Annotated in this window: 48 protein-coding genes (2 of these 48 only partly in view); 30 read left to right on the top strand and 18 right to left on the bottom strand. The window is 71.7% G+C overall.

All coding sequences use genetic code 11. The annotated features are described in order from the left end of the window. Window positions 1-215, bottom strand: partial view of a response regulator transcription factor gene (locus tag ACGFW6_RS01675; protein WP_393503326.1) — the beginning only. Its footprint begins 472 nt before the window's first position; only the first 215 of its 687 coding nucleotides appear in the window; its start codon is at window positions 213-215; the stop codon falls past the left edge of the window. Between the two features lie 88 nt (window positions 216-303). Between ACGFW6_RS01675 and ACGFW6_RS01670 the strand changes: the two genes are divergently transcribed. The 3 genes from ACGFW6_RS01670 to ACGFW6_RS01660 all read left to right on the top strand — a co-directional run bounded on the left by ACGFW6_RS01670 (window position 304) and on the right by ACGFW6_RS01660 (window position 3,962). Continuing rightward, entirely contained in the window at window positions 304-897 is a 594-nt protein-coding gene (locus tag ACGFW6_RS01670) for a hypothetical protein (protein WP_393503323.1), read from the top strand. Between the two features lie 72 nt (window positions 898-969). Further along, complete coding sequence (locus ACGFW6_RS01665) at window positions 970-3,237, top strand: MMPL family transporter (RefSeq protein ID WP_393503320.1); 2,268 nt, start codon at window positions 970-972, stop codon at window positions 3,235-3,237. Beyond that, window positions 3,234-3,962: an LmeA family phospholipid-binding protein gene (locus ACGFW6_RS01660; RefSeq protein ID WP_393503317.1), complete on the top strand. Its 729-nt coding sequence runs from the start codon at window positions 3,234-3,236 to the stop codon at window positions 3,960-3,962. Before ACGFW6_RS01665 ends, ACGFW6_RS01660 begins: the two co-directional genes overlap by 4 nt. A gap of 24 nt (window positions 3,963-3,986) precedes the next feature. Here the strand turns inward: ACGFW6_RS01660 and ACGFW6_RS01655 are convergent, their stop codons facing one another. Next, window positions 3,987-6,158, bottom strand: a complete 2,172-nt coding sequence (locus ACGFW6_RS01655; protein WP_393503315.1) for an MMPL family transporter — start codon at window positions 6,156-6,158, stop codon at window positions 3,987-3,989. A gap of 522 nt (window positions 6,159-6,680) precedes the next feature. Here ACGFW6_RS01655 and ACGFW6_RS01650 point away from each other — a divergent pair. Together ACGFW6_RS01650 and ACGFW6_RS01645 are read left to right on the top strand one after the other, a co-directional pair. Further along, window positions 6,681-7,889 (top strand): sensor histidine kinase, encoded by a 1,209-nt coding sequence (locus ACGFW6_RS01650; protein ID WP_393503312.1) that lies wholly within the window; start codon window positions 6,681-6,683, stop codon window positions 7,887-7,889. Continuing rightward, window positions 7,886-8,560, top strand: coding sequence for a response regulator (locus ACGFW6_RS01645; protein ID WP_393503309.1), 675 nt, complete (start codon window positions 7,886-7,888; stop codon window positions 8,558-8,560). Before ACGFW6_RS01650 ends, ACGFW6_RS01645 begins: the two co-directional genes overlap by 4 nt. Here the strand turns inward: ACGFW6_RS01645 and ACGFW6_RS01640 are convergent. From ACGFW6_RS01640 to ACGFW6_RS01610, 7 genes are all read right to left on the bottom strand, one after another. Next, complete coding sequence (locus tag ACGFW6_RS01640; protein WP_393503306.1) at window positions 8,554-10,575, bottom strand: acetoacetate--CoA ligase; 2,022 nt, start codon at window positions 10,573-10,575, stop codon at window positions 8,554-8,556. The two genes, ACGFW6_RS01645 and ACGFW6_RS01640, sit on opposite strands and share 7 nt — an antisense overlap. A 30-nt stretch (window positions 10,576-10,605) precedes the next feature. Continuing rightward, window positions 10,606-11,316 carry an RBBP9/YdeN family alpha/beta hydrolase gene (locus ACGFW6_RS01635; RefSeq protein WP_393503304.1) on the bottom strand — a complete coding sequence of 237 codons (711 nt, stop codon included), beginning with the start codon at window positions 11,314-11,316 and terminating at the stop codon, window positions 10,606-10,608. Continuing rightward, complete coding sequence (locus tag ACGFW6_RS01630) at window positions 11,313-12,671, bottom strand: MFS transporter (RefSeq protein WP_393503302.1); 1,359 nt, start codon at window positions 12,669-12,671, stop codon at window positions 11,313-11,315. The genes ACGFW6_RS01635 and ACGFW6_RS01630 overlap by 4 nt, the downstream gene beginning before the upstream one ends. A gap of 132 nt (window positions 12,672-12,803) precedes the next feature. Further along, on the bottom strand, window positions 12,804-13,718 hold the full coding sequence (locus ACGFW6_RS01625) for a TauD/TfdA dioxygenase family protein (RefSeq protein WP_393503299.1): 915 nt from the start codon (window positions 13,716-13,718) through the stop codon (window positions 12,804-12,806). Window positions 13,719-13,765: 47 nt separating this feature from the next. After that, window positions 13,766-14,740: a quinone oxidoreductase family protein gene (locus tag ACGFW6_RS01620; RefSeq protein ID WP_393503297.1), complete on the bottom strand. Its 975-nt coding sequence runs from the start codon at window positions 14,738-14,740 to the stop codon at window positions 13,766-13,768. A 61-nt stretch (window positions 14,741-14,801) separates the two neighbouring features. Beyond that, on the bottom strand, window positions 14,802-15,854 hold the full coding sequence (locus ACGFW6_RS01615) for a 3-keto-5-aminohexanoate cleavage protein (RefSeq protein ID WP_393503294.1): 1,053 nt from the start codon (window positions 15,852-15,854) through the stop codon (window positions 14,802-14,804). A 339-nt stretch (window positions 15,855-16,193) separates the two neighbouring features. Then, entirely contained in the window at window positions 16,194-17,207 is a 1,014-nt protein-coding gene (locus ACGFW6_RS01610) for an AraC family transcriptional regulator ligand-binding domain-containing protein (protein WP_393503292.1), read from the bottom strand. Window positions 17,208-17,374: 167 nt separating this feature from the next. Between ACGFW6_RS01610 and ACGFW6_RS01605 the strand changes: the two genes are divergently transcribed. Together ACGFW6_RS01605 and ACGFW6_RS01600 are read left to right on the top strand one after the other, a co-directional pair. Beyond that, window positions 17,375-18,442, top strand: coding sequence for a TauD/TfdA family dioxygenase (locus ACGFW6_RS01605; protein WP_393503290.1), 1,068 nt, complete (start codon window positions 17,375-17,377; stop codon window positions 18,440-18,442). Then, window positions 18,439-19,932 (top strand): long-chain fatty acid--CoA ligase, encoded by a 1,494-nt coding sequence (locus ACGFW6_RS01600; protein WP_393503288.1) that lies wholly within the window; start codon window positions 18,439-18,441, stop codon window positions 19,930-19,932. Before ACGFW6_RS01605 ends, ACGFW6_RS01600 begins: the two co-directional genes overlap by 4 nt. A gap of 10 nt (window positions 19,933-19,942) precedes the next feature. Here ACGFW6_RS01600 and ACGFW6_RS01595 read toward each other — a convergent pair whose 3' ends face one another. Together ACGFW6_RS01595 and ACGFW6_RS01590 are read right to left on the bottom strand one after the other, a co-directional pair. Further along, a complete protein-coding gene (locus ACGFW6_RS01595; protein ID WP_393503286.1) occupies window positions 19,943-20,314 on the bottom strand; it encodes a DUF2255 family protein in 372 nt (123 codons plus the stop codon). Window positions 20,315-20,406: 92 nt separating this feature from the next. Further along, window positions 20,407-21,291, bottom strand: a complete 885-nt coding sequence (locus ACGFW6_RS01590; RefSeq protein WP_393503284.1) for an aldo/keto reductase — start codon at window positions 21,289-21,291, stop codon at window positions 20,407-20,409. A gap of 541 nt (window positions 21,292-21,832) precedes the next feature. Here ACGFW6_RS01590 and ACGFW6_RS01585 point away from each other — a divergent pair. Both ACGFW6_RS01585 and ACGFW6_RS01580 read left to right on the top strand, forming a co-directional pair. Next, window positions 21,833-22,729: a helix-turn-helix transcriptional regulator gene (locus tag ACGFW6_RS01585; RefSeq protein ID WP_393503282.1), complete on the top strand. Its 897-nt coding sequence runs from the start codon at window positions 21,833-21,835 to the stop codon at window positions 22,727-22,729. Between the two features lie 25 nt (window positions 22,730-22,754). Next, window positions 22,755-23,774, top strand: a complete 1,020-nt coding sequence (locus ACGFW6_RS01580) for an aldo/keto reductase (RefSeq protein WP_393503280.1) — start codon at window positions 22,755-22,757, stop codon at window positions 23,772-23,774. Here the strand turns inward: ACGFW6_RS01580 and ACGFW6_RS01575 are convergent. Further along, window positions 23,748-24,182: a MerR family transcriptional regulator gene (locus tag ACGFW6_RS01575; RefSeq protein WP_393503278.1), complete on the bottom strand. Its 435-nt coding sequence runs from the start codon at window positions 24,180-24,182 to the stop codon at window positions 23,748-23,750. The genes ACGFW6_RS01580 and ACGFW6_RS01575 overlap by 27 nt on opposite strands. A gap of 28 nt (window positions 24,183-24,210) precedes the next feature. Between ACGFW6_RS01575 and ACGFW6_RS01570 the strand changes: the two genes are divergently transcribed. From ACGFW6_RS01570 to ACGFW6_RS01560, 3 genes are all read left to right on the top strand, one after another. Continuing rightward, the gene (locus tag ACGFW6_RS01570; protein ID WP_393503276.1) at window positions 24,211-25,035 is read left to right on the top strand and encodes a methyltransferase domain-containing protein; all 825 of its coding nucleotides are present in this window, start codon (window positions 24,211-24,213) and stop codon (window positions 25,033-25,035) included. 66 nt (window positions 25,036-25,101) lie between these two features. Further along, a complete protein-coding gene (locus ACGFW6_RS01565) occupies window positions 25,102-25,977 on the top strand; it encodes an MOSC domain-containing protein (protein ID WP_393503274.1) in 876 nt (291 codons plus the stop codon). A 66-nt stretch (window positions 25,978-26,043) separates the two neighbouring features. After that, window positions 26,044-26,904: an oxygenase MpaB family protein gene (locus ACGFW6_RS01560; RefSeq protein ID WP_393503273.1), complete on the top strand. Its 861-nt coding sequence runs from the start codon at window positions 26,044-26,046 to the stop codon at window positions 26,902-26,904. 16 nt (window positions 26,905-26,920) lie between these two features. Here the strand turns inward: ACGFW6_RS01560 and ACGFW6_RS01555 are convergent, their stop codons facing one another. From ACGFW6_RS01555 to ACGFW6_RS01545, 3 genes are all read right to left on the bottom strand, one after another. Next, window positions 26,921-28,414 (bottom strand): APC family permease, encoded by a 1,494-nt coding sequence (locus ACGFW6_RS01555; protein ID WP_393503271.1) that lies wholly within the window; start codon window positions 28,412-28,414, stop codon window positions 26,921-26,923. Continuing rightward, window positions 28,411-29,967, bottom strand: a complete 1,557-nt coding sequence (locus ACGFW6_RS01550; RefSeq protein ID WP_393503269.1) for a GMC family oxidoreductase — start codon at window positions 29,965-29,967, stop codon at window positions 28,411-28,413. The genes ACGFW6_RS01555 and ACGFW6_RS01550 overlap by 4 nt, the downstream gene beginning before the upstream one ends. A 93-nt stretch (window positions 29,968-30,060) precedes the next feature. Continuing rightward, window positions 30,061-31,527 (bottom strand): aldehyde dehydrogenase family protein, encoded by a 1,467-nt coding sequence (locus tag ACGFW6_RS01545; RefSeq protein ID WP_393503267.1) that lies wholly within the window; start codon window positions 31,525-31,527, stop codon window positions 30,061-30,063. 227 nt (window positions 31,528-31,754) lie between these two features. Here ACGFW6_RS01545 and ACGFW6_RS01540 point away from each other — a divergent pair, with 227 nt between their 5' ends. Next, entirely contained in the window at window positions 31,755-32,243 is a 489-nt protein-coding gene (locus ACGFW6_RS01540; protein ID WP_393503265.1) for a VOC family protein, read from the top strand. Between the two features lie 57 nt (window positions 32,244-32,300). On the opposite strand, the gene ACGFW6_RS01535 is transcribed toward ACGFW6_RS01540, so the two are convergent. Together ACGFW6_RS01535 and ACGFW6_RS01530 are read right to left on the bottom strand one after the other, a co-directional pair. Then, on the bottom strand, window positions 32,301-32,699 hold the full coding sequence (locus ACGFW6_RS01535; protein WP_393503263.1) for a cytidine deaminase: 399 nt from the start codon (window positions 32,697-32,699) through the stop codon (window positions 32,301-32,303). 302 nt (window positions 32,700-33,001) lie between these two features. Continuing rightward, entirely contained in the window at window positions 33,002-33,979 is a 978-nt protein-coding gene (locus ACGFW6_RS01530) for an Lrp/AsnC family transcriptional regulator (RefSeq protein WP_393503261.1), read from the bottom strand. A 114-nt stretch (window positions 33,980-34,093) separates the two neighbouring features. Here ACGFW6_RS01530 and ACGFW6_RS01525 point away from each other — a divergent pair, with 114 nt between their 5' ends. The 6 genes from ACGFW6_RS01525 to ACGFW6_RS01500 all read left to right on the top strand — a co-directional run bounded on the left by ACGFW6_RS01525 (window position 34,094) and on the right by ACGFW6_RS01500 (window position 40,620). Further along, window positions 34,094-35,548: a carboxylesterase/lipase family protein gene (locus tag ACGFW6_RS01525; RefSeq protein WP_393505040.1), complete on the top strand. Its 1,455-nt coding sequence runs from the start codon at window positions 34,094-34,096 to the stop codon at window positions 35,546-35,548. Between the two features lie 154 nt (window positions 35,549-35,702). Further along, on the top strand, window positions 35,703-36,356 hold the full coding sequence (locus ACGFW6_RS01520; protein ID WP_393503259.1) for a hypothetical protein: 654 nt from the start codon (window positions 35,703-35,705) through the stop codon (window positions 36,354-36,356). Further along, the gene (locus ACGFW6_RS01515) at window positions 36,346-37,041 is read left to right on the top strand and encodes an alpha/beta fold hydrolase (RefSeq protein WP_393503258.1); all 696 of its coding nucleotides are present in this window, start codon (window positions 36,346-36,348) and stop codon (window positions 37,039-37,041) included. The genes ACGFW6_RS01520 and ACGFW6_RS01515 overlap by 11 nt, the downstream gene beginning before the upstream one ends. A gap of 153 nt (window positions 37,042-37,194) precedes the next feature. Beyond that, a complete protein-coding gene (locus ACGFW6_RS01510) occupies window positions 37,195-38,559 on the top strand; it encodes a carotenoid oxygenase family protein (RefSeq protein WP_393503256.1) in 1,365 nt (454 codons plus the stop codon). Window positions 38,560-38,652: 93 nt separating this feature from the next. Further along, on the top strand, window positions 38,653-39,600 hold the full coding sequence (locus ACGFW6_RS01505) for an RNA polymerase sigma factor (RefSeq protein WP_393503254.1): 948 nt from the start codon (window positions 38,653-38,655) through the stop codon (window positions 39,598-39,600). A gap of 177 nt (window positions 39,601-39,777) precedes the next feature. Continuing rightward, window positions 39,778-40,620 (top strand): PhzF family phenazine biosynthesis protein, encoded by an 843-nt coding sequence (locus ACGFW6_RS01500; RefSeq protein ID WP_393503252.1) that lies wholly within the window; start codon window positions 39,778-39,780, stop codon window positions 40,618-40,620. Window positions 40,621-40,699: 79 nt separating this feature from the next. Here ACGFW6_RS01500 and ACGFW6_RS01495 read toward each other — a convergent pair whose 3' ends face one another. Then, window positions 40,700-41,143, bottom strand: coding sequence for an Lrp/AsnC family transcriptional regulator (locus tag ACGFW6_RS01495; RefSeq protein ID WP_393503250.1), 444 nt, complete (start codon window positions 41,141-41,143; stop codon window positions 40,700-40,702). 152 nt (window positions 41,144-41,295) lie between these two features. Between ACGFW6_RS01495 and ACGFW6_RS01490 the strand changes: the two genes are divergently transcribed. The 11 genes from ACGFW6_RS01490 to ACGFW6_RS01440 form a co-directional block, all read left to right on the top strand. Further along, window positions 41,296-42,480, top strand: coding sequence for a trans-sulfuration enzyme family protein (locus tag ACGFW6_RS01490; protein ID WP_393503248.1), 1,185 nt, complete (start codon window positions 41,296-41,298; stop codon window positions 42,478-42,480). 90 nt (window positions 42,481-42,570) lie between these two features. Next, a complete protein-coding gene (locus ACGFW6_RS01485; protein WP_393503247.1) occupies window positions 42,571-43,860 on the top strand; it encodes an amidohydrolase family protein in 1,290 nt (429 codons plus the stop codon). 284 nt (window positions 43,861-44,144) lie between these two features. Beyond that, a complete protein-coding gene (locus ACGFW6_RS01480) occupies window positions 44,145-46,277 on the top strand; it encodes a SpoIIE family protein phosphatase (RefSeq protein WP_393503245.1) in 2,133 nt (710 codons plus the stop codon). Between the two features lie 152 nt (window positions 46,278-46,429). Next, complete coding sequence (locus ACGFW6_RS01475) at window positions 46,430-46,864, top strand: hypothetical protein (RefSeq protein ID WP_393503243.1); 435 nt, start codon at window positions 46,430-46,432, stop codon at window positions 46,862-46,864. Between the two features lie 212 nt (window positions 46,865-47,076). Beyond that, entirely contained in the window at window positions 47,077-47,679 is a 603-nt protein-coding gene (locus ACGFW6_RS01470; protein ID WP_393503241.1) for a TetR/AcrR family transcriptional regulator, read from the top strand. A gap of 250 nt (window positions 47,680-47,929) precedes the next feature. Continuing rightward, window positions 47,930-48,805, top strand: a complete 876-nt coding sequence (locus ACGFW6_RS01465) for a TauD/TfdA dioxygenase family protein (RefSeq protein ID WP_393505038.1) — start codon at window positions 47,930-47,932, stop codon at window positions 48,803-48,805. Between the two features lie 109 nt (window positions 48,806-48,914). Then, entirely contained in the window at window positions 48,915-50,345 is a 1,431-nt protein-coding gene (locus ACGFW6_RS01460; RefSeq protein ID WP_393503239.1) for an MFS transporter, read from the top strand. A gap of 98 nt (window positions 50,346-50,443) precedes the next feature. Then, complete coding sequence (locus ACGFW6_RS01455; RefSeq protein WP_393503237.1) at window positions 50,444-52,156, top strand: aldehyde dehydrogenase family protein; 1,713 nt, start codon at window positions 50,444-50,446, stop codon at window positions 52,154-52,156. 233 nt (window positions 52,157-52,389) lie between these two features. Continuing rightward, a complete protein-coding gene (locus ACGFW6_RS01450) occupies window positions 52,390-53,079 on the top strand; it encodes an alpha/beta fold hydrolase (protein WP_393503235.1) in 690 nt (229 codons plus the stop codon). A 214-nt stretch (window positions 53,080-53,293) separates the two neighbouring features. Beyond that, on the top strand, window positions 53,294-56,080 hold the full coding sequence (locus tag ACGFW6_RS01445; protein WP_393503233.1) for an AAA family ATPase: 2,787 nt from the start codon (window positions 53,294-53,296) through the stop codon (window positions 56,078-56,080). 95 nt (window positions 56,081-56,175) lie between these two features. Then, window positions 56,176-56,656: the 5' portion of an SDR family NAD(P)-dependent oxidoreductase gene (locus ACGFW6_RS01440; RefSeq protein ID WP_393503231.1), read on the top strand. 407 nt of this gene lie beyond the right edge of the window; the window shows 481 of its 888 coding nt (coding positions 1-481); it begins with the start codon at window positions 56,176-56,178; the stop codon falls past the right edge of the window.

The following is a 56,656-nucleotide window of genomic DNA, read 5'->3' as shown; positions in this document are numbered from 1 at the left end:
CGCAGCCGCCGGCAGACCTCCATGCCGTCCATGCCGGGCAGGGCGATGTCCAGCACGATCGCGGCCGGGCGCATCCGGTGGACGGCGGCCAGCGCCGCGTCCCCGGTGGTCTCGACGTGGACGCCGAATCCCTCCCGGCTCAGATAGCGCCGCTGGAGGTCGGCGATGTTCCGCTCGTCCTCCACGACCAGGACGAGCCCCTTGCTCTCCGACATGTGCCCTCTCCTCGCAGCCCGCTCCCCGATGCTAACCAGCCCCGCTTTTGGTGAGCGCCCTCACGACCAGCCCTTACACGCCCCGAACATGCGCCGAACCTCCGTCTCGCACGCCACGGCGAGGCTGAGGCCCGAGATCGACCAAGGGGAGGACCTCGTGAACCGCATCCGCAGCGCCGTGTCCCGCAGGACCGGCACCGCAGCACTGGCCGTCACGGCCGCCGCCGTCACCGGACTCGTGTGGACGACATCGTCGCCGTCCGGATCGCCGACGGCACCGAGCGCCTCGGCGGTCGGCCTGGCCGACGCCGACACGGTCGGCCTCGTCGCCGGCGACCCACGGCCCCTGCCCGGCCGGCTGCCCGAGGATCTCCGCGCGGACCTGCGCAAGCTGCACACCCTGGACCCCGCGGCACGACAGGAGGCGGCGGCGAAGATCTGGCAGGACGCCCTGGACGGCCACTACGGCCGCCGGGTGGAGCTCCGTGCCGAAACCGCCCAGCGGCGCTTCCAGGCGCTGCCCGGGGAGCTTCAGGACGACATCGAGGAGCTGCGGGGGCTCAGCGGGGACGAGCGGGCCGAGCAGCGGACGGATATCCGCGACAAGGCGCTCTCCGGCGCGTACGGCCGCCAGGTGCAGCGCTGGGCGGAGCGGCGCGCCGACTTCTGGCAGCAGGACTGAGTGCCGACACGGATGACTCCCGCTCACCGACCGCTGACCCCGCCCCACGAGGGCCCGACCAGGAACGACGGCATGACCGACGCCCCGGAAACGTCCCAGGAACCCGAACACCGCGCGGCACCCGCGGTCGTCGGCCGGCTCCACCGGCTCGGCCGCTGGTGCGCACGACGACCGTGGTGGGTGATCGCCGCCTGGCTGCTGGTGCTGCTGACCGCCCTCGGCGCCGACCGGGCCTGGGGCGGCACCTACGACGACGACTTCGCCCTTCCCGGAACCGCCGTGCAGACGGGAGCCGACCTGCTCGACGCCCACGGATCCGACACCGTGCGCGGCACCGCCTCACAGATCGTGCTGCACACGGACACCGGGTCCCTCGGCACGCACCGGGACGCCGTCGGCGCCGCGGTGACCGCGCTGGAGGAGCTGCCCGAGGTGATCTCGGTGGCCGATCCGCTGAGCACGCCGGGCACGGTCTCCGCCGACGGGACCACCGGCATCATGACGGTCCGCTTCACCCAGAACCCGACCCGCTTCGAGACCTCCTACCTGGACGGCGTCGACGACGCCGTGCACGGACTGCGGGCCGACGGAGTCGAGGTCGAATACGGCGGCCCGCTCGGCCAGTTGGCCCGCCCGAAGGCCGAGGACCGGCTGTCCGAGGTGATCGGACTCACCACCGCCGTGATCGTGCTGCTGGCCGGGTTCGGCAGCCTTGCCGCCGCCGGGCTGCCGCTGCTGACCGCCGTCGTCGGACTGCTGTCCGGCATGGCGCTGCTCGGCCTCCTGGCGGCCGTGTTCACCTTCGGCAACGCGGCGCCCACCCTGGCCACGATGATGGGACTCGGTGTCGGCGTCGACTACGCGCTCTTCCTGATCACCCGTCACCGACGCCTCCTGCACGACGTCGACGAACCGGCCGAGGCCGCGGGCCGGGCGATGGCCACCAGCGGCCGCGCGGTGATCGTCGCGGCGGCCACGGTCGCCCTCGCCCTGGGCGGGCTGTACGCGTCCGGCGTGACCTTCATCGGCACCCTCGGCGCCGCCGCGGGCCTCACCGTCCTGGTCGCCGCGGTCGCCGCCCTCACCCTGGCCCCGGCGCTCCTCGGCGTCACCGGCCGACGCATCGACCGCTGGCGGGTACGCCCGCCGGCCGACGAACCCAGCGGCACGGCCGACGCCTGGCACCGCTGGGCCGCCACGGTGGGCCGGCGCCCCTGGCTCTTCCTCGCCGCCGGCGGTCTCGTCCTGGCCGTCCTCGCCATCCCCGCCGCCTCCATGCGCCTGGGCCACGTGGACAGCGGCGCCAACCCCACCGACTACACCGACCGACGCGCCTACGACCTGGTCGCCGACGCCTTCGGACCCGGCACCAACGGTCAGTTCACCGTCGTCGCCCACCTGGGCGACACCGCCACCGACCTCGCCGCCCTCTCCGGATCGCTGCACGACACATTGGCGTCGACCCCCGGCGTCGCCCACGTCAGCACGCCCGTCACCAGCGAAGACCGCGCCCTGCTCATCACCACCGTGACACCCGACACCGGCCCCCAGGAGGAAGCCACCTCGGACCTGATGCACCGCCTGGAGGACGACGTCCTCCCCGACGCACTCTCCCGTTCGCACGCCGAGGGCTACGTCACCGGCGTGACCGCGGCCCAACTCACCTTCCGCGACGTGGTCGTGGACCGTCTGCCGGTCATCGTCACGGTCGTCGTCGCGGCGTCCTTCCTGCTCCTGCTCACCGTCTTCCGCAGCCTCCTCGTCGCCCTCAAGGCCGCCCTGCTCAACCTGCTGTCCATCGGCGCGGCCTACGGCGTCGTCGTCGCGGTCTTCCAATGGGGCTGGGGCGGCGGCCTGTTCGGCGTCGACGAACCCGTGCCGGTGGAGTCGTACGTGCCGATGATGATGTTCGCGATCGTCTTCGGGCTGTCCATGGACTACGAGGTCTTCCTGCTCTCGCGCATCCGCGAGGCGTGGCTGCACACGAAGGACAACCACCTCAGCGTGGCCACGGGACTGGCCGGCACCGCCCGCGTCATCACCTGCGCCGCACTCATCATGACCAGCGTCTTCCTGGCCTTCCTGCTCTCCACGAACGTGGTCATCAAGATGCTCGCCCTCGGCCTGGGCGTCAGCGTCGTCATCGACGCCACCGTCGTCCGGCTCATCCTGGTGCCCTCCACCATGTACCTCCTCGGGCGCGCCAACTGGTGGCTGCCGCACTGGCTGGACCGGCTGCTGCCTCACCTGGATCCCGAAGGCGCGACACCGGCGCACCCCGCGGCCCGGGACGCGGACGCGGCGGTTCCCGTCCAGGCCGGATCGGGGGATCGCCGGTGATCCGCGCCGTGTTCAGGCGGCATCGCGCCGTTGCCGTGACGTCCGTCGTCCTCACGGTCGTCCTGCTCACCGCCGCCGTCGCCGAACTCGCGGCCCGCACACTGCTGCACAGCCGCCTGTCCACCGTCGCGGGCAGGGCCCTCGGCCGGGGCAGCGCCGTCGACATCGAGGGCGGTCCGGCGCTGCTCGCCCTGTTCGACCGGCACCTCGACGCCGTGACCATCAGCAACGACGACGCCACCCTCGGCCGGATCCCCGGCGTGTCCGTCCGTGCCCGGCTGGAGGATCTACGGCTGACCGCCGACCGTTCCGGCACCGTCGCCCGCACCCACGCCGACGTCGAGGTGCCCGCAGCCGCACTGCAACACATGGCCGGCACACCCGACGGCCGCCTCCCCGTCACCGCCGTACACCTCGACGACCGGGCAGACACCGTCACCCTCGACCTCGGCCGGGGCGGACTCGGGCAGGCCACCCTCCGGCCACGCCTCCAGGACGGACGGGTCACGCTGCACCTGGCCGGCGTCGAGATACTCGGCAGCCCCGCGCCGGCCCGACTCGTCGACCGGATCCAGAACGGCCTGACGAGCCGCACCGGCGTGGACTACCCCCTGGGGCTGAAGGCCACCACACTCGACGTCACCACCAGGGGACTGGCCGTCGGACTGGACGCCGGCCCGGCGCGGCTGCCGGCAGGACGGGAGTCGACGCGGGCCCGCGGCTGACAGCTGTGCGTCGGGCTCGTGACGTCAGTCGCCTCGCGAGGCGGGCGCGAGCGCGGGCTCCGTCGCAGGCGCGGCAGCGGCCTCGACGGCGACGCGGGGCAGGCGTCGGTCGAGGGGGCGGGGCAGCCACCAGGCGGCGCGACCCAGCAACGCCATGGCCGCGGGGACGAGCACCATCCGGACGACCGTGGCGTCCAGCACGATGGCCGTCGCCAGTCCCAGGCCCATCATCTTCACCAGGGGCGAGGGGTTGGCGACGAAGCTCAGGAACACCACCGCCATGATCAGCGCCGCCGAGGTGATCACGCGGCCCGTGACGGACATGCCGCGCGCCACGGCCTCGGTCGGGTCACCCGTGGCGTCGTACTCCTCGCGGACGCGTGAGAGCAGGAACACCTCGTAGTCCATGGACAGACCGAAGAGAACCGCGAAGAAGATCGTCGGCAGGGGCGAGGCGATCGGCAGGGTCTCGTCGAGGTTGAACAGCCCGCTCAGCCAGCCCCATTGGAAGACGGCCACCACCACGCCGTACGCGGCGCCGATCGACAGCAGATTCATCATCGCGGCCTTCAGCGGAACCACGACGGAACGGAACACCAGCATCAGCAACAGGAACGACACCACGAGGATCGCGGCCACGAACACCGGCAGGGTGTCGGTGAGTTGCCCGGTGAGGTCGTCGGTCATCGCGGTCAGGCCCGACACCGCGACATTGTCGGGAACCAGGTCGCGGACGCGGGCGAGGGTGTCGGAGGTCGCGGGATCCGCGGGGGCGGTGGTGGGGATCGTGGGCAGCACGACCGTGTCACCCTGCACGGAGAACCGCGGCTCGCCGACCGTCGCGATGCCGGGATCGCCGGCCACGCGCCGGGACAGCCCGGGGATGCCCGCGGCGTCCACTCCGGGGCTGCGCAGGTCGGCGACGATCATCAGCGGGGCGTTGAAGCCGGGGCCGAAGCCTTCCGCCAACAGGTCGTAGGCCCGCCGGTGGGTGGTGCCGGTCGCGTCGTTGCCCGCGTCGGGGAACCCCGTCTCCATGCGCAGTGCCGGGACCGTCAGCGCCAACAGCGCCGCGGACGCGGCGAGGAGATAGGGCCACGGCCGGCCGGAGACACGATGGGCGAACCGCCACCATGCCGTCCGCTGCGGGTGCTCGGGCCCCTTCACCCGGCGCGGAAGAAGACGCCGGCGCCGCTCCTTGTGGATCCGCTCTCCCAGCAGGGTCAGGAGCGCGGGCAGCAGCGTCAGGGCCGTCGCCACGGCGAACAGCACGACCAGCGACGTGCTCAGGCCGATCGAGGTGAGGAAGCCGAGGCCGGTCAGGGCGAGCGCGGACATCGCCACGACGACGGTGCCGCCGGCGAACAGGACGGCGGCACCCGACGAAGCCATGGCGTTCGACAGGGCGGTGGAGTTGTCCTGGCCGGCGGCACGGTTCTCGCGGCAGCGCGCCACGATGAACAGGGCGTAGTCGATGCCGACACCGAGGCCGATCATCGCGCCGATGGTGGGCGCGGCGGTGGACACGTCCATCGCGTGCGCCAGCAGGGCGACGCTGCCCAGACCGGCGGCGACGGCGACCAGGGCGAGCGCGACCGGGACCAGCGCGGCCACGAGCGTGCCGAACGCCACCACCAGGATGACCAGGGCCGTCAGCAGACCCGCCGCCTCCGCGCCGGACGTCGGCGTCTCGGCGTTGATGAAGACGGCGTCGCCGCCGAGTTCGGCCACGACACCGTCGTCGCGTACCGGTTCGATCGCGTGGCCCAGAGCAGTGATCTGCCCGGGAGCCACCTCCATCGCCGGTACGTCGAAGGCGACTTGGGCGAACGCGATCCGTCCGTCCGGCGAGACGTTTCCGGCGGCGAAGGGATCGGTGACCGTGGCGACGCGCTCCACGTCGGAGATCCGCGCGACCGCGGCCTCGACGGCGGGCCGGTGCCCGTCGATCCGCTCACCCTCCGGCACGGCGAAGACCGCCATGGCACTGCCGCCCGACGCTTCCGGGAAACGCTCCTCGAGCAGCTCCATCGCCTCCTCGCTCTGACTGCCGGGGGCGACGAGGTCGTCCACGAACGAGCCGCCCGCCACGGCGGCCAACGGCAGGACGAGGGCGAGCGCGGCCACCCAGGCGGCGATGGTCATCCACGGTCGGCGGGCGCTCGCGTCGCCGATCCGGCGCGTAAGTCGGTTCATGGCTGGGGCTCCTGTGGGGTGGCCGCCTCCCGGCGGCACGGATCGTGGGAGGGTCGTCGACCGGCGGCGCGGAGCGTCGGCCGGCCACCGATCGGCGACGCGAGTCGACGCGCGTCGTGGAACGGCCACCGACCGGCGGTCGAGCGAGGGTGGAACGGCCACCGACCGGCGGCGTGGAACGTGGGACGGCTGCCGACTGGCGGCGTGGAACGTAGGACGGCCACCGACTGGCGGCGTGGAACGTGGACTGCCACCGACCGGCGGTGCCGCTCGGTGTGCCGGGGCAGGTGGCTTGAGCGGTTCCATCGTGGGCGCCGGCCTCACGCCCGTCTCCCGCCGCCCGGGGGGTCCGTTCCTCCCGCGGCCGGCGGGGAGAACGGGACGGTCTCTCCGTCCGGCGACGGAGGGCGGCATCCGCCGCCGGACGGGTGACGGTGCCTCGGAGCTGGAAATACGATGGCCTGCCCGGTGCGCTCCACCTCACCTGCGCCAGGGCACCGGACGGCCCTTCATGGAGCGACGATGAACGAACCGGCGCCGCACACCGAAGCACCGGGCCGCCGCGGGCCCGGCAGGTTCCGCGGCCCGTTCACGCGATGGCCGCGTACCGCGGACGCGGTCCTGGCGACGGCGTTGTTCCTGCCGACGGCGCTTCTGGAGGAGGCTCCGGGGGACGCGGTCGCCGTCCGCCCCCTCTCGGACATCCTGCATCCCGCGCTCCTGCTCTTCCTGGCGGCCGGTGCCGCGTTGTACCGGCGGCGGAGCAGGCCGGTGGCGGTGCTGGGCGTCGTGCTCGTCGCGTGGGCCGCGACCCTCGGGAGCAGCCACTCCACCCTGGGCGCAATGGTGATCTTCGCGTTGTACGGCGTCGGGCGGTACGCCGAGGACAACCGGTGGGGCCCCCTCGGCGTCGTCGCGGCCGTCACCGCGCTCACGATCGACGGCCTCCTCCTGTCCGTCCCCTGGGGGGACATCGGCTTCGGCGCGTTCGTCATGTCCGGGGCCTGGTACCTCGGTCGGCGGCTACGGCTGCGAGCCGGACGGGCCGCCCGGCTCGTGGAGGAGCAGGCCGCCGAGGCGCGACGGATCGTGACCGAGGAGCGCACGCACATCGCCCGTGAACTGCACGACGTGGTCGCCCACCGGGTGAGCATGATGACCGTGCAGGCCGGAGCGGCGCGGATGGTGGCCGCCGAGGATCCACAGGGTGCCCTGGAAGCGATGGCCGCGGTGGAGGAGGCAGGACGTCAGGCGCTGGACGAACTGCGCCACCTGCTGGGGGTGTTGCGGCCGGACGCCCAACGCGACGGCCTGGGCCCCCAGCCGGGTCTGGCCGATCTGCCCCGGCTCGTGGCCGAGGTGCGCGAGGCGGGCCTGGACGTCTCCTTCTCCGGCGGCGACCGGGATCCCATTCCGGCCCGCGTGGACCTGTCCGCGTACCGCATCGTCCAGGAGGCCCTGACCAACGTCCTGAAACACAGCGGACCCGGTACCCGCACCGAGGTGAACCTGCGAGGGGGAGGCAACGGCATCACCATCGAGGTCCTCGACGACGGCCGTGGTGCCGCCGTCGGCTCCGTCGCGACGGGTCAGGGGAGCCGGCCCGGCCACGGCATCGTCGGCATGCGGGAAAGAGCCCTTCTGCTCGGTGGAACCCTCGACGCGGCTCCGCGTCCCGGGGGAGGATTCCGGCTCACCGCGCATCTGCCCATCGAGGGGGACCCCACGTGAGCATCCGCGTCGTCGTCGCCGACGATCAGGCGCTGGTACGCCGGGGCTTCACCATGATCCTCCGGGTCCACCAGGACATCGAGGTCGTGGCCGAGGCGGGCACCGGACTCGAAGCGATCGAGGCGGCCCACCTGCATCGCCCCGACGTGATCCTCATGGACATCCGCATGCCCGAGATGGACGGCCTCGAAGCGACCTCCCGGATCCTCAAGGAGGCCGACTGGGGAGCGCGGGTGCTGATCCTGACGACCTTCGACCCGGACGAGTACGTCTACAAGGCGCTGCGCTCCGGCGCCAGTGCCTTCGTCCTCAAGGACATTCCTCCCGAACAGCTGGCCACCGCCGTACGCACGGTCGCCGAGGGAGGGACGCTACTGGCCCCCTCGATCACCCGGCGCCTCATCGACCGGTTCGCCCAGCGCCGCGTCAACACCGTCGCCGCGGCCCGCCTGGAACGCCTCACCGGCCGCGAACGCGAGATCATGACCGCCGTGGCCCGGGGAGCGAGCAACGCGGAGATCGCCGAGCGGCTCGTCATCGGACCCGCCACCGTCAAGTCACACGTGTCGAGCATCCTCACCAAACTCGGCCTGCGCGACCGGATCCAGATCGTGATCTTCGCCTATGAGAGCGGCCTCATCGAAGCGGGGGACCACGATGTCGGTCACTGACGGCGCCCCGACGGCGGGAGGCCCGCACCCGCCGTCGGCAGCCGAGGGTCGGCGAAGTCGGCGAACCAGGCGAGCATCTCGGAGTGCGTCACCGCCCCTGCGCTGCTGACATCGGCGACGGCGGAGCCCTGGAGGATGCGCTTGACCGGTACTTCGAGCTTCTTGCCGGTGAGCGTGCGCGGGACGGCGGGAATCTGCACGATCACGTCGGGCACGTGGCGCGGGGACAGGCGGCGTCTGACGGCCAGGGCGATCTGTTCCCGCAACACGTCGTCGAGGGCGACGCCATCGGTGGTCACGACGAAGAGCGGCATGAAGTAGCCGCCGTCCGGCAGTTCCACGCCGACGACGAGGCTGTCCGAGACCTCGGGGAGCTGTTCGACGACGTCGTAGATGTCGGCGGAACCCATCCGCACGCCCTGACGGTTGAGCGTCGAGTCGGAACGGCCGGCGACGACGACCGACAGGTCACTCTCGATCGTGACCCAGTCCCCGTGCCGCCAGATCCCGGGGAAGACGTCGAAGTAGGCGTCCCGGTAGCGGGTGCCGTCCGGGTCGTCGACGAAATGGAGGGGCATGGACGGCAGCGGAGCGGTCACCACCAACTCGCCCTGCTCGCCCGTCAGCGGGAGCCCGTCGGCGTCCCAGGACGCGAGCGCGACTCCGAGCGCGGGGCACTGGATCCTGCCCACCTGCACCGGCAACAGGGCGGAACCGCCGGCGAGGACCGAGCAGACGTCGGTGCCGCCGCAGATCGACTGCAACCAGACGCCGGGGGAGAGGTGTTCGTAGACCCAACGCCAGGTGCCGGGCGGCAGGGACGAACCGGTCTGGAGGAGGGAACGCAGTCGCCGGAGGTCGAACTCGGCCGCGGGCCGCGTACCGGACTTCTCGACGGCCGTGAGGTAGGCCGCGCCCACGCCGACCATGGTGGCGCCGGTCTGTTCGGCGACCCGCCAGGCCCCGTTGACGTCCGGGAACGTCGGGCTGCCGTCGTACAGGATGATCGTGCTGCCGTGCAGCAGGCCGCCGACGAGGAAGTTCCAGACCATCCAGCTCGTGGAGGTGAGGAAGAGGTAGCGGTCGTCGCTGCGCAGGTCCGCACCCAGGCCGAGGGCCTTGAGGAGTTCGACCACGATGCCACCGTGGCCCTGAACGATCCCCTTGGGTATCCCGGTGGTCCCCGATGACCAGAGGATCCACAACGGGTGGTCGAAGGGCACGTCGGCGAATTCGAGGGGTGCCTCGGCGGCCGGCAGGGCGGACCACGTGTGCTGTTCCAGCCCGAGCCGCGCCGACCAGGGTTGGGTCGGAGCCCCGAAGAGGTTGTCGACCGCGAGGATGTGACGGAGGGTGGGCAGTCCGTCGGCGAGCTCGGCGACCGCCTGGCGCCGGTCGTACGTCCTGCCGCCGTGGCGGTATCCGTCCGCGGCCACCAGGACGGAAGGCCGCGCCTGCCGGAGCCGGGCGAGCACGCTCGGCGTGCCGAAGTCAGGGGAGCAGACCGTCCATACGGCGCCGACGGCGGCGGTGGCCAGCAGGGTGACGACGGTCTGCGGGAGGTTGGGAAGGTACCCGGCCACGCAGTCGCCGGGGCCCACGCCCATACGGCGCAGGGCCGCGGCGACGTCCGCGACCTGGCGGTGCAGCTCCTGCCACGAGGTTTCCACCGGAGTGCCGCCCTCGGCCAGGCCGACCAGCGCCGGGTGGGCGTCGGTGGCCTGGGCGAGGCATCGCTCGGCGAAGTTCAGCCGGGCCCCGGGAAACCAGTGGGCGCCCGGCATCGACGCATCGCTCAGCACCTCGTCGTAGCGGGTGACCGAGTCCAGCCCGTAGAACTCCCAGACGGCCGACCAGAAGCCGGGCAGATCCGTGGAACTCCAGCGCCACAGCGCGGCGTAGTCGGAGAAGTGCAGCCCCCGCGTCTCGCTCACCCAGTCCATGAAGCACGCGACGTTGGAGTCCTCCAACTCGCGGCGACCGGGAGACCACAGCGGGCCGGTTTCGGTGTTCATCGTCGCCTTTCGAGGGGGCCGCACAGGGAATCAGTTCCGGCTCTGTTCCAGCTCGCCGAGCAGCTCCTCGGCGTTGGGCCACGGGCCGTGGCCGGAAGCGGGGTTGAGGTGACCGACCGCGCCGAGTTCCACGAGACGGCCGGCCCAGTTCCGGGCCAGCTCGGTGACACGGTCGAGGGCGCCCAGTGGATCGTTCGAACTCGCCGCGACGATCGTGGGGAAGGGCAGCGGGGAGCGGGGTACCGGCGTCCAGCCGTTCTCGGCGAGCACCTCGGGGGTGGGGTAGCCGTCGGGCAACGGTGTCTCGAAGTCCGGTGGGGTCACCAGCAGGGCACCGAGCACCTGGGCCCGGTGCCGCCGGGCCCAGTGGACGGTGGTGATCACTCCCGCGCTGTGGGCGACCAGCACCAACGGGCCGGCGACGGCCGAGATCACCTGGTCCAGCGCGGCGACCTGGCTCGCGCGGCTGAGCCGGTCCTGCGTCAGCGGGGGAACGGTGCGGACCGCACGCCCCGCTTCGGACAGCCGGGCGGCCAGCAGGGTCTGCCAGTGTTCCTCGACGTGGTCGCGCAGACCGGGGACGATCACGATCACCGGCTCGCCGCCACGGCCCCCGACGCTCGTCCGGTTCACCTCCGTCGTCCCGGTCACGTCGGCCGTCCGGCCCTTGTCGGCCGTCGGGCTCTCGTCGGCCGTCGGGCTCTCGTCGGTCGCCCGGCTCTCGTCGGTCGCCCGGCTCATGAGGCCACCTCCGACGTGGTCTCCGTCGGCGCCGGCACCGGCGCGAGGCCGGTCAGACGGCGCAGATCGCGGTCGTAGTGGCGGCGGCCGATCAGGAGGCAACCGGTGGCCGCGATCGCCACCAGCGGGACGAGCTGGAGCGCGCCGAGCAGTCCGAGCCGGTCCGCCAGGGCGCCCGTGACCGCGGGGCCGGGGGCCAGGCCGAGCAGGCTCTGGGCCAGCGTGAGCGTCGCGAACGCCGTGGCGGCGATGGCCGCGGGCGTCAGGTTCGCCACCATGGCGGCGCCCGGCCCTGCCGTTCCCGCGCACAACAGGGCTCCGAATGCCAGGACCAGCAGCTGCGTCTGACCGGCCGGCAGGCGGAACGCGGTCATCAGCAGCACGAGTGAGCCCACGCTGCAGCCGATGGCGACGGTCCACTTGTGGATCGGGGCGCGTCGGCTGATCCGGTCGGAGGCGATACCGCCGAGGATCATGCCGATGCCGATGACCAGGGCGAAGAGGCCGGCGGTCGCGCCCGCCTCTGCGGTGGGCATGTCGTAGTAGCGGTTGAAGTAGCTGGGCAGCCAGGCGATCAGGGCGCCCGCGATGAACAGCTGCAGACCGCTGCCGATGTAGGCACTGACGACGGAGACGGAGGAGAACAGCCGCGGGAGGAGCACGCGGAGGGCGGCGCGCCCGTCGACGCCTCCCCGGTCGTCGTCGGCCGGGGCCTTCCGCGCGGTCAGGCGCTTCTCCGTGACCACGACGGCGTAGACGCCGGCGAGCACCAGGCCGAAGACGCCCATCCCGCCGAACGCCCAGCGCCAGCCGTACGCCTGGGCCACGGCACCGCCGATGGACATGCCCAGGACCGAACCGAAGGCGCCGCCCGCGATGAACGCCCCCGAGAGGGTCGCCCGCAGTGCGGGCGGGAAGACGCTGAGGACCACGGCGATGCCGACACTGCCGTAGGCGGCCTCGCCGATGCCGACGCAGAGCCGGCCGACGAACATCTGGCCGTAGCTCGCCGCCACCGCGCAGCCGAGCGTCGCCAGGCTCCACATCGTCGCCGCGACGACCAGGAATCGCACCCGGCCCCAGCGGTCGGCCAGCAGGGAGAGGGGGAAGGTGAGCAGACCGACCATCAGTGCCACGATGCCGCTGAGGGAGCCCAGTTGGGCGTCCGAGAGCAGCCAGTCGGCCTTCAGCATCGGGAAGACGGCGTTGAGGACCTGCCGGGACATGTAGTCCGAGAGCAGGAGCCCGAAACTCAGTGCAAAGACGACCCAGGCATAGCGCCGGGACCCGGGCCACTCCGCAGGACCGGAACCGGTTCTGCCGGGCGCGGGTTCCGCAGTGGTGAGAAACCCCATTGTCATCACCTCGACTGCTCTTGACGGAAAGGAGAAAGGGCCGGAGGGGGCGGCGGGCCGGCGGAATGAACGAAGTGCCGGCAGGAAGGGAGGCCGGCTGAAAGGGGAAGCGCCGGCGGAACGAGAGAAGCGTCAGAACGGACGGTCGCCGACGATCCCGGCGCGCTCCATCTTGCGGACGGCCGGCCAGTAGTCCTGGACGGCGTAGTGCTGGGTGGAGCGGTTGTCCCAGATGGCGACGCTGTTCGGCGTCCAGCGCCAGCGCACCTGGTACTCGGGGACAGCGGCCTGGCTGATCAGGTAGTTCAGCAGTAGGCCCGCGCCGGGGGCGTAGTCCTGCCCGAAGCGCACGTTCCCGGGCGTGTGGTAGTTGACGAAGTGCGTGGTGAAGGCGTTGACGAAGAGGATCTGTTCACCGGTCTCGGGGTGCGTGCGCACCACGGGATGCTCCGCGTCGGGGAACTGCGCCTTGAGGGCGTGACGCCTCTCCTGCGGCATGACGGCGCCGAACGTGGCCTCGATGCTGTGGCGGGCCCGCAGGTCCCGGATCTGGATCCTGATGTGCTCCGGCAGCCGGCGGTGGGCCTCGGCCATGTTGACCCAGATCGTGTCGCCGCCCACCGGGGGCGACTCGACGCAGCGTAGTACGGCGCCCATGGAAGGGTTCCCGCGCCAGGTGCCGTCGGTGTGGAGCGCGTTCTCGTAGTGCTCCGCCGGGCTGTCCAGGTCCTTGTAGATGCGCACCAGGCCGGGGTGGTCGGGGTCGCTGCCGGCCACCGGGTGGTCCTCCAGCGGACCGAAGCGCTCCGCGAACGCGACGTGCTCGGCGCGCGTGATGTCCTGATCCCGTAGGAACAGCACCTTGTAGCGCAGGAGAAGGGCCTTGATCTCCGCGAAGAGCTCTTCGTCGCGTGCGGCGTCGCCGAGGTTCACGCCGCTGAGTTCGGCGCCGATGGTGCAGGTCAGGGGCTCGACATGGATCGAGCCGAGGGAGTGAGCGCGCACCGGCGAGGGCGCGCCTTCCAACGAGGCGAGAGTCTTCTCCATCGTGGTTCCTCCAGGAGAGGGTGTGGCGGGCGTGATCCCGCTGGGGCTCAGAGGACGAAGACGGACGATCCCGTGGTCCGTCCCGACTCCAGCTCGACGTGCGCCTGTACGGCGTCCTCGAGCGCGTAGCGCTGGTTGATCTCGATGGCGATCCGGCCGGAGGCGACGTGGTCGAACAGCTCGCCCGCCAGCTCCGCCCGCTCCGCCGGGTCGGCGATGTAGTCGGCGAGCGCCGGCCGGGTGACGAACAGGGAGCCGCCGACGGCGAGTTGCATGGCGTCGATGGGAGGCACGGGCCCGGAGGCCGTACCGAAGCAGACGAGCAGACCGCGGCGCCGGAGCGAGGCGAGCGAGGCGGCGTACGTGGTGCGGCCGACGCTGTCGAAGGCGACCGGGACGCCGGCGCCGTCGGTCAGTTCGCGCACTCGCTCGGCCACGTTCTCGCGCCGGTAGTGGATGACGTGGTCGCAGCCGTGGGCGCGGGCCAGCTCGGCCTTCTCCTCGGTGGAGACGGTGCCGATGACGGTCAGTCCGAGCAGCTTGGCCCACTGGCAGACGATGAGGCCGACGCCGCCCGCCGCCGCGGTCAGCAGGATCGTGTCGCCGGCCTTCAGCGGGTGGATCCTGCGCAGCAGATACGCGGAGGTGAGGCCGCGCATCGTCATCGCCGCGGCCGTCTCGAAGCCGATGCCGTCCGGCAGCCGGATCAGGGAGTCGGCGGGCATGACGCGTTGCGTGCTGTAGGCGCCGAGCGGACTTCCGGTGTACGTCACCCGGTCGCCGTCGGCGACGTGGGTGACGCCCTCGCCCACCGCCTCCACCACTCCCGCGGCCTCGACGCCCAGCCCGGCGGGCAGCCGCGCCGGATACAGGCCGCTGCGGAAGTAGGTGTCGGCGAAGTTGAGTCCGACGGCCTCGTGCCGGATCCGGACCTCGCCGGGGCCGGGGTCGCCGACGACGACCTCCTCCCAGCGCAGGACGTCGGGACCGCCGGTCTCCTTGAAGCGAATGGCGTGAGCCATGGACGTACTCCGTTGTTCGTGAGAGGTGGGGCGAGGGTGCGCCGGTGGTGGTGTGCCTTGATCAGGCGTCGCGGAGCATGAAGCCGCGCCGGCCGGGACGGCGGTTGGGCACCATGCCGAGGCGGGCCAGCGTCTCGTCGGCGTCGGAGTAGTACTCGCCGAGCTGGTAGATCCTCTTGGCCTCGGCCCCGGTCGCGATGTCGCGGCCGAGGGCCTCGGAGATCTGCACCATCTGCTCGACCTGCTCGACGGTGGTCATGCGCTCGCCCTTGCGCCGCCAGAGGTTGTCCTCGTTGCCCACGCGCACATGGACGCCGAGCGCGATGCCGATCGCGTTCATCGGCGCGACGGCGCGCATGGAGCTCTCGATGGTGAGGACGGCGCCGTCCGGGGTGCGGCGGACGAACTCGATCAGGTCGGCGGGGTGGCGGCCCGCGAAACCACCGCCGATGGCCACGTAGTTGAGGATCAGCGGGCCCGTGTGGATGCCGGCCCGGATGAGCCGTTCCACGGTTTCGAGCTGCGCCAGTGTGGCGAGTTGGAAGTGCGGCTGGATGCCGTTCGCGTGCAGCCGCTTCAGGTGCTCCAGATAGAAGTCGGGGCCCGCCTCCACGACCATGTCGCGGTACGCCTTGTAGTACTCCGGCTTCGCGATCGAGGTGCCCTCCAGGTCGTCGTCGGTCATGATCTCGACGATGTTCATCTGGCTGGTGTTGATCGCGATCGTGACCTGGTCCGGCGCGGGGGTGAGGTCGGCCAGCAGGTGACGGGTGTCGTAGCTCAGCCACTTCGCCTCGCTGCCCTCGTCCTCCGGGGCGAAGGAGATCGAGCCGCCGATCTGCAGGACCATGTCCGGCACCGCCTCGCGCAGCCGGCCCAGCAACTCGTTGAACATGGACATCCGCTTGGAGCCCTTGCCGTCGAGCTCACGTACGTGGATGTGGAGCACGGTGGCTCCCGCGTTGTAGCAGTCGACGGCCGCCTGGACGTGCTCGTCCATCGTCAGGGGAAGGTCGTCGGCGTCCCCGGGCAGCCACTCCGGCCCGTAGGGAGCGGCCTGGATCACCAGCTTCTCCTGGTTCTCCGGGAAGAGTGAGTCGTCGTGGAAGTGCACGGTCCGTCTCCTTCGTGCGATCGGTGATCACCCGCCGGGGACATCGCCGAGGGGCGATGCGAGAGGCCGAGATGTCCGGCGGGGATCGATGCGGGTCACCGGGGGACAGGGGCGAGAAGGGGCCCCGGTAGGTTCGACCGGGCCCGGAGGAGAGGTGCACAGGGGAAGTGCACCGGCTCCTCCGGCGGCCGACCGCGTCTCTGCGGTGCTGCCAAGGTAGGGGCGCGTTCCGGTGACCGCTTGACGCTCAGGGACGGATAACTTGTCATTTGGGGACATCGAGCGGGGCGTGCGGAGCGTGCCCCGCTCGACCGGTACGAGTCCGTTCCGCCTCGGATATCAGTCCTGGCCAGGGAGTTGCTGCCGGTTGCGCCACGCCCTCGGGCTGCAGCCGAACCGCTCGCTGAACCAGCGGGAGAACGCGCTCAGCGACGAGAAGCCCAGCAGGTCGGAGATCTCCGTGAGGGAGCGCCGCGGGCTCGCGACGAACTGTTCCGCGAGGTGCATCCGGGTGGCGTTGAGAAGCGAGGAGAACGTCTCGCCGGAGGCGGCCAGCTGCCGGTGGACGGTACGGCGGTCGACGCCCAGGCTGCGTGCGACCTGTTCGACCGAGCAGCGTCCGCTCGGCAGCAGCACCTCGATCAGCTCCCGCACCCGGTCCGCCACGGCGGTGTCCTTGGGGACCACGATCGACTCGAAGTACTGGCGGGCGTACTCCCGCAGCAGTGGGTCGGCCATCGCGTTGGGTGCGTCGAGGTCGGCGGCGTAGAAGACGATGCCGTCGAATTCGCGGCCGAACTCCACCTTCGGGCCGCACACGCGCCGGTGCGTGGTGGTGTCCGCCGGGGACGGGTGCCTGAACCAGACCGAGAGAGGCTGCCACCGGCTGTGCAGGAAGCCGCGCAGGATCCGGTGGAAGGCGGCGACGGCGAGTTCCGTGGCCTGCCGCGCCGGCATCGCCTCGCCGATCTGCAGGTCGACCTTCAGCGTGGCCAGCCCGTCTCCTTCGGACAACCGGGCGTGCAGGATCTCGTTGTACATGTGCTGATGACGGATCAGCAGCCCGAGCGCGCTGCGCACATCGGGTTCCTCACGGACGACCAGACTGACCGGGCCCAGATTGGAGAAGCGCCGCAGCTCCGCCATCAGCACGCCGAAGTCCTCGTGCCCGGAGGCGGCCGCCGACAGCTCCAGCAACTGCACGGCGGCCGCCCCGGAGATCCAGCGGTCCTGGACCGCCAGGGCGGCGGTGTCCAGGCCCACCTGCCTCATCTGCGCCTGCGGGTCGATACCGAGCGTGCGGCACAGCTCGACATAGCCGCTGAGGGCCGCGGTGCGGACCAGGGGTTTCATGGGCACACTCCCAGGCTCGCCCGCCCGTGTCCCGAAAGGAAAAGTCTCGTGTCACGCCAGGAAAAGCGAGGCGGGGAGGGGCAACCTAGCATGGCGCCGTTCACCGGCCCGGACCACGCGAGGCGACCGCCCCGGGCCGGTGAACGCCTGACGGTACGGAGGCGCACATGACCGGTATGACGGACGCAGGCCAGGCGCCGCACGCGCCCTGCTCGGGGCCCTCGGTGTGGCGTGGCGGCGATCTGGCGAGACGGCCCGAGGAGTGGACCGTGCGGCTCTCGCCGCACCAGCTGGCCGAGATCGACTCCGCTGTGCTGGAGGCGCGCAGACGTGACCTCACCCTGCTGAAACTGACGGCCGCCGACTTCCCGCTGCCCACGCTCGCCACCGAGCTGGAACGCATCGCCGGGGTGCTGGAGCACGGACAGGGCTTCGTCCTCGTCAAGGGTCTCCCGGTCGAGCAGTGGGGCGAGCCGGTCGTGAGCACCGTCCTGTGGGGTCTCGGCCGGTACCTGGGGCGGCCCGTCCCGCAGAACGCGGACGGCCACATGCTCGGCCACGTCCGGGACACCGGCCGCAGCCTGACCGACCCGGCGGCACGCGGCTATCAGACCCGGGCCGCGCTGCCGTTCCACACCGACGGGGCCGATCTGGTCGCGCTGCTGTCCCTGCGCGCGGCCCGCTCCGGAGGACGAACCTCTCTCGTCAGCGCGGCGGCGGTCCACGACGCGGTGGTGGCGCTCCGCCCCGATCTGGCCGATCGGCTGTACCGCACGCACTACTTCGACCGCCGGGAGGAGCACGCCCCAGGAGAGCCGCCGTACGCGGCCGCCCCGATCGCCGTGCGGCAGGGCGGCGCACTGAGCCTGTTCTACAACCGCTGCTACCTGGAATCCGCCCAGCGCTTCCCCCAGGTCCCGCGCCTGCAACCGGCCGACGTCGAGCTGTTCGACCTCATCGACGCCGTGGCGGACGCCCCCGGGGTCCGGCTCGACCTCGACCTCCGGGCCGGCGATCTGCTGCTGCTCAACACCCACACGATCATGTACGCGCGAGCGGAGTTCGAGGACCACGCCCAGCGCGAACGCAAGCGCCACCTCCTGCGGCTCTGGCTGGCCCTGCCGCACCTCCCCCGTACCGACGACGCCCGCGCGGGGATCACCCCGCGCGATGTGATCCGGCCCCGAAGCGCCGGATCGCCGACCGCGACGAACCCAAGGAGACAGTCGGCATGACCAACCTCGCCACGTTTCTTGTCGACTCCGCCGAGGCGCACGGCGACCGCGTCGCCGTGCGCCAGGACGACAGCACGCTCACCTACGCCGAACTGGACGACGCCTGCGCCAGAGTCGCCGCCCTGCTGCGCGACCGAGGAGTGCGGCCCGGCGACCGGGTCGCGCTGACCATGCCCAACGTCCCGCTGTTCCCCGTGATCTACTACGGCATCCTGCGGACCGGCGGCGTCGTCGTGCCGATGAACCCCCTCCTCAAGGCCCGCGAGGTGGCGTTCACCCTGCGCGACTGCGAGGCGCGGACGGCGGTGGTGTTCCCGTCGTTCGCGGACGAGGTGCTGAAGGCCGCCGCCGAGACCGGAACCGACTGCCTGGTGACCGAGGCCGGCGCCTTCGACGACATGCTGCGAGCCGTCGAACCGATGGCCGGCATCGTCGACCGGGCCCCCGACGACCCGGCCCTGATCCTCTACACGTCCGGCACGACCGGGACGCCGAAGGGTGCGGCGCTCTCGCACCGGAACCTGGCCACCAACACCGCCACCGCCGTCGAGACCCTGCTCCAGGCCGGACCCGACGACGTTCTCTTCGGCGGCCTGCCGCTCTTCCACGCGTTCGGCCAGACCTGCGCCCTCAACACGGCCGTCGCCGCGGGCGCCACCCTGACCCTGCTGCCGCGGTTCGAGCCGCGCCGGGCCCTGGAGATCATGGCCCGGGACGGGGTCACGGTGTTCCTCGGCGTGCCGACGATGTACGCGGCGCTGCTCCACGCCGAACTCCCCGATGCCTTCGACGCCCGGCGGCTGCGCCTGGCCGTCTCCGGCGGCGCCTCGCTTCCGATCGAGGTGCTGCACGGCTTCGAGCGGCGCTTCGGCGCCACCGTGCTGGAGGGATACGGGCTCTCCGAGACCTCACCGGTCGCCGCGTTCAACCACCCGGACCGCCCCCGCAAGGCCAGCTCGATCGGACAGCCCATCCGCGGAGTCGAGATGAAGCTGGTCGCCGAGGACGGCGGCGCGGTGCCGCCGGGCGAGGTCGGTGAGATCGCGATCCGCGGCGAGAACGTGATGAGCGGCTACTGGAACCGCCCGGAGGCCACGGCGGAGGCCATCCGCGGGGGCTGGTTCCACAGCGGTGATCTGGCCCGTGTCGACGAGGACGGCTTCTACTTCATCGTCGACCGCAAGAAGGACCTGATCATCCGCGGCGGGTACAACGTCTATCCGCGTGAGGTCGAGGAGGTGCTGTACGAGCACCCGGCGGTCGCCGAAGCCGCTGTCGTGGGCGTGCCCCATCCTTCCCACGGCGAGGAGATCGCCGCGGTGATCACGCTCCGGCCCGGCGCCCGGGCCACCGCCGAGGAGATCCGTGACCACGTCAAGGCCCGGGTGGCGGCGTACAAGTACCCCAGGATCGTGACCTTCACGGCCGAACTCCCCAAGGGTCCCACGGGCAAGATCCTCAAGCGCGAGATCGTGGTCACGAGTCCGTGAACCGGGGGAGTCAGCGTGGTTCGAGGCGGAGTGTGGACTCGCGGGCCAGGTCCGTCAGCACGTGCTCCACGATGCTCGTGTAGCGGCCGTACTTCTCCCGGTAGGCGGCGTCCACGGCGGCGTACTCGCCGGGATCCGCCCGGCGGAAGGTGACCTGCCGCTGTACGCCGCCGGCGTCGATGCGGCCCTGGTGGCGGGAGAGGGTGCCGCGGTACCAGGGGCCGGCGGTGCCCTTGACCGAACGGACGTAGACGTGGTCGCCGGAGCGGACCACCCACATGGTCACCGGGTCGCGCAGGGTGCCGTCGCCGCGCTCCGACCGGAGGTCCAGTTCCTCGGCCGTGCCGACCTTCGCCAGGTCGGCGTCGCTGAAGTTCGTCATGGTCTGCCTTTCGGAGGGGTTCACGAGGTCCGTGGGCTTCGGAGGGGTTCACGAGGTCCGGTGGGCAAGGGGTCCGCGGGCGTCGCCCGCCCTCACGCTTCGGGGATGGCGCGGCCGAAGTCGGCGAGCGTGACGGCCTCGGGTTCCGGGCCGCCGCGCCGACCCGTCTCCAGCGCGTCGAGGGCGGTGAGCTCGTCGGAGGTGAGTGCGAAGTCGAAGACGTCGATGTTCTCCGCGATCCGCTCGCGCCTGGTGGACTTGGGGATGACCGAGCGGCCCTGCTGCAGCCCCCAGCGCAGCAGCACCTGGGCGGGGCTCTTGCCGTGCGCCTCGGCGACGCGGGTGACGACCGGGTCCTGGAGCACGCTTGTGCGGTTCTCGCCGTAGCCCGGGTAGAAGGTGATCCCTCCGATGGGGGACCACGCCTGGTTGAGGATCTGGTGCGCGTCGTCGAAGTCGAGGACCGCGCGCTGCTGGAAATAGGGGTGGATCTCCAACTGGTTGACCGCGGGCACCACGGAAGTGGCCTTGAGCAGGGCCGTCAGGTGGTCGACCATGAAGTTGCTGACGCCGATGGCGCGGACCTTGCCGTCGGCGAGCAGCGTCTCCAGGGCACGGTAGGCCGCGAGGGTCTGCTCGAAGCGGGAGGGCAGGGCCTGGTGCAGGATCAGCAGGTCGATCCGGTCGACACCGAGCTTGGCGGCGCTCTTGTCGAAGCCGTGCAGGGTCTCGTCGTACCCGTAGTCGCTGATCCAGATCTTGGTCTCGACGAAGACGTCCTCACGGGCCACTCCGGAGTCCCGCAGCGCCTGGCCGACCTCGCGTTCGTTGCCGTACGCCGCGGCGGTGTCGATGTGCCGGTAGCCGAGCTCGAGCGCCGCCTGCACGGCGGCCCGGGTCTCCTCGGGCGGGGTCTGGAAGACCCCGAGACCGAGGGCGGGCATCTTGACGCCGTTGTTCAGGGTGAGGGTCTGCATCACAGGGACCTTTCGTTGCGGGTGGCGTGACAGCGCACGACGAGGGGGAGGACGGCCGCGGTCGCCGGTGCGAGCGCCAGCCGAGCCGGCGGGTGCAGCGCCCGTGCCGGCCGCGTTGTCGGAGGCCGAGTGGCCGGTGGCGGCCGCCACGGCGGTCAGCCCGCTCCGGCTCAGCTTGCCGGTTCACGGCCGCACCAGCACCTTCAGAGCCTCGCGCGCGCCGTGGACGTCGCCGGCTTGCTGCGGGAGGGCTGCGCGCACGGTGTTCCTTCGGATCGGGTTGCGGATCAGGGCCGGTCCCGGACTGCCGGTCCTCGGCCGTCTCCAGACAACCGCGCTCCGGTACGCGGGTGGGAGTCACTGCTCTTCCAGGTAATGGCAGTACCTCGCAGGGTCCCGCGGACGGACCTACGGTGAAGTCGCCGGCAGAGACACAGGCCGTCCGATCAAGAGGAGCCACCCCCGCCATGACCCCTGACGCATCCATCACCCGCTCCGCGTCCCCCGACAGCGGCGCGGAAGAGGCATTCGGGATCTGACAGTGCCCGGCACCGACAAGGAGAACCTGGCGGCCGAGGTACGCGAGTTCCTCCGCACCCGAAGAGCCCGGATCACCCCGGAGCGGGCCGGGCTGCCGGTGTACGGCGGAAACCGCCGCGTCGCCGGGCTGCGACGTGAGGAGGTCGCCCTGCTCGCCGGCATGAGCGTGGACTACTACGTCCGGCTGGAGCGCGGAAACCTGAGCGGCGCCTCCGACTCGGTGCTGGAGGGCCTCGCGCACGCGTTGCAACTCGACGAGGCCGAGCGCACCCACCTCTACGACCTGGCGCGCGCGGCCACGCCGTCCGGTCGGCGCGCCACCGTGACCGCGTCCCGCGTGCGGCCCACGATCCTGCGGCTGCTCGACTCCATGACGGATGTGCCGGCCTACGTACGCAACGCGCGCTTCGACGTCCTGGCCGCCAACGCACTGGGGCGGGCGCTGTACGCACCGGTCTTCGACTCACCGCTCTTCGTGCAGCGCGGGCCGGTCAACACCGCCCGCTTCCTGTTCCTGGACCCCGCGGCCAAGGACTTCTGGGCCGACTGGGACAAGGGGGCCGACGACTCGGTCGCCTTCCTGCGCACCGAGACGGGCCGCGCGCCGCATGACAAAGCGCTGACCGACCTGATCGGCGAGCTGACCACCAAGAGCGACGCCTTCGCTCACAGGTGGGCACGGCACGACGTGAAGTTCCACCGCTCCGGCGTGAAGAACCTCCACCATCCGCTGGTCGGTGATCTCGCGCTGCCGTACGAGGCGATGGACCTGCGGTCCGACCCCGGACTCCGCCTCAACTTCTACACCCCCGAACCGGATTCGCGGGAGCGGGAAGCCCTCGCCCTGCTGGCCGGCTGGGCGCGTACCGGCACGGCCGTGACCTCCCGGAACGACTGACCACACCGACGAGGAGAGACACCACATGCAGTACCGACCGCTCGGCCGCACCGGCGTCCAGGTCAGCCCGCTCTGCCTGGGCGCGATGATGTTCGGCCCCTGGGGCAACGCGGACGAGGCCGACTCCGTACGGATCATCCACCGGGCCCTCGACGCGGGCGTCAACTTCGTCGACACCGCCGACGTGTACTCCGCCGGTGTCTCCGAGGAGATCGTCGGCAAGGCACTCAAGGACCGACGCGAGGACGTGTTCCTCGCGACCAAGTTCTTCATGCCGATGAGCCAGGACGACCCCAACCAGCGGGGAGGATCGCGGCGCTGGATCATGCGCGCGGTCGAGAACTCCCTGCGCCGGCTGGGCACCGACCACATCGACCTCTACCAGGTCCACCGTCCCAGCCCGGACACCGACGTCGCCGAGACCCTCGGCGCCCTCTCCGACCTCGTCCGTCAGGGGAAGGTCCGCTACATCGGCTCCTCGTCCTACTCCGGCTCCCAGATCGTCGAGGCCCAGGGGACCTCCCGGCAGCGGCGCATGGAACGGTTCGTGACCGAGCAGCCGCCGTACTCGATCCTGGTCCGCGGCGTCGAGGAAGACGTGCTTCCCACCGTGCGCCGCCACGGCATGGGCACCCTGACCTACAGCCCGCTCGCCGGCGGCTGGCTCTCCGGCCGCTACCGCAAGGACACCTCGTCCGGCCCGGCCTCCACGGCGCGGCCTGCGGCCCGCTTCGACATGAGCAGCCCGGCCAACCAGCGCAAGCTCGACGCCGTGGAACAGCTCGCGGTCCTGGCCGAGAAGGCCGGGCTCACCCTGATCGAGTTGGCTGTCGCCTTCGTGATCAACCACCCCGGCGTGACCTCGGCGATCATCGGGCCCCGGACGATGGAGCAGCTCGACGCGTTTCTCCCCGCCGCCGACATCACCCTCCCGGCCGACGTCCTCGACCGCATCGACGAGATCGTGGCCCCCGGCGTGACCGTCAACCCCGCCGACAACAGCTACGGCGACTTCGAACTACGAGCCGACCAGCGGCGCCGCTGAAGCGACCCTCTCCCCGACGAGCCGTTCGTAGTTCGGGCACCGGGTGACGTCCTCGTGGGCGCAGTGCAGTCCGCCCTCGATGAACTCCAACGCCGCCTGGGCCGCAGCGATTTTCGATCGGAGGTCCTTGGCCTCGCGGTGGAGGATCTCGTGCCGGGTGCTGCGGTCGACGGTGGCGGACAGGGTCCTGATGGTGTCCAGGCCAAGGCCGGCCTCCCTGCAGAGGAGGATCACCGCTACGCGGGTGAGGTCGCCGGCGTCGTAGCGGCGGTGCCCGGCCGCGTCCCGTCGGGGATGCAGCAGGCCCACCGACTCCCAGTGCCGCAGGACGTGTGGGGCCAGGCCGAACCGTGCCGCGAGGGCGCCGATGCTCATCGCATCGGCGTCGCCGAGTTCGCTTGACTTCATGCCGACATTAAGTCGCAGCCTGGGATCCATGTCCAAGAACCAGGAAGCGGTGGAAGAGCACCGCGACATCGAGGCCCTGCTGGCCGTTCTCGACGCGGCGGACCGGATGCCGGGCGCCACCCGGCTGCGCGAGCGTTCCTACGAGTTGCTGTCTGCCGTCCCGGGATCGAGCGTCGTGGACGTCGGCTGCGGAGCCGGGCGCGCTGTCGCCGAGCTGGCTGAGCGCGGCGTCCGGGCGGTGGGCGTGGACCCCGACCCGTGGATGCTGGCCGCGGCGCGACGAAGGTGGCCGGCGGCCGAGTTCCGGGAGGCGGGAGCGGAGGAGCTGCCGTTCGCCGACGGAAGCGTGCGCGGCTATCGAGCCGACAAGGTCTTCCACGTCCTGCGGAAGCCGGGGCGGGCGGTGGCGGAGGCGCGGCGCGTTCTGTGCCCGGGCGGCAGGATCGTCCTGGTCGGACAGGACTGGGACGCCATCATGATCGACTCGGATGACGCGGCCCTCACCCGCACGATCGTGCGCGCCCGTGCCGACCTCCTGGGCGCGCCCCGTGCCGGCCGCCAGTACCGCGGCCTGCTCTTGGACGGCGGTTTCGTCGACGTCAGCGTCGAAGTGCACACCAGCGTGTTCACCGACCCCACGATGCTGCCGCTGGTGACCAGGCTCGCCGAGCCGGCCTGTGCGAGCGGCGCCGTCGGCCGTGACCAGGCCGACGAATGGCTCGCCGAGCAGCGCCGACGCGCCGAGACGGACCGCTTCTTGGTCGCTGTTCCCCTCTTCGTGGCCGCTGCCTCCGCGCCGGAGCAGGAGGACTCCGGCCACCTGCAGAGGTCGGTGAGCGGCAGCGATCACTAGGCTCCACCGTTCACGATGCCCTGAGACACCGCATCTAGTGTGGCCGTCGACCGAAGGAGGCGGCGCATGGCCGATGTCATGGATCTGATCTGCTACCCGATCAAGGGATGCGCGGGCACGCCGATGAGCGACGCGCTCCTCACACCGGCGGGCCTCGCGCACGACCGCAGCTTCATGGTCATCAGCGAGGACGGGGTCTACCGCACCCAGCGCCGCCACCCCCGCCTCGCCCTGATCAGGCCCGCCATCAGCGCCGACGGTACGCGGCTCACACTCGACTCGGCCGACTCCACGGGCCGGCACGGCGCGGTGCACCTCGACGTGACCACGTCCGCGCCGCGCCGCGACATCGACCTGTTCGGGGCCGCCTTCCAGGGAATCGACCAGGGTGACGACGCCGCCGCCTGGCTCTCCGAGATCCTCGGCACCCCCAGCCGGCTGGTCCGCGTGCCACCGGAGCACGACCGGATCGCCGAGGGACTGACCCCCGGTCCCTCCGGCTACGCCGACAGCAGCGCCGTCCACCTGCTCTCCGGCGCCTCCCTCACCCTCCTCAACCAGCGGATGGCTCAGCGTGGCGCCCCGCCCCTGCCCATGAACCGCTTCCGCCCGAACATCGTCGTCGACACCCGCCCCGGCCCCGGCCATGACAGCGGTGGCGACTGGGCGGCCGTGCCGCACGCCGAGGACCGCGCACGCCGCATCACCATCGGCGAGGCCGAGCTGGGATACGCCAAGCTCGCGGTGCGCTGTGCGGTCACCCTGGTCGATCAGGAGGCCGGGGCGCGGCAGGGGCGGGAACCCCTGCGGACGCTCGCGACCTACCGGCGAGGGGCGAGCGGAGGCGTGGTGTTCGGCGCGAAGTTCTCCGTGCTACGGCCCGGGAAACTGTCGGTCGGCGACGAGGTGGTCGTCCAGGAGTGGGGCGACTCCGAGAGGTGAGGACACAGCACTGGGATTCGGCGGGACATGGCGGACACTGGGCAGCAGGGAGAGGGGAGGCCGACCGTGCTGACCGTAGTCCGCGAACAGCTGGGACAGGCCCTGTTCCGCCGCGTCGCCGGCCCCGACGGACCGGCCGCGCGCGCCCGCATCCACTACACCCCCGGCCCGCGCTGGTTCGGACCCGACCGTCCGATCCGTACCGTCCACGGTGACGCCTCGATGTTCATCGGCGGGCTCAGCGCGCTGCTCCTGCAGTCCCTGCATCCGCTCGCCATGGCGGCGGTGGCCGGGCACTCCGGGTACCGAGGCGATCCGTGGGGACGCCTGCAGCGCACCAGCACCTTCCTGGCCGTGACGACGTTCGGCACCGCCGGGGACGCCCAGCAGGCGGTCGACCACGTCCGGGGCATCCACGAACGCATCCGCGGGACGACAGCCGACGGCACGCCCTACCACGCGGCCGATCCGCATCTGCTCGCCTGGGTGTACGCCGCCGAGACGGACAGCTTCCTGCGGGCCCACGAACGCTTCGGAGCCCGACCTCTGGACGCCGCCGGTTACGACGGCTACGTCGCCGACACCGCGCGCGTCGCCGAGGCGCTGGGAGTGATCGACCCGCCACGAGACCGGCGCGAGCTGACCGAGTGCCTGAACGCCTACCGGCCCGAACTGCGGACCACGTCCCAGGCCCGGGCCGCCGCCCGCTTCCTGCTGTTCCAGCCGCCCCTGCCGCTCGCGGTGCGGCCCTTCTACGGCGGGCTGGCCGCGAACGCCGTCGCGCTGCTCCCGCGGTGGGCCCGCGGCATGCTGTGGCTGCCCCGGGTGCCGGTGGTCGAGAGCCTCGCCGTACGTCCCACCGGCCAGGCGCTGACCCGCGCCATCCGCTGGGCGATGACCTCGCAGCGCCAGTCCCGCCCGACCTGAGAGGGCCGGCGCCCGATCACACGGGATGCTGGTCCGAGGACGGACGCCGGTTCTCCGGTACGGCGTCACCGGCGGGGGCGTCGCCGCGGCCGTAGTGGTGGGTGGTGAACATGTAGAGCAGGCCGGAGACCAGCACGACCGCGCCGCACAGCAGGACGATCCAGTTCTCCCACCAGGACTTCTCCGGTGTGCGGGCCCAGGAGATGTTGATGATGGCGAGGATGCCGTAGACCAGCGCCGCGACGTTCACCGCGAGGCCCCAGCGGCCCAGGGTGAACTCACCGGCCGGACGCCAGCCCTTGAGCCGGGCGCGCAGCGCTGCCAGGACCACCATCTGGAACGAGCCGTAGATGCCGAGGATCGCGAACGAGACGATGTTGGTGAGGGCGTCCTCGGAGAGCAGCGAGGCGAAGGCGATGAGCAGCGGCACCGCGGCGGACACGAACAGCGCGTAGCCGGGCACCGCGCGGGCGTGGGAGAACCGCCGCAGCAACTGGTGCCCGACGATCATCTCGTCCCGGGCGTAGGAGTAGATGAGCCGCCCGGCGGCGGCCTGAAGGCTGATGGTGCAGGACAGGAACGAGATCAGGACCACGGCCATCACCAGCCGCGCCCCGGTCTCGCCCATGGCGTCGTACAGCACGTCCACCACCGGGTCGGCCTGCTCGCCGGAGATGATCGCGTTGAAGTCGGTGACCGACAGCAGCAGCGACATGCAGGTGAACGTGGCCGCGGCGCCGCCGATGTAGATCGTGCGACGCATCGCCCGCGGAATGACCCGGCCGGGGTGGGCGACCTCCTCGGCGGTGTCGCCGCACGCCTCGAAGCCGTAGTACTGGTAGAGGCCGATGATCGCGGCGGCCAGGAACGCGGGCAGATAGGAGCCGTTCTCCTCGATGCCGTACGTGTCGAAGATGATGCCGAGGTTGTGGTGGCGGTGCGTGGTCAGCAGGTAGATGCCGACGACGAGGGCGCCGATCAGCTCGCCGCCGAAACCGATGATGGCCGCCGCCGACAGTGCCTTGGTGCCCATGTAGTTGATGAGGATGGCGACGACGATGAGGACGGCGGTGCACAGCACGGTGGTGTGCACGGTGGCGTCGAAGCCGAAGAGGATCGCGATGTAGGGACCGGCGCCGTACGCGACGGACGTGATCGTCACCAGCAGGGCCCACATGTACACCCAGCCGGTCATCCACGCCCAGCGCTTGCCCCACAGCCGCCGGGCCCAGGGGTAGACGCCGCCCGCGATCGGGTACTGGGCGACGATCTCACCGAAGATCAGCGCGACGAGGAACTGACCGCAGCCGGCGATCAGGAACGCCCAGACCATCGGCGGTCCGCCCTCGACGATGGCGGTGCCGAAGAGGGTGTAGGTGCTCACCACGGGGGAGAGGTAGGTGAAGCCGAGGGCGAAGTTCGCCCAGGGGCCCATGTCCTTGCGGAACTCCGAGCCGGGCTCGCCGCCCGGGACGCCGGACGTGGCTGCGGGCGGCTGGGTACCGGTCATGGCCGCGCCCCCCGTCCCGCGGTGATCAGGTCGGTGGCGCGTTCGGCGGCGAGCAGCACGGTCACCATGGGGTTGATGGTGGGCATCGTCGGGAACACCGACGCGTCGACGATCCGCACGCCATCGAAGCCGCGCAGTCTCAACTCCGGGTCGCAGACGGCCATCGGGTCGTCCGGGGCGCCCATGCGGCACGTGCCCGCCGGGTGGTAGACGGTGTGTGCCGCGCGGCGGCCGTACTCCGACAGGTCGGCGTCGGAGACGACGTCCGGGCCGGGCGCGACCTCGCGGACGAGCCAGTCGCGCAGCGGGTCGGTGGCGGCGACCTCGCGGGCGACCTTGAGACCGTCCACGACGGTGCGCTCGTCATGTCCCTCGGGGTCGGTGAAGTACCGGAAGTCCAGGGCGGGATGCTGGGACGGATCGGCGCTGCGCAGCCACATGCGGCCGGTGGAGCGAGCACGCGGCACGTTCGGCGTCATGCACACTCCGTGCTGCGGCACGGGGTAGCCGAGACGTTCGGTGTTGACGGTGAACGGCACCTGGTAGAAGTGGAACATCAGGTCGGGGCGGGGCTGGCCCTTGTCGCGGCGCAGGAACAGCCCGGCGTCGGAGTCCATCGCCGATTGGGGTGGCAGCGGTCCGGCGGTCTCCCAGACGATCACCGACTCGGGGTGGTCCAGCAGGTTCTCCCCCACGCCGGGCAGGTCGGCCCGTACACGGATGCCCAGGCCGCGCAGGTCGTCGGCCGGGCCGATACCGGACAGCATCAGCAGGCGCGGGGTGTCGATGGCTCCGGCGCACAGCAGGAGTTCCCGCTCGGCGCGCACGGCGGCCGGCTCCCCGTCGGCGCCGCGGACGGCGACCCGGGTCAGCCGGCCGGAGTCGTCGGTGAGAAGTCGGTGGGCCCATGTCTCCAGCAGCAGCGTGAGGTTGGGCCGGTCCAGGACGGGGTGGAGGTAGGCGACGGACGCGGAGGAACGCAGATTGCCCTGCGGCTGGTAGGCCAGCGAGAAGAAGCCGGCGCCGTCGGCGAAGGGTTCGGCGTTGAAGTCGTCGACGACGGGGACGCCGAGTGCGCGCGCGGCCGCGGTCACGAAGTCCTTGGCGATGGGATTGCGGTCCGCCTCGGCCACCGGGACGATCTCGGTGAGCAGCCGGTCGCGGTACGGCAGGATCGTCGACGGCTCCCAGCCGGCACAGCCCCGGCTCACCCAGTCGTCCAGGTCCTGGGGCAGCGGCAGGAAGCTGATCAGCGTGTTGTGGGAGGAACAGCCGCCGAGCACCCGGGCCCGTGAGTGCAGGATGTGGGAGTTGCCGCGCGGCTGCTCGACGGTCGTGTAGCCGTAGTCGAACTCCGAGCCGAGCAGGTTGATCCAGTTGCGCAGGCGCAGGATGCGTTCGTCGCCGACGTCGCTGGGGCCGCCCTCGATGACGCAGACGCGGCAGTCGGGGTCCTCGCTCAGCCGGGCGGCGAGCACACAGCCGGCGGTGCCTCCGCCGACGATGACGTAGTCGTAGGCGGACTCGGGGCCGTGCGGGGTGGTGGGGGCCATGCGGTGCCCTTCTTCGTCGGCCGTTGCGCAGAGGGGCGTACGGTCGGTGTGTGGTGGTCGTCGCGCCATGACGGGCGCTGCGGAGCCCGGGCGTCAGCCCTTGAACCAGCCCGAGCGAGCCGGCGCGAGGTTCTGGTAGATGTGCTTCGCCTCCTGGTACTCGCGCAGCCCGGTGGGGCCCAGTTCGCGTCCGACGCCGGAACGGCCGAAGCCGCCCCACTCGGCCTGCGGCACGTAGGGGTGGAAGTCGTTGATCCACACGGTGCCGTGCCGCAGCCGCTGCGCGACGCGCTGGGCGCGGCTCGCGTCGGAGGTCCACACGCCGCCGGCCAGGCCGTAGCGGGTGTCGTTGGCCAGTTCCACCGCCTCGTCCTCGGTGCGGAAGCGCTCCACGGTGACCACCGGGCCGAAGACCTCCTCCTGGACGATGCGCATGGAGCGGTCGCAGTCGGCGAAGATCGTCGGCAGCAGGAAGAAGCCGCGGTTCAGGGCCGGATCGTCCGGGCGGGTGCCGCCGGTGACGAGCCGGGCGCCCTCCTCCCGCCCTACGGCGATGTAGCTCTCGACCTTCTCGCGGTGCTCGGCGGAGCTGAGCGGCCCGCTCTCGGTGCCCTCCTCCAGGCCGTTGCCGAGCCGGATCGCCCGCGCGCGGTCGGCGTAGGCCTCGACGAACCGGTCGTGCAGCGCGTCCTCGACCAGCAGACGCGAACCGGCCGAGCAGACCTGACCGGAGTGCAGGAAGGCGGCGTCCAGCGCGTAGTCCACGGCGGCGTCGAAGTCGGCGTCCGCGAAGACGATGTTGGGGTTCTTGCCGCCCAGTTCCAGTGCGATGTTCCTCGGCCCCTCGGCGGCGCTGGCCATGATGGACCGTCCGGTGGACAGGCCGCCGGTGAAGGACACCAGGTCGACGTCGGGGTGGCCGGTGAGGGCGGCGCCCACGGTGGCCCCGGAGCCGAGCACCAGGTTGGCGACGCCGCGTGGTGCGCCGGCCTCCTCGATGAGGCGGAGCATGGCGATCGTGGTGAGCGGTGTGGTCTCGCTGGGCTTGAGGACGAAGGTGTTGCCGGCGGCGAGGGCGGGGGCCACCTTCCACGACGCCTGGAGCAGCGGGTAGTTCCAGGGGGCGATGAGCGCGCACACCCCGACCGGCTGGTAGACGACGCGGCTGAGGACGTCCGGGCCGACGTCCACGACCCTGCCGCCGTCCTTGCCCGCGAGTTCGGCGAAGTAGCGGAAGGCGTTCGCCACGTCCTCCACGTCGATCCGGCCCTCGGTGAGCGTCTTGCCGGTGTCGAGCGTCTCGGTGCGGGCGATGTCCTCCTTGTCGCGCAGCAGCAGATCGCGGACGCGCAGCAGGAGGTCGGCCCGGCGGCGCGAGGGGGCGTTCGCCCAGTCCCCCTCGTCGAAGGCGCGCCGGGCGGCGCGGACGGCGCGGTCCACGTCGGTGGCGTCGGCCTCGTCGACCGTGGTGATGACGGAGGCGTCGTAGGGGTTGACCACCTCGCGCCGCGCACCGGCCGCAGCCTGTGTCCACTCACCGTCGATGTACAGCTCACCCACCGCGGGCCTCCTTCGCGTCCGGCCGGGACCGATCGATCGGTTCGACGTTCAGCAACATGGCCCATCGCACGGGCGGCGGCCGCGGGACGCACCGCCGGGATCGCGTCGGGGTGGCCCAGAGGACCCGGGTGGGCTAGTGGCTCCGCTCGGATGGTTGACCAGGGCGGTGTCCAAGATCCGCTCCCGCGGCCGTGTTGATCTGCGCGCGAGGATGTCCGTCCCCCACCATGACAGGAAATGTCCTTTCTGTCTGGAGGTCTCCCGTGCAGCCTGACGGCTTTCCCGCCCCGGATTCCGGGCTCCTGGTCACTCATTTCCTGACGGTCGCCGACGTGGCCCGCTCGCGTGCCTTCTACAGCGACGTCCTCGGCGGTGAGGTGGTGCTGGAGGAGAACCCCTGCACCGTCCGGCTCGCCAACGGATGGATCATCATGAACCCGGGCGGCGGCCCCACCCCGGACAAGCCCGACGTCACCCTGCGTCCACCCACCGACCCGACCACGGTCAGCAGCTTCCTCAACCTCCGCGTCGCCGACATCGAGGCCTGCCACCGGGAGTGGAGCGCGAAGGGCGCCGAATTCCTCACGCCGCCGATCGATCGCGGGGCCGAGGTGCGGTGCTACGTGCGTGACCCGGACGGCTATCTCATCGAAGTCGGCCAGGCCACAGGCATGTTGCACGGCGTCTACGCCGACCCGCCCGCCGGCACGAGCTAGTGCTGCGCCGGGCACCGTCCGCCCTGCTGCCGGCCGGTCCTGCTGCGCGGTGCCGGTCTATTCCTGATGGTCGGCCCAGAGGTACGACTCGGGCAGCAGGTCGGTGATGAGGACCGTTCGTGTGCGGTCGTCCTTGCCGACGATGACCTTGAGGGTGGGGTAGTAGTCGAGAAGAACCTGACGGCACCGTCCGCACGGGGGAACGACCCCTCGGTCGCGGTCGCCCACGGCGACGATGGTGTCCAACTCGTAGGCGCCCTGGGCGGCCGCCGTACCGACGAGGACCAGCTCGGCGCAGGGGCCGCCCGTGAAGTGGTAGGCGTTCACCGCGGTGATGATCCGGCCGTCGCCGGCCCGTGCGGCCGCTGCCATGGTGTGGTTGTCACCCCTGCAGCGCGTGCGCGCGACCTGGGCCGCGGCCTCGATCAGTTCGTGGTCGACGGGGTGGGTCTGCATGATCGTCCTTCTCAGCCTTCGTCGGGTGTCGGGGCGACGTTGACCTGCGGGAGGAGTCCGATGGCACAGGTCCGGCTTTCGATCATATGCGGGGTCGAGGGAGAGGCGGCCGGGCCCGGCGGACGGGCCGATGGCAGGCCCGCCCCGGCTGCTGACGGCTGAGCGATGGTGTCAGTCCTGGCGGCTCAACTGCCGTGCTGAATACGTCAGTTGCGGCAGCTGTCAACCGCTGGGCGGGTGACGGGTCGGCCGTGTGTCGTGCGTGGTTCCGGTGGCGCTGTGGAGGGCGGCGTGTTGCCGGCTCAGAGGCTGGCCGGGCGCACCAGGCCGGTTCGCTTGACGCCGCTCAGGATGGGAGTGACCTCCACGGTGGAGATGTGTTCCAGGGCGCCGATCGTGTCGCTCACGAAGTGGTAGAGCGCGTCGAGGTCCGCTGCCGCGACGGCCACGAGGAGGTTGGCGGGGCCGGTGGTGGCGGAGGCGAAGCGGACCTGGGGGTGGCGGCTGAGCCGGCGACCCGTCTCCTCCAGTCCGCCCGGCGCGACGGTGATCCACAACAGGGCCTCGGTGCGGATGCCCAGCCGGGCGAGGTCGACCTCGGTCGCGAGCCGCAGGACCTGGCCGCCGACCAGTGCCTCCAGGCGCCGGCGGGCGGTGAGCGCGGTGGTGTCGGCGCGGCGGGCGAGGTCGGTGTACGAGGCGCGTCCGTCCTCGGTCAGAGCGGTGATCAGGTGCTGGTCGACGGGCTGGAGGGCGGGGCGTTCGAGTGCCGCCGCCATGTCGGGGCGCAGTGCGGCCAGTTCCGCCTCCGTGAGCAGGCCGCCGCTCCAGTCGAAGGCGGCAGGGAAGACCCGCAGCAGCACGTGGGAGGTCCAGGACTGCACCGCCGGGGTGGCGGGGAGGTCGCGCAGCAGCAGGTGGTTGCGCGCCTGCGTGCCGTCCAGGAACAGCACGGTGCAGATCTCGTCGCCGCCGCCGAGGACGTCCACCCAGACGGTGTCGGGGCGGCGGGCCAGGGTGGCGGCGACGGCTCTGATGCGGTGGGGCTTGCAGCGGATGCGCAGGGCCAGCGGGATCAGATCGGGGAAGTGCACGGGGTTGCGCACTGCCGTGGCACGCAGGGTGCCGTCGCCGAACAGCGGTGCCGTACGGCGGACGACGGTGCGCTCCGAGATGTCGAGGACGCGTCCGACCGTGCGCCACGAGGCGCGTGGGGCGGCCAGCAGCGCGGCGGTGATCCGGCTGTCGGTCTCGTTGAGTGGATGGCGTACTTCCTCCATGAATCAAGATCCTATGTCCTACTTCCTCCGTCGGAGTCGACACTTCTGGCTCGGATTTTCACCCCGGCCTAGAAACGTCTCAGGTCGATCGAGACGAGAGAGCGGGTGAGCACGATGACGGGCATCGAGCACATGGTCAGGGACACCGGTCGAGGCAAGGTCAGGGGAGTGGCGGAGGGCGGGGCGATCTCCTTCCGGGGCGTCCCGTACGCCGCGTCGCCGGTGGGTGAACTGAGGTTCGCGCCGCCGCGGCCGCACCCGGGCTGGACGGACGTACGGGATGCGGCACCGGCCGGCCCGTCCGTGCCGCAGGCCGCCTCCCGGCTGGAGAGGGTGCAGGGGCGGCGTGTACCGGACTGGAACGAGGACGGCAGCCTGACCCTCAACGTCTTCGCCCCGCGCCGGGCGCTGGAGGACGGAGCGACGCGCCCGGTCCTGGTCTGGTGGCACGGGGGCGGTTTCACCAGCGGATCCGGCGGCTGGGACTGGTACGACGGCAGCCGGCTCGCCGCCCTCGGCGACATCGTGGTGGTCACGGCCAACTACCGTGTGGGACCGCTCGGTTACCTCTACCTGCCTCGGATCGGCGCTGCCAACCTCGGCTTCCAGGACCAGGCCGCCGTTCTGCGCTGGGTCCAGGACAACATCGCCTCCTTCGGCGGCGATCCACGCGTCGTCACCGTCGGCGGGCAGTCCGCCGGGGCCTACTCCTCGCTGATGCTCGCCCTCGACCCCGGGACGAACGCATCCATCACCCGCGTGCTGCTCCAGAGCGGCCCCTTCGGCCTGAACCCGCAGGATCCGCAGCAGGCCACCGAGAACGCCGCCGCCTACCTGCGCCTGCTGGGTGTCCCGGACGGCGCGGACACCGCGAAGGCCCTGCGCGCCCTGCCCGCCGAGCAGTTGCTGGACGCCTACGGCCGGCTCTCGGGTCGGCTCGCGACTCCGGGCGACGCGGCGCCGCCGATGTACCCGGTCCTGGGCGCCCCCGGCCTGTCCCGCACCCGGCAACAGGCGCTCGTGGACGGCGCGTTGGAGGGCAGGTCACTGCTGATCGGCACCACGCGCGACGAGGCGACGGCGTTCTTCGCCTTCGACCCCCGCATCCAGAACCTGACCACGGCCGCCGCCCTGGACGTGCTCAGCGCGCAGGTAGGTCCGCAGGCCGCTCAGGAGGTGTACCAGCGGCACGCCGCCCGTCTTCCGCACGCGACACCGGCGCAGACCTTCACCGCCGTACAGACCGACGGCCTCTTCCGCGACGGCTCGCTGGAGATCGCCGACCACCACGCGGCCGGTGGAAACACCACTTACGTCTACCAGTTCGACCATGCTCCCGCTGAGGATCCGTACGCCCTCGGTGCCACCCATTGCGCCGAACTGCCGTTCCTCTTCAACACCTTCGACGCCTACCCCGACAGCCCCGTCCTCGCCGGGGCCGGTGACTCCGAGCGTGCCCTGGGGCACGAATTCGCCAGTGCCGTAGCCGAGTTCGTCGCCGCCGGAACGGCCGCCGACTGGCTGCCCTACGCTCCCGCGACCGCGGCACGCATCCGCCACTTCGGCTGAGGGCGGAGAGGGGCGCCCTGCGCTTCCTCCGTGAGCGGCAGCTGCCGGCCCGTTCAGTGTGACGCGCATCACTGGTCAGAGTGCGAACTTCCGCGCCCGACCCGCATCCAGTCCGCGTCGACCACGTTCGTTCCGGTTCACCAAGGAAGGCTCAATGGGTTATCTGCGCGGATTCATCCCCTGGATCGTCGCCGGCGTCGTCTCCTCCTTCGACTGGCGCTGGGGTGCGGTCAGTGGGTTCGCCTCCGGACTGCTGCTCCTGCTCCAGGACCGCCGTCGTGGGGTGGACCTGGACGCGCTGATCCTGGAGGTCAGCACCATCGTGTACTTCGTCGTGGTCGGTGCCGTCGCCGTCACCCGGCCGGCCTCCGCCCTGTCGCATCACACGGATGTCGTGTCCTTCGCCTGGCTGGCCGCGACGGCCTGGGGGACGCTGGCGATCCGCCGCCCCTTCACGCTGGGCATCGCCAAACGCCAGACACCGCGCGAGTTCTGGGAGATGCCGGAGTTCATCCGCGTCAACAACCACATCACCAGCGCGTGGGGCACTGGCTTCACCTTCATCGGCGTCAGCCTGGCCGTCGTCGGCGCGGTGTCCGCCCCTGCCTGGGTGGGCATCGCCGCCCACGTCGTCGGTCTCGTCGGCCCCGCCGTCTTCACGAAGGTGTATCCCGCCCGCGCCCAGGCACGTCTGCAGGCCTCCCAGGCACCGGCCACGGCCGCACCCCGGCAGTCCACGGCCGTACCCCACCAACCCACCGTCGTACCCCAGCAGCCCAGTGAAGGAGTGAGCACACATGAGCACTGAAGCGAGGAACGTCGTCCTGGTGCACGGCGGGTTCGTCGACGGTTCGGGCTGGAAGGGGGTCTACGACCGGCTGACCGCCGACGGTTACAGCGTCACCGTTGTCCAGAACCCCACGCTCTCCCTCGACGGCGACGTCGCCGCAACCGAGTCGATCCTCGACGCCCAGGACGGCCCGACCGTACTCGTCGGCCATTCCTACGGTGGCGCGGTGATCTCCCAGGCCGGCAACCACGAGAACGTGAGCGCGCTCGTGTACATCGCGGCGTTCGCGCCGGACAAGGGCGAATCCGTCAGCACCCTCATCGCCGACCCGCCGCCCGGCGCGCCCGTTCCGCCCATCCTGCCGCCCCGCGACGGCTTCCTCTTCCTGGACCGGGAGCAGTTCGCCGCGGCCTTCGCCGCCGACCTGCCCGCCGACGAGGCGCGGTTCCTCGCCGACTCCCAAGTGCCGTGGGGCGTCGCCGCGTTGGAAGGCACCGTCAGCCGGCCCGCCTGGCGGGCCAGGCCGAGCTTCTACCTCGTCGCCACCGACGACCGTATGATCCCGCCCCCGGCGCAGCGCGCCATGGCCGAGCGGGCCGGCGCGACGGTCACCGAGACCGGCGGCAGCCACGCCCTGTACGTGTCCAAGCCCGGTGAGGTCACCGCGCTCATCCAGCGGGCCGCCGCCGGAACGGGCGCTTGACGGTTCATCGCCGACGGCCGGTGCCCCAGGGCATCCGAACGGGCCTGACGGGCATCGGCCGCACCGGATTCCGGCAGGGCACGACCAGGTTCCTCGCTCCCCGTGGGTTCCGTGACGCCGACGGGACCCGCGGGGCCAGACCAGGAAAGCAGCATGACCGACGAGACAACTCTTCCCCTGTACCTCCGGGGCCGCTTCGCCCCGGTCCCCGACGAGCACACCGCGGCCGACCTCACCGTGCGGGGTTCGCTGCCGCCCGAGCTGGACGGCCGCTATCTGCGCAACGGCCCCAACCCGCTGCCAGGCGAGGACAAAGGGCACTGGTTCACCGGACCCGGCATGCTGCACGGCATCCGGCTGAGCGACGGCCGCGCCGAGTGGTACCGCAACCGGTGGGTGCGCACCCGGGAGCTGGAGGGACATCCCCTCATCCGGGAGGACCTCACCGTCGATCTGGCCGCGACTCCGGCCAACACCCACGTGATCCGGCACGCCGGCATCGTGCTCGCCCTCTGCGAGGTCGGGCTTCCCTACTGGGTCACCCCGTCGCTGAAGACCGTCGGACCGTACGACTTCTTCGGACGGCTGACCACGGCGATGACCGCGCACCCCAAGGAGGATCCCGTCACCGGTGAACTGCACCTGTTCGGGACGGGCTTCGCCCCGCCGTACCTCACGTATCACCGGGTCACGGCGGAGGGCGACCTGCTCGACAGCCGCCCGATCGACGTGCCGGGCCCGACGATGATGCACGACTTCGCCATCACCGAGCATCACATCGTCTGGCTGGACCTGCCCGTCGTCCTCGACCCCCAACTCGCCGGACGCGGCGGAATGCCCTACCGGTGGGACGACGGCTACGGCGCGCGGCTCGGGGTCATGTCCCGGACGCCGGGCAGCACGGACGTGCGGTGGTACGACGTCGATCCCTGCTACGTCTTCCACGTCGGCAACGCCCATGAGGACGGACACGGGCGGATCGTGCTGGACGCGGTGCGCTACGACCGCGACGGTTTCCGGCGTGGCTGGTCGGACATCGGCGGGCCCGTGTCACCGGGCGGCGGCCCGGCCGGGGCGGGGGAGCCGCTGCACGGCCGGGCTCCCTCGGCCTTGCACCGCTGGACCCTGGACCCGGCCACCGGTCACGTCACCGAGTCCCCACTGGACGACCGCGCGGCCGAGTTCCCCACCCACGACGAAAGACGCACCGGGCGCTCCCACCGTTACCTGTACACGGTCGGCGACGACGGCATCACCAAGCACGACCTCGCGCGTCACACCGCGCGCACGCACGAGACGCCCGGCAGCCGCCACGCCGGCGAGGCCGTCTTCGTACCGGCGGCCGACGGTGCCGGTGAGGACGAGGGCTGGCTGCTGTCACTCGTCTCGGACGACCATGGCGCGGCGGGCGAGCTGCTCGTACTCGACGCACGGGAGCTTGCCGTGCAGGCCGTCGTGGAGCTGCCGCACCCCGTCCCGGCCGGTTTCCACGGCAGCTGGCTGCCCGAGCCGTCCTGACCCGGGCATGATGCAGCACAGGCACTCCGGGGCCTCGGCCGACTGCGGCCGACGCCCCGCGGGTCGCGTCACCTACGGAGGCGTTAGCAGACCATGACAGCCCTCAGCCCTCCCACGGACGAGGAACTCACCCGCCGGGCCCAGGCCGGGGAGACCGCGGCGCTCGGCCTGCTGCTGGCCCGCCATCAGGCACCGATGCGGGCGGTGGCGCTGAGCCTGCTCGGCTACGGCCCGGACGCGGAGGACGCGGTGCAGGACGCCGCACTCACCGCGCTGCGCCGCATCGGCGACGTACGCGACCCCGCGGCCGTGGGCGCGTGGCTGCGGGCGATCGTGCGCAACAGCTGCCGCATGCGACTGCGCGCCGGCCGGGAGACACCGGGTCTGGTCGGCCTCGACCACCTGCAGGCCCGCGACCAGGGGCCGTCGTGTCCCTCGCACCCCGAACGGGTCGTCGACCAGCACGCGATGCGCGACTGGATCTGGGACGCGATGGAACAACTCCCCGAGCCGCTGCGATTGGTGCTGATGCTGCGCCACTTCAGCGGCATCACCTCCTACCGGGAGATCGCCCAGACCTGCGAGATCCCGGTCGGCACGGTGCGCAGCCGCCTCAACCAGGCCCGGACGAAGGTCGCGCAGGTACTGCTGACGACCGCCGCACAGATGCACGACGACGCCTCCCGGCTCACCGAGGACAGCCGGCAGGAGGCCGAGGTCACGCTGGAGGGCGCCCGGCGCGGCCGTCAGCCCAGGGAGATCCTGCAGCTCTGGCCGGCGGAGACCGAGCTGCTCGGCGTGCTCAGCACGCCGGGGGAGCGCTGCCACCCCTTCCCTGCCATGAGGAGGAACCGGGAGAAGGGCGTGACGCAGCGTCTGCGCCATGTGGTGGCCAGCCGTTCCCTCACCATCTGGGAGATGGACGTCATCAACCCCGCGGGCATCCCCGACCCCTGCCCGCCCACGCTCGCCTGGGTCATGGTCCGCCGGAACCGACGGGTTCGGACGCTCCGCGTGGTCTTCCCCGAGCCGCAGCGATGAGCGACCGGTGGATTCGACCGGGGACGGTTCCGGCGGCGTGCCGTGGCCGGTCGGTCCACTTTGTGGCCACTGGCCCTGTCCCGGAGTCGCGAGCCCCGCTGGGATGGACGCGCTTGCGATGACAGGCGGTCACCCGGGATCCGCCGCTTCCGCCGCGACCGAAAGGCCCTGAACACCATGCCGCGTACACGCTCGTTCGTGCAGGTCGATGTGTTCTCCACGAGCCCTTATCGAGGCAACCCGGTTGCGGTCGTCCTGGACGGGACGGACCTGACCGAAGAGGAGATGCAGCGCCTGGCGCGCTGGACGAATCTGTCCGAGACCACGTTCGTCCTGCCTCCGACGACTCCGGATGCGGACTACCGACTGCGCATCTTCACTCCGCAGGGCGAGCTGCCGTTCGCCGGGCACCCCACCCTCGGTTCCGCGCGTGCCTGGCTGGACGGCGGCGGTGTGCCGCAGCACACCGGCCGGGTCGTGCAGGAGTGTGCGGCCGGCCTGGTCACCGTCCGCCTCGACGAGGACGCTCTGTCCTTCGCCGCCCCGCCACGGCTCCGCGACGGCGAGCTCGACGACGTCCATCTCGACCAGATCGTGACCGCGTTCGGCATCACACGTGACCGGGTCCTGGCTCACCAGTGGGTGGACAACGGGCCCGGGTGGGCCGTGGTCCAGCTGGCCACCGCCGACGAGGTGCTCGCCCTCGAACCCGACCTGTCCCTCATCCCGACCGCGATGGTCGGCGCGATCGGTGCTCATCCCGAGGGATCCGAGCACCGCTTCGAGATGCGCACCTTCGCTCCCCGCGTGGGGGTGCCCGAAGACCCCGCGTGCGGCAGCATGAACGCCGGTGTCGGCCAGTGGCTCACCTCCACGGCCGCCGCACCCTCCACCTACCGGGTCTCCCAGGGCACGAGACTGGGCCGGGCGGCCAGCATCGAGATCACCGCCGACGCCGACGGCACCGTCTGGGTCGGGGGAGCCGCCACCGTCTGCATCCGCGGCACCATCACGCTCTGACCACTCCCGTGGCCCGTCCTCGCAAGGGTTGCCGGAACGCCGGCGGCGGTGCGTCGATCCATGCGAGGGGACGGACTGGTCAGGCGGTGTCGGCGGTGAGCGTCTTCATGGTGACGTAGCTGGTCACCGTGGCCACGCTCGGCAAGGTGGCCAACTGGTGGGCGTGGAAGTCCTCATAGGCGGGAAGGTCGGCCACCTCGACCTGAAGCAGGTAGTCGAAGTTGCCGGTGATGTGGTGACAGGCGACCACCCCCGGCAGTTGGGTGACCCCGCGCTCGAAAGCGACCACGTCCGCGCGGGTGTGCCGCGTCAGCCGCACACCCGCGAACACCCGCAGACTGCGGCCGACCGCCGCGGGATCGATCAGCGCCCGGTAGCCACGGATGACCCCGGCTTCCTCCAGCTGACGCACGCGCCGCAGACAGGGCGACGGAGACAGCCCGACCCGGGCGGCCAGCTCGTTGTTGCTGATGCGGCCGTGTTGTTCGAGCACGGCCAGGATCGAACGGTCCACCTCATCCATGGTGGCAGATTATTGCGCGCAGCGTGCGCCTACCACAATCGTACGCCTTGGAGGTGCGCAATTTGCTGCCGAAGTTGCCGAGATCCGGCCACATCGGGATGCCGGTCGGTCACGCTTCAGGTGTCGCACCGACGGTTCACGGGAGGGCATCCATGCCGGGCAAGAGCACCATCACCGTTCACGCCGATCGCGATGTCCGGCCCAGCCGTGCCGTGGCGCCGCCCATCTACCAGACGGCGACGTTCTCGGCCGAGGACGCGGAGACTTTCGCCCGCGTCGCCGTAGCCCCGCGCGGCCAGGACTTCTACACCCGCTTCGGCAACCCGAACCACGCCCAGGTCGCGGCCGTGGTCGCGGAACTCGAAGGCACCGAGGCGGCCATGGTCACCGCCTCCGGGATGGCCGCACTGACCACCACCGTGCTGGCGCTGGTGTCCGCCGGGGACCACGTCATCGGGCAGCGGTCCACCTACGGGGGCACGGCCTCGGTGCTGCTGAACCTGCTGCCGCGCCTGGGCGTCTCGACCACCCTCGTCGACCAGACCGACCCGGACGCGTTCGAGAAGGCCCTGACCGCCAAGACCCGCCTGATCCTGGTGGAGTCGCCGAGCAATCCGCTGCTGCAGATCACCGACCTGCGCGCTGTCGCGGACCTGGCCCGCGCGCACGGCGTGCCGACCTTGGCCGACAACACCTTCGCCACCCCGCTGAACCAGCGGCCCGCGGACTTCGGCATCGACCTGGTCTGGCACAGCGCGACCAAGTACCTCAACGGCCACTCCGACGTCTGCGCCGGAGTGCTGGCCGGACCCGCGGAGACGCTGAACCGGATCTGGGACGTCGGTCTGCTCACCGGAGCCACGCTCGGCCCGATCGACGCATGGCTGCTGCTGCGCGGCATGCGCACGCTGCCGCTGCGCGTGCCCCGGCACAACGCCAACGGTCAGGCCCTCGCCGAAGCCCTGCAGGACCATCCGGCCGTGAGCCGGGTGCACTACCCGGGCCTGGCGACCCACCCGCAGCACAAGCTCGCCGCTGACCGGATGAGCGGTTTCGGCGGCGTACTCGGCATCGAGTTCGCCGGCGGATTCGAGACGGCCGACGCCTTCCTCGGCCGACTGCGCCACGCCCGCCGCTCGGCCAGCCTCGGCGGCGTGGAGTCCCTGGCCGTGCACCCGGCGTCCATGTGGCGCGGAATGCTCAGCGAGGAACAGATCGCCGCGTCGGTGCCGCCGGGCCTGGTCCGGCTGGCCGCCGGCATCGAGGACACGTCCGACCTGGTCGCGGACGCGGTCGCCGCCGCCGACACGCTGCTCGCCCCTGCGGCCACTGCCTGAGCGGCGCCGCAGATCCGCGCGGTGGCGAGCGGCGAAGCCGCGTCTGCCGCCTCATGATCCGCAACATCCGCAAGTGAAGGAGTTCATCCGATGAAGACCCTGCTCACCGGCGGCACCGTGGTCAGCATGGACCCGTCTGTCGGCGATCTCGAGCGCGGTGACGTGCTGATCGAGGACGGCGTGATCGCCGAAGTGGCCGAGCGTGTCGAGGCGCCGGACGCCGAAGTGATCGACGCGACCGACCGGATCGTCATGCCCGGCTTCGTCGACAACCACCGGCACACCTGGCAGACGGCGTTCCGGGGCATCGGCGCGGACTGGACGTTCCCCGAGTGGGCGGTGGCCATGCACGGCACCGTCAAGCCCCACTACCAACCCGAGGACGTCTACGCGGGCACCCTGCTCGGCCGTCTGGAGGCGCTGCACTCCGGCGTGACCACGATGCTGGACTGGTACCACGTCGCCCAGACCCCGGAGCACGAGGACGCCGCCGTCGCCGCGCTGCGCGACGCGCCGGGACGCTCGATCTACTGCCTCGGCGCCGGCTGGGGCACCCCCGACCCCGTCGACGCCGACATCCGTCGCGTCCGCTCCGGCCTCAGCGGGGACGGCCTGGTCACCATGGCGCTGGGGCTGCGCGGACCCGCGGCGACCGGCATGGACACCGTCGCCCGGGAGCTGAAGCTGGCAGCCGAACTCGACCTGCGCACCAGCCTGCACATCGAGGCCGGCGGGACGATCACCGAACTGCACCAGCACGGTCTGCTGCGGGACACCACCACGTTCGTGCACGCCAACGGGATCGGCGACGAGGAACTGCGGATGCTCGCCGGAGCCGGCGGCTGGCTGTCGATCAGCCCGGACGTCGAGCTGAAGATGGGCTTCGGATCGCCGATGACCGGAAGGGCGCTGGCCGCCGGTCTGCGCCCCACGCTGTCCATCGACGACGTCCCTTCCGTCGGCGGCGACATGTTCTCCACCATGCGGACCGCCTTCGCCGTACAGCGCGGCCTGGACGGCGGCCTGCGCTCCCGCGACCTGCTGGAGTTCGCCACCGTGGACGCCGCCGCCTCCTGCGGGCTCGGCGACCGCACGGGCAGCATCACACCCGGCAAGGACGCCGACATCGTCCTTCTGCGCGCGGACGACCTCACCGTGTTCCCGGTCACCGACCCGGCCGCCACCATCGTCAGCGCCGGCCACCCCGGTCTGGTGGACACCGTCCTCGTCGCCGGCCGCCTGGTCAAACGCGACGGCGCCCTGGTGGACGTGGACTTGGCGGCGCTCAGGACCCGACTGGTCGCATCACGCGACCGGATCGCGGCGGCCGCGGGCATCCCGCTGGACGGGACCTGGCGCCCGCAGCCGGCAGCGGAGTAGCCCGACTCGGCATCGCGCACACCGGCGCCCCGGGAGGACTGCGCGGCTGCGAGAAGAGCCGAGCGGAAGGCCGAGCCGCAGGACTGCCTCTCCGCTCACGACCGCGGGAACAGCTCGCCGACCGGCGGGCCGGCGACACCCCCGGTCAAGGGGCCGGTCGCCGCCCGCCCGCCGGATTCCGACCGGCCGGCTGCGGGTGCGGTCACGTCATCCGGGGAGCAGGCTGGGATGCGGGCAGCCCCGAGCCCCGAGAGAGCGCGGTACAGACCTCGGAGGTGGTCTCCGTGGCGCACAGTGATCCCGTCGGGCGGGTCGACGAGACCGCTGCGTCGATGCTGGAGGCGCTCTTCACCCAGTCACCGATCGGGCTCCACCTCTTCGACACGGACCTGCGGGTACTGCGCGTGAACACGGCGACCCCTTTCATGCGCACCATGTCGCAGGACGAGTTCCGGGGGCGCCCGCTTCGTGACGTCTACCGGCTCATCGACGCCGACGACGTGGAGGACCTCCTGCGGCGGGTGCTCGACACCGGGATCCCGCTGCGGCGGCACATGATCCGCGCATACGTCGAGGACGCGGCGCAGGAGCGGACCTTCGAGGTCAGCGCGCTGCGTCTGGAAGACGGTGATCATTGCGTGCTCGGCGTCGCGGTCACCGCGGTCGACGTCACCGAACGGGAGCGGGCCGACGCCCGTACGAAGATTCTCGACGTCGTGCGCCGCAATGTGGGAAGCACTCTGGATCCGGCCGTGATCGGCGAGGAGCTCGCCTCGGCCGTGGTCCCCGCGTTCGCCGACGTCGCCATCGTGGAGGTCGTGGACGCCGTGATCCGCGGCGACGACCCGCCGCCGGCCCCGCTGCCCACGGGCACGTTCGTCATGCGCACCGCTTTCCGCGGTGGGAGCGGATGGCCGGCGCGGGAACAGTCGGTGGGAGACGTCCGCCGCCTCGCCGGTCCGTCGCCCATGACACAGGCCCTGGCCGACTTGCGACCGAGGGTGGTCCAGCTCGATCCGGACACGCCATGGCTGGCGGTCGATCGCGCGCTGGCGGACGCGATCCGGTCGGCACGGGCGCACTCCCTGCTCGTGGTTCCCCTGACGCTGCGCGACGCCGTCCTCGGCATCGTGAGCCTGTACCGGACGGAGCACTCGCCGGCCTTCGACGACAACGACCGCGCGCTCGCCCTCGAACTGGCCACGCACACGGCACTGTGCATCGACAACGCGCGCCGCTACACGCGCGAGCACACGATCGCCGCCACGGTCCAGCGCCGCCTCCTGCCCCGCCGGCCCGAAGCGCAGGCGTGGCTGGAGACCGCGTACCTCTCCGTCACCGGTGCCGATCCCGGGGCCTGGTACGACACCACCGCCCTGTCCAGCGCCCGGACCGCCGTCGTCGTCGGCAAGGCATCCGGACGGGGCCTGAACGCGGCCGCCGCCATGGGGCAACTCCGCACCGCCGTACGCTCGTTGTCGGCGTTCGACCTCAGCCCCGACGAACTGCTCGCCCGGCTGCACGACACGGCGGGAAGGCTCGCCGCCGAACGTGCGCGTCTCCCACTGGGCGATCCGTTGCGCCACGAGGTGCTGACAGCCGACTGTGCCTACGCGGTCCACGATCCCCTGACCGGCGTGTGCACCCTCTCGGCGGCCGGGAACCTGGCCCCCCTCGTCGTGCGCCCGGACGGGGCCGTCAGCCCGTACCGATCCGTGGGCCCGAACCGGTCGGTCTCCGTCCTCGACGTGCCGGCCGGGCCGAGGCTGGGGAGTTCGGAGGGCGCCCCGTTCGCGGCCGTCGAGGCGGACGTACCGGCCGGCAGCGTCCTGGTGTTCACCAGCGACCCGCTCCTCACGGCGTATCTGGCCGAGTTCCCGGGCCCGTTGGCCGCGCCGGCCGACTACGCCGACCGTCCGCTGCAGGACCTGTGCGATGCCCTCGTCTATGCGCTGCCCGCCGGCATGGGCGTTCATGACGCCGCGGTGATCGTCGCTCGCACCCGCGCCTTTCCTTCCCACCGGTTCGCCGCCTGGCCGCTCGACCCGGATCCGGCGACCGTCGCCGTCGCCCGCCGCGACACACGCAGACAACTCGGCACGTGGGGGCTTCAGGGCGAGACGGCCGACAACACCCAGCTCATCGTCAGCGAACTCGTGACCAACGCCATCCGGCACGGCACCCCGCCGCTCGAACTCCGCCTCATCCATGACCGCACCCTGACCTGCGAGGTCCGCGACGCCGGTTCCGCCGCCCCGCACCTGCGCCACGCCGGGATGGTCGACGAGGGCGGGCGCGGCCTGTTCATCACCGCGCAGTTGGCACAGGCGTGGGGCACCCGCTTCACGACTCCGGGTAAGACCATCTGGGCCGAGCAGGCGATGTCCGAGGCCGCGGAGCCCGAACGCTCGGCGTGAGGAACGGCGGCTCTGCCGTCAGGAGGTGAACCGAGCCGGGTCGACGGGCAGGCGAGCGCGGTCCGGCGGTCCTGTCGGCGTGGCGGCGCGTGATGCCTCGGCCCAGGTGGTCTTGGTCGAACATGTTTGCTGCCGCAGGTTGGGGCAACGCGATGTCCATGAGCCCATCGAACAACGACACCAGTCAAGATTCCGTATCCGCGAAGGCTGCTGCGTCCAAGGCCCGCAGCACCACGTCACGGGCGACTGCTCCGGCGTCGAAGGCGGCGGGCAAGGCTGCCGACAAGACCGGTGACGCGGCGTCAGCCGCCGCCGGCGCCGCAGAGCGGACGGCCGAGGCCACCACCTCGGTCGCCCGGACGGCAGCCCAGCGCGTCGAGGCCGGTCGCCAAGCGGTCGTCTCCGCCTCGGGGCAGGCCGCCGCGTTCGCCAAGACGGCCTGGACGGTCATCGCCCACCGCAAGATCCTCGCCGCCGGCGTGGGGGCGGGGCTGACCGTGCTGAGCGCGATGTCCTACCAGGTGGGCCGGCGTTCAGGCCGGCGCACGCTGGGTCCGATCACCCGTATGACCGGTGGCCGGATCTGATACGTGCGGCAAGTCCGTCCGCTGGACGGGAGAGCACGCCCACGCGACAGGGCGGCGGCGACTTCGTACGGGCCGGAAGGCCGAGTACGGCGTCGCCGCCGCCCTGTCGCATGCGGTGCCGGCCATCACGTACGCAGGCGACGGTTGTCCGTGTCCCGGCACCGGCGGACCGCTGTGCGATGGGGCCGGGACCCGTCGACTAGGGTCGCGGCATGTCCGAGGAACGGGTGGAGCAGGTGCGCCGAGGGCCGGGCCGGCCGCGGCAGGAACACCTCACCGCGGCGGTGCTGGACGCCGTCGTCGCGTTGGTGGCGGAGCACGGCATGGGCGCGCTCACCATGGATGCCGTCGCGGCCCGCGCCGGGGTGAGCAAGCCGGCGATGTACCGGCGCTGGCCGACCAAGCAGGACCTCGTCATCGCGGCGGCCGAATCGCGGATCGGGCCGCTGACCGTGCCCGACCTCGGAGACTTCCGCGCCGAGCTGCGTACCGTGCTGGCGGCGCGCATGGAGGCGTACCGGCAGCCGGGTGTCGCACGACTGCTCGCGGGCATGATCGGCGCGGCCGCCGAGGCGGGCGCGGAGCCCGGCGCCTACCGTGCCTACACGGCACGGGTGATGAACGAGACGCGTCATGTGCTGGAGCGCGGTGTCGCGCGCGGTGACGTGCGGCCCGACGCCGATCTGACGGACGCCACCACCCTCGTCGCGGCGTCGCTGGTCTTCCGGATGGTCGGTGAGCAGCGCTTGCCGGACGAGGCCCTCGTCGAGTCGATGGTGGACCTGATCGGCCGGGCGGTCGCCGCCCGGCCCTGACGCACGACTCACATAACCCCCTCCGCCGCACGCCGGAAAGTCACTCCCGGCGTGCGCTCGCCCTGCCCAAAAGGCGTTCCCGGCCCCGTAAAGCCTCCGGAATTCGTACGTCCCAGCCTCTTGCCTCGCCGCGACTCGATATCGATACTGCCGGTTACGTATTTGGCCTTCGCCGTTGGGAGACACCGCCGTGCGCCATGTCGAGACCGCCCCCGTCGAGAACCCCAGGCCCGTCCTGGACAAGCCCCTCATGCACTACGGAAGCCGGGTCCTGGACCGGCTCGCCCCCGGTACCGAGCCCTCCGCGTACGAACTGGTGGAGATCAACCCGCTCACCCCGCACTTCGGTGCCGTGCTCGGCGGCGTGGACCTGACCCGCCCGATCGGCGCCGAGCTCGCCGACGAGCTGAGGCAGGCGCTCCTGGAGTGGAAGGTGATCTACTTCCGCAACCAGACCGGCTTCACCGCCGAACACCAGCTCGCGCTCTCCGCACTCTGGGGCCCGCCTGAGCCGAACCCCTTCTTCCCGAAGACCGAGACCGTCGGCGTCTCCCGGCTCGCCAAGGACGCGAAGGCCGCTGGCAACAAGAACATCTGGCACAGCGACCACTCCTTCATGCCCAACCCGGCACTCGGTTCGGTCCTGCGCGCCGTCGAGGTACCGGCCGCCGGCGGCGACACGATGTGGGCGGACATGGCGGCGGCCTACGACAACCTGCCCGCCGACATGAAGGAGCGGATCGAGGACCTCACTGCGGTCCACGACTGGGAGCCCAGCTGGGGCGCCCTGATGAACGACGAGCAGAAGGCCACGTTCCGCAAGCAGTGGCCGAAGGTCGAGCACCCCGTCGTGGTCCGCCATCCGCGCAGCGGCCGAAGGACCCTGTACGTCAACGAGCCGTTCACCACCCGCATCAAGGGCCTGTCCGACGCGGAGAGCCGTGAACTGCTCGACATCCTGGTTCTCCAGGCGCGCATCCCCGAGTACCAGGTCCGCTTCCACTGGGAGCCCGGCTCCATCGCCGTCTGGGACAACATCGCCACCCAGCACTACGCGATCAACGACTACTACCCGCGCCGTCGCGTGATGGAGCGCATCGCCATCGCGGGAGTCCCTCTGTCCTGAACCTGCCGGGATGGGCCTGTGCCTCGCCCGACGGCCGGGTCGGGCCCGTCCGTACCTCCCCAACAGCCGCACGGCACAAGGCCGTCGTCCCACACCCACAGGAGCACCCATGTCCGCGGTACCCACCGCGCCCCAGCAGTCCGCCGGGACCGCCCGGGCCCCCGGCAGCAGCGTCCGCGCCTGGACGGTGACCGCGCTGCTCGTGGTCTTCATGATGGTCAACTTCGCGGACAAGTCCGTCCTGGGTCTGGCCGCCGACGAGATCCGCGCCGACCTCGGCCTGAGCGCCACTCAGTTCGGCCTGGCCAACAGCGCGTTCTTTCTGCTCTTCTCCGTCGCCGCGGTCGTCGTCGGACTGGCGGCCGACCGGCTGTCGACGAAGATGCTGCTCCTCGTGATGGCCGTTCTGTGGTCCGTGGCCCAGGTGCCGGCCGCGATCGGCGGTGGTCTCGCGGTGCTGGTCGTCTCCCGAGTCCTCCTCGGCGCGTCGGAAGGGCCCGCGTTCCCCGTCGCCCAGCAGGCCACCCTGGCCTGGTTCCCCAACCACCGGCGCAATCTGCCCGGCGCGCTGATCACGCTGGGGGTCACCCTCGGGGTCATCGTCTCCGCGCCGGGACTGTCCTGGGTGATCCAGAATCACGGGTGGCGCGCGGCCCTGTGGGTGCTCGCAGCTGTGGGGCTCGTGTGGGCCGTGGCATGGGCGGCGCTCGGCGCGGATGGCAGGCATGCCGTCGGTAGAGGGGGCGCCGACGGGGGACACGCGGGTGGCGGGGTGGACTCCGAGGGTGGACACGCGGGTGGCGGGGTGGTGGGCTCCGACGGCCGGCACGCGGTTGGCGGGGTGGACGCCTGTGGTCGGCACGCGGGTGGCGCGGCGGACGCCGAACGTCACATGAAGCGACGCTTCGACGCGCCGTACAAAAGGATCTTCGCCACCCGCACCTGGATCGGTGTCACCCTCGCCTACTTCACCAGCTACTGGGCCGTGGCCCTGATGCTGGTCTGGCTGCCCTCCTACCTGCGCAACGCCCTCGGCTACTCGGCCGGCGAGGCGTCCACCGTCCTCGTGGCCCCCTGGGTCATCGGCGCCCTCACGCTCCTCACGCAGGCCGGGATCACCGGACGGCTGATGCGCCGCGGCGTCGGCAGCCGCCGCGCCCGAGGCTGGGTGGGCGGCTGGCTGCTCACCCTCGGCGCGGCCTGCTGTCTGGCCCTGCCTCTCGTCGACGGTCCGACGGCGAAGACGGTGCTGGTCGCCTTCGGCTTCGGCCTCGGCGGCTCGTACGCGACGATCGCCGCGACCACGGTCGCCGAACTCGCCCCGCCGTCGCGCAGCGGCGGCGCGCTGGGCACCATGAACGCCGTGGTGACGGCGGCGGGACTCGCCGCGCCCGCGATCGTCGGCGCCCTCGTCGACGCCCAGGGCAACGACGGCTACCAGAGCGCCGTGCTGCTGTCCGGACTGCTCCTGGCCGTAGGGGCCGCAGCGTCCTTCGTCCTCGTCGACCCGGGCCGGGACATCGCCCGGCTGAACGGTTGAACGGCTGAACGCTCCGCACGGGGCCGCCTGTCCCTGCGCAGCGACAGGCCCGCCGCTTCCCCTCCCCAACCAACACCGCCCACCACAGGAGTTGACCTTTGAGCACCGCGCCCGCCCTCGACACCGCCCCCCTCGATCTCGCCCTGGCCGACCTGCGCGCGCACGCCGAGGACTGGACCGGCACGCCACTGACGGAACGGATCGCTCTGCTGGAGCGGATGCTGCCACGCATCGCCGACGGCGCGTCCGCCATGGTCGCCGACGCCGCCCGCGCCAAGGGCTATGCCTCCGCGTCCGGCTGGGCCGCCGAGGACTGGGCGGCCGCGCCCTGGGCGCTGGCCCAGACCGTGCGGGCCTACCTCCATGTGCTGCGCAGGATCGCCGGCGGGCACGACCCGATCCCGGCCAGGGCAGTCCGTGAACGGGACGGCCGTACCGTGATCGACGTCTTCCCCGTGACCGTGTCGGACCGTCTGCTGCTCAACGGCTTCACCGCACAGGTGTGGACCCTGCCCGGCACGACGCCGGAGCAGGCACGGGCCCGAGCGGCGCAGGTGTACCGGGGACAGCGACCGGGCCCGGCCGTCGGACTGGTGCTCGGCGCGGGGAACGTCGCGGCGATCACACCGCTCGACGTCCTGCACAAGCTGTACGCGGATGGACAGGTCGTCCTCGCCAAGATGAACCCGGTGAACTCATACCTCCGCCCGCATTTCGAGAAGGTCTTCGGGGAGTTCGTGGACCGTGGCTGGGTCCGTTTCGTCGACGGCGGTGCACAGGAGGGCGCGTATCTCACCACCCACGACGGCGTCGACACCCTCCACGTCACCGGCAGCGAGCGCACGCACGACGCCATCGTCTGGGGAACGGACGAGCGGGCCGACGAGCGCCGTCGGGAGAACACCCCGCGCATCGACAAACCCTTCACCAGCGAGCTGGGCGGCGTCAGCCCGTGCATCGTGACGCCGGGCCCATGGAGCGCGGCCGACCTCCGCTATCAGGCCGAACACATCGTGACCAGCAAGCTGAACAACTCCGGCCACAACTGCGTCGCGACACAGGTCCTCATCGTGCCGCGCGACTGGGACGGCACGGAACGGCTGCTCGCCGAGATCCGCCGGCTGCTGCGCGACCTGCCGCCGCGCGCCGACTACTACCCGGGCGCGGCCGACCGCCTCGACGCGATGGCGCGGGCACACCCGCAGGCCGCGACCTCGGGCGACGGGCACCGCCGTCTTCTCGTGCCCGACATCACCGACCCCGACGACCCGATGCTCACGGACGAGGTGTTCGCCGGCGCCCTGGGAGTCGTACGACTGCCTGGCGCCGACACACCCGAATTCCTGCGCGCGGCAACGGAGTTCGCCAACGACAGGCTGCCCGGCACCCTCGGTGCGACGCTGCTGGTCCACCCCCGGACCGAACGCGCCCACCGCACCGCCGTGAACGAGGCCGTCACCGCACTCCGCTACGGCACCCTCGGCGTCAACTGCTGGTCGGCGTTCGGCTTCCTGCTCGGCTACACGCCGTGGGGCGCGTACCCGGGACACACGCGTCAGGCGATCGGCAGCGGCATCGGGTTCGTGCACAACGCCTTCATGCTGCGGGACGTGGAGAAGACCGTGCTACGAGCCCCGTTCGCGCCCGCCCCACGTGGCCTGTTCACCCGCTCTCCCTCCCTCTCACCCCGCCCGCCGTACTTCGTCACCCACCGCACGGGCCACACGACGATGCGACGCCTCACCGCCTACACGGCGGCACCGACGCCCGCCAAGCTGCCCGGCATCTTCCTCTCGGCCCTGCGCGGCTGACGGGCTGCGCCCGCGCGGCGGCTTGGCACACCGGCGACGTGGCCGGTCACCGGAGGCTTCCCTCGGCCTCCGCCGGGAGTGCCGGCCCCTTCCCCGTCCGTCTCGGAGGCCCGCTCGGAGCTACGTCAAATAACGGAAGCCGGGGCAACCGCGGCGTTCCTATCGTTCCGCACCAAGGCCGCACCTGCCGCAACAAGGCGGCATCTGCGGGCCTGAGGAAGACGGGAGGAACGATGAGCGACAACGCGCCGCGCGGGAACGTCGTCCTGGTCCACGGAGGCTTCGTGGACGGCTCCGGCTGGCAGGGGGTGTACGAGGCGCTGAGGCGCGACGGCTACCACGTGTCCGTCGTCCAGAACCCCACGCTGTCGCTGGACGGCGACGTGGCCGCGACCCGGCAGGTCATCGACGCGCAGCGGGGGCCGGTGATCCTGGTCGGCCACTCGTACGGCGGGGTCGTGGTGACCGAGGCCGGCAACCACGAGAAGGTGACCTCGCTGGTGTACATCGCCGCGTTCGCCCCCGACAAGGGTGAGTCGGTGAACACGCTGATCGCCGACCCGCCGCCCGGAGCGGCGGTGCCGCCGATTCTGCCGCCGGTCGACGGGTTCCTGCACCTGGACCGGGACAGGTTCGCCGACGCGTTCGCGGGCGACCTGCCCCTCGCACAGGCCGAGTTCCTCGCCGACTCGCAGGTTCCCTGGGGACTGGACGCGGCGGGCGGCGCGGTCTCGACACCGGCCTGGCGCACCAAGCCCTCGTGGTACCTGGTCGCCACCGACGACCGCATGATCCCGCCACCCGCGCAGCGGGCGATGGCCGAGCGCATCGGCGCCCGCACCGTCGAGGCCAAGGGGAGCCACGCGATCTACCTCTCGCAGCCGGCGGCCGTAGCCGACCTGATCAGGCAAGCGGCCGGCTGACACACGCGGACTCCGCTGCGCGCGCCGTCCGGCCGGCGGCGCGCGCAGCGGCCACGAGCAGGCCGACGCGCCCATGCGGTGGCCGCCCGCAGACCCCGACATCCCGAACGGTGCCCGTCCATTTCGTCTCAGGGATCAACACCGCGGTTCCACCGGACACTCTGCAACGGTCCGGGACATGGCGACTCGACCGTACTGAAGGTTGACTTGAGACATGGACACATCCCTGGTCGGCCGCGAGAACGACCTGACGAGGCTCGCGGAGTTCCTGGCCGACGTTCGCCGCGTCGGCGCGGCCGTGATGGTGCTGGGGGAGCCGGGCGTCGGCAAGACGGCATTGCTCGGCGCGGTCGCCCGTCAGGCCGACTCCGCGGGGATGCGTGTGCTGCGGACAGCCGGAGTTCAGTACCGTGCCGAGGCCAGTTACGGCGCGCTCCGGCAGTTGCTGACCTCGACGCCGAAGGTCCGGACAGCCGCGGTGCGAAGCCCCGCTCTCGCCGCGGCGCTCGGCTTCGAGCACGGCACCGCGGCGCTCGCCGAACGAGGCAGCGGGCGCGGCTCGGTCCACGGGACCGGGCACGAAGCGGTCGCCGACGCGGTGGTGTCCCTGCTGGCGCAGGAATCCTGCGAGCGATCCACGCTCCTCGTCCTCGACGACGCGCAGTGGCTGGACCGGGCCAGCGCGGACATCCTGGCCCAGGTCGCCCGCCTCCTGGGCGCCGGCATCGGGATGATGGCCGCCGCCCGCGCCGGGCAGGAGAGTTTCTTCGACCACAGCGGGCTTCCGCTCCACGAGGTCGGTCCGCTCGACGAGGCCGCCGCCGAGGCCCTGCTGACCCGCCGTTTCCCGGCACTGGCCCCGCGGGTCAGGCGCCGCCTGATGGCCGACGCCGAAGGCAACCCGCTGGCGCTGCTGGAGCTTCCGACCACGCTCACCGGCCTCCAGCAGGCGGAATCGCACGCCCTGCCCCCGCGCCTGCCACTGACCCAGCGTCTTCAGTCCGCGTTCGCCTCGCGTATCACGGGGCTGCCCGCCGCCACCCGGCACCTGCTGCTCGTCGCGGCGCTGGAGGGCAGCGGCAACGCACACATCGTCCGCCGGGCCGTGGCGGACCGATGCGGCATGAAGCACTGGGCCGCTGCCGAACGGGTCCAGCTGGTCCACACCGACGAGATCACCGGGCGCCTGGAGTTCCGGCACTCGCTGATCCGCTCCGCCGTCGTGGAGCTGTCCACCGGCGAGCAGCGCCGCAGCGTGCACCGCGCGCTCGCGGAAGCGTGGACCGGCGTTCCGGAACAGCGTGCCTGGCACCTCGGCCGCGCCGCGGTCGAACCCGACGAACAGATCGCCGCCCTCCTCGAAGAAGTCGCCGAACTGAGCGCCGGACGCGGCGACGGACCCAGCGCCGTGGCGGCACTGGCCCGCGCGGCGGACCTGAGTCCGCACGGTTCCGCGCAGGCCCGCCGCCTGGCCAAGGCCGCGTATGTGGGCGCCACACTCACCGGGAACCTGCGCGACGTCCCCCGGCTGCTCGACCACGCCCGCCAGGCCGCTCCCGGCCCCGACTCCCTGCCGGCCGCCGTCGCCACGGCGATCCACCTGCTGAACAGCTACGGAGACATCGACACCGCGCACCGTGTGCTCAGCGGCGCGATAGCCCTGCAGGACACTCCGCACGACCCGAACGACACCACACTCCTCGACGCCATGTTCACCCTGCTGATGGTGTGCTTCTACGGCGGCCGAGCGGAACTGTGGCCGGCCTTCGACGAGGCGCTGTCGAACTTCCCGTCGCCGCCGGAGCTGCTGGAGGTGACCCGGGCCACCTTCGGCGACCCCGTGAGCGCTGGCCCCGCCGCCCTCGCCCGACTGGACGCCGCGATCGCAGCCGCGCTCAACGCGCCCGATCCGGTGCAGGCCGTGCGGGTCGGAATCGCCGCGTCGTGCGTGGACCGCCTCGGCCCGCTGGAAGCGCCACTGCGGCGCGTCGGCTACGGCGAACGTGCGGCCGACAACGTCTTCCCCGCCATCCAGGCGCTGGTTCTGTTCTGCCATCACGCCTGGTTCGCGGGACGGTGGGACGAACTGCGGAGCGCCGCCCGCGACGCGCTGGACCTGAGCGAGGAGTACCAGTACACCCTGCGCTCCTGGCCCGCGAAGTACCTCACGGCCAATGTGATCGCCGCGACCGGCGACTTCGAGGACGCGCGGCGTCTCGCCGACCGCATGGACCAGTGGGCCGGGTCCCGCCGCGCACACACCGTCCGCTGCTACGCCGCCCACGTCCGCACGCTGATCGCCCTGGGCCAGGGAGACTTCGAGGCGGCGTACCGGCACGTGACCGCCATCGCCCCGGCCGGATCGTTCCCGCCCTTCGTCAGGATGGCGCTGTGGGTCCTCCTGGACACCGTGGAAGCAGCCGTACGCTCCGGGCGCCGCGACCAGGCGCTACGGCACATCGGCGTCGCCCGTGCTGCCGGACTGCACCGAACCTCGGCGCGGCTGAACTTCGTCCTCCTCGGCGCCGACGCCCTGGCCGCCGGAAGCGACGAGGAGGCCGAACTGCGCTTCGACACCGCCCTGTCGGTCGAAGGCCGCGAACGCTGGCCGTTCGAGCTCGCCCGCATCCACCTCTACTACGGTGAGCGGCTGCGGCGCGGCCGTGCGCCGGCGCAGGCGCGCGGGCACCTGGAGACCGCCGTCCACACCTTCACCCGCCTCGGTGCGACACCCTGGGCCGACCGCGCGGCCAAGGAACTGCGCGCGTGCGGCAGCACGGTCCGAGGACCGGCCGCCGGATCCGAGAGCATCGCCCTGACCCCTCAGCAGCGGGAGATCGCGAGCCTCGCGGCGGCGGGACTGACCAACAAGCAAATCGGGGAACGGCTCTTCCTTTCGCCGCGGACCGTGTCCACGCACCTCTACCAGCTGTTCCCCAAACTCGGCATCAGCTCCCGGGCCGCCCTGCGGGATGCGTTGGAGTCGCTCGACCGACCCTGAGCATCCAGCATCCGAAAGGTCCATGACGTTTCCGCATACTGGCCATGCCTGACTTTCGTTGGACGCATGCCCAAGGGCTTCCTAGCGTGGCATGCATGAACGCTTCTCGTATCGCCCTCGTGACGGGCGCCAACCAAGGTCTCGGCCGTGCCCTCGTCGAAGGGCTGGCGGCCCGCATGGAGCCGGACGACCTGGTCCTGCTCACCGGCCGCAGTCACCAACGCGTGACGGACGCCGCCCGCGAGGTGGGCCGGCTGCCCGGCACCCGCGCACGCGTCGAGGGCCGGGTCCTGGACGTCACGGACCCCGACGCGGTCGGCAGCCTCGCCGAGGAGCTCCGGTCCCGGCACGGAGGCGTCGACGTCGTCATCTCCAACGCGGTCGCCCGGCTGCTGCCCGAGGAGTCGCAGGCGGCGCGGGCGGACGAGTTCATCGACGTCTCCAACACCGCCACGCACGCGATCCTGCGGTCCTTCGGCCCGGTGCTGCGCCCGGGCGGGCGGCTGCTCGTGGTGGCCAGCAGCCTGGGCACCCTGGGGCATCTCGACCCGCGGCTGCACCATCTGTTCGACCGGG

This window comes from Streptomyces sp. Y7 (assembly GCF_043195415.1).
GTDB lineage: Bacteria > Actinomycetota > Actinomycetes > Streptomycetales > Streptomycetaceae > Streptomyces.
This window is presented reverse-complemented; position numbering and strand designations above follow the sequence as displayed.

What these genes read in the sequence shown, in the direction of transcription:
- ACGFW6_RS01670 (WP_393503323.1), top strand. Translation starts at nt 304, where the DNA reads ATGCGCCGAACCTCCGTCTCGCACGCCACGGCGAGGCTGAGGCCCGAG.
- ACGFW6_RS01565 (WP_393503274.1), top strand. Translation starts at nt 25,102, where the DNA reads ATGGCCGATGTCATGGATCTGATCTGCTACCCGATCAAGGGATGCGCG.
- ACGFW6_RS01515 (WP_393503258.1), top strand. Translation starts at nt 36,346, where the DNA reads ATGAGCACTGAAGCGAGGAACGTCGTCCTGGTGCACGGCGGGTTCGTC.
- ACGFW6_RS01470 (WP_393503241.1), top strand. Translation starts at nt 47,077, where the DNA reads ATGTCCGAGGAACGGGTGGAGCAGGTGCGCCGAGGGCCGGGCCGGCCG.
- ACGFW6_RS01590 (WP_393503284.1), bottom strand. Translation starts at nt 21,291, where the DNA reads ATGCAGACCCTCACCCTGAACAACGGCGTCAAGATGCCCGCCCTCGGT.
- ACGFW6_RS01530 (WP_393503261.1), bottom strand. Translation starts at nt 33,979, where the DNA reads ATGGAGGAAGTACGCCATCCACTCAACGAGACCGACAGCCGGATCACC.
- ACGFW6_RS01620 (WP_393503297.1), bottom strand. Translation starts at nt 14,740, where the DNA reads ATGGCTCACGCCATTCGCTTCAAGGAGACCGGCGGTCCCGACGTCCTG.
- ACGFW6_RS01570 (WP_393503276.1), top strand. Translation starts at nt 24,211, where the DNA reads ATGTCCAAGAACCAGGAAGCGGTGGAAGAGCACCGCGACATCGAGGCC.
- ACGFW6_RS01445 (WP_393503233.1), top strand. Translation starts at nt 53,294, where the DNA reads ATGGACACATCCCTGGTCGGCCGCGAGAACGACCTGACGAGGCTCGCG.
- ACGFW6_RS01655 (WP_393503315.1), bottom strand. Translation starts at nt 6,158, where the DNA reads ATGAACCGACTTACGCGCCGGATCGGCGACGCGAGCGCCCGCCGACCG.
- ACGFW6_RS01460 (WP_393503239.1), top strand. Translation starts at nt 48,915, where the DNA reads ATGTCCGCGGTACCCACCGCGCCCCAGCAGTCCGCCGGGACCGCCCGG.
- ACGFW6_RS01495 (WP_393503250.1), bottom strand. Translation starts at nt 41,143, where the DNA reads ATGGATGAGGTGGACCGTTCGATCCTGGCCGTGCTCGAACAACACGGC.
- ACGFW6_RS01610 (WP_393503292.1), bottom strand. Translation starts at nt 17,207, where the DNA reads ATGAAACCCCTGGTCCGCACCGCGGCCCTCAGCGGCTATGTCGAGCTG.
- ACGFW6_RS01510 (WP_393503256.1), top strand. Translation starts at nt 37,195, where the DNA reads ATGACCGACGAGACAACTCTTCCCCTGTACCTCCGGGGCCGCTTCGCC.
- ACGFW6_RS01450 (WP_393503235.1), top strand. Translation starts at nt 52,390, where the DNA reads ATGAGCGACAACGCGCCGCGCGGGAACGTCGTCCTGGTCCACGGAGGC.
- ACGFW6_RS01635 (WP_393503304.1), bottom strand. Translation starts at nt 11,316, where the DNA reads ATGAGCCGGGCGACCGACGAGAGCCGGGCGACCGACGAGAGCCCGACG.
- ACGFW6_RS01550 (WP_393503269.1), bottom strand. Translation starts at nt 29,967, where the DNA reads ATGGCCCCCACCACCCCGCACGGCCCCGAGTCCGCCTACGACTACGTC.
- ACGFW6_RS01650 (WP_393503312.1), top strand. Translation starts at nt 6,681, where the DNA reads ATGAACGAACCGGCGCCGCACACCGAAGCACCGGGCCGCCGCGGGCCC.
- ACGFW6_RS01535 (WP_393503263.1), bottom strand. Translation starts at nt 32,699, where the DNA reads ATGCAGACCCACCCCGTCGACCACGAACTGATCGAGGCCGCGGCCCAG.
- ACGFW6_RS01475 (WP_393503243.1), top strand. Translation starts at nt 46,430, where the DNA reads ATGTCCATGAGCCCATCGAACAACGACACCAGTCAAGATTCCGTATCC.
- ACGFW6_RS01575 (WP_393503278.1), bottom strand. Translation starts at nt 24,182, where the DNA reads ATGAAGTCAAGCGAACTCGGCGACGCCGATGCGATGAGCATCGGCGCC.
- ACGFW6_RS01525 (WP_393505040.1), top strand. Translation starts at nt 34,094, where the DNA reads ATGACGGGCATCGAGCACATGGTCAGGGACACCGGTCGAGGCAAGGTC.
- ACGFW6_RS01600 (WP_393503288.1), top strand. Translation starts at nt 18,439, where the DNA reads ATGACCAACCTCGCCACGTTTCTTGTCGACTCCGCCGAGGCGCACGGC.
- ACGFW6_RS01595 (WP_393503286.1), bottom strand. Translation starts at nt 20,314, where the DNA reads ATGACGAACTTCAGCGACGCCGACCTGGCGAAGGTCGGCACGGCCGAG.
- ACGFW6_RS01580 (WP_393503280.1), top strand. Translation starts at nt 22,755, where the DNA reads ATGCAGTACCGACCGCTCGGCCGCACCGGCGTCCAGGTCAGCCCGCTC.
- ACGFW6_RS01540 (WP_393503265.1), top strand. Translation starts at nt 31,755, where the DNA reads ATGACAGGAAATGTCCTTTCTGTCTGGAGGTCTCCCGTGCAGCCTGAC.
- ACGFW6_RS01490 (WP_393503248.1), top strand. Translation starts at nt 41,296, where the DNA reads ATGCCGGGCAAGAGCACCATCACCGTTCACGCCGATCGCGATGTCCGG.
- ACGFW6_RS01555 (WP_393503271.1), bottom strand. Translation starts at nt 28,414, where the DNA reads ATGACCGGTACCCAGCCGCCCGCAGCCACGTCCGGCGTCCCGGGCGGC.
- ACGFW6_RS01500 (WP_393503252.1), top strand. Translation starts at nt 39,778, where the DNA reads ATGCCGCGTACACGCTCGTTCGTGCAGGTCGATGTGTTCTCCACGAGC.
- ACGFW6_RS01505 (WP_393503254.1), top strand. Translation starts at nt 38,653, where the DNA reads ATGACAGCCCTCAGCCCTCCCACGGACGAGGAACTCACCCGCCGGGCC.
- ACGFW6_RS01665 (WP_393503320.1), top strand. Translation starts at nt 970, where the DNA reads ATGACCGACGCCCCGGAAACGTCCCAGGAACCCGAACACCGCGCGGCA.
- ACGFW6_RS01640 (WP_393503306.1), bottom strand. Translation starts at nt 10,575, where the DNA reads ATGAACACCGAAACCGGCCCGCTGTGGTCTCCCGGTCGCCGCGAGTTG.
- ACGFW6_RS01630 (WP_393503302.1), bottom strand. Translation starts at nt 12,671, where the DNA reads ATGGGGTTTCTCACCACTGCGGAACCCGCGCCCGGCAGAACCGGTTCC.
- ACGFW6_RS01625 (WP_393503299.1), bottom strand. Translation starts at nt 13,718, where the DNA reads ATGGAGAAGACTCTCGCCTCGTTGGAAGGCGCGCCCTCGCCGGTGCGC.
- ACGFW6_RS01485 (WP_393503247.1), top strand. Translation starts at nt 42,571, where the DNA reads ATGAAGACCCTGCTCACCGGCGGCACCGTGGTCAGCATGGACCCGTCT.
- ACGFW6_RS01465 (WP_393505038.1), top strand. Translation starts at nt 47,930, where the DNA reads ATGCACTACGGAAGCCGGGTCCTGGACCGGCTCGCCCCCGGTACCGAG.
- ACGFW6_RS01520 (WP_393503259.1), top strand. Translation starts at nt 35,703, where the DNA reads ATGGGTTATCTGCGCGGATTCATCCCCTGGATCGTCGCCGGCGTCGTC.
- ACGFW6_RS01605 (WP_393503290.1), top strand. Translation starts at nt 17,375, where the DNA reads ATGACCGGTATGACGGACGCAGGCCAGGCGCCGCACGCGCCCTGCTCG.